Annotated in this window: 47 protein-coding genes and 1 riboswitch (1 of these 48 only partly in view); of the genes, 20 read left to right on the top strand and 27 right to left on the bottom strand. The window is 73.4% G+C overall.

Annotation, left to right across the window (positions count from 1 at the left end; all coding sequences use genetic code 11):
• Window positions 1–101 precede the first annotated feature (101 nt).
• The 3 genes from ACIRQ9_RS13550 to ACIRQ9_RS13560 all read right to left on the bottom strand — a co-directional run bounded on the left by ACIRQ9_RS13550 (window position 102) and on the right by ACIRQ9_RS13560 (window position 1968).
• Window positions 102–509: a DUF4440 domain-containing protein gene (locus ACIRQ9_RS13550; protein ID WP_404171235.1), complete on the bottom strand. Its 408-nt coding sequence runs from the start codon at window positions 507–509 to the stop codon at window positions 102–104.
• A gap of 52 nt (window positions 510–561) precedes the next feature.
• Window positions 562–996, bottom strand: a complete 435-nt coding sequence (locus ACIRQ9_RS13555) for a Zn-ribbon domain-containing OB-fold protein (protein WP_404171238.1) — start codon at window positions 994–996, stop codon at window positions 562–564.
• 228 nt (window positions 997–1224) lie between these two features.
• Window positions 1225–1968: a TetR family transcriptional regulator gene (locus ACIRQ9_RS13560; RefSeq protein WP_404171241.1), complete on the bottom strand. Its 744-nt coding sequence runs from the start codon at window positions 1966–1968 to the stop codon at window positions 1225–1227.
• 174 nt (window positions 1969–2142) lie between these two features.
• Between ACIRQ9_RS13560 and ACIRQ9_RS13565 the strand changes: the two genes are divergently transcribed.
• Window positions 2143–2871 (top strand): peptidoglycan-binding protein, encoded by a 729-nt coding sequence (locus ACIRQ9_RS13565; protein ID WP_404171244.1) that lies wholly within the window; start codon window positions 2143–2145, stop codon window positions 2869–2871.
• Window positions 2872–2901: 30 nt separating this feature from the next.
• Here ACIRQ9_RS13565 and ACIRQ9_RS13570 read toward each other — a convergent pair whose 3' ends face one another.
• The 6 genes from ACIRQ9_RS13570 to ACIRQ9_RS13595 all read right to left on the bottom strand — a co-directional run bounded on the left by ACIRQ9_RS13570 (window position 2902) and on the right by ACIRQ9_RS13595 (window position 12080).
• On the bottom strand, window positions 2902–5262 hold the full coding sequence (locus ACIRQ9_RS13570) for a SpoIIE family protein phosphatase (protein ID WP_404171247.1): 2361 nt from the start codon (window positions 5260–5262) through the stop codon (window positions 2902–2904).
• 83 nt (window positions 5263–5345) lie between these two features.
• On the bottom strand, window positions 5346–5729 hold the full coding sequence (locus ACIRQ9_RS13575; RefSeq protein ID WP_404171249.1) for a hypothetical protein: 384 nt from the start codon (window positions 5727–5729) through the stop codon (window positions 5346–5348).
• A gap of 427 nt (window positions 5730–6156) precedes the next feature.
• Window positions 6157–7080: a MurR/RpiR family transcriptional regulator gene (locus tag ACIRQ9_RS13580; RefSeq protein WP_404171252.1), complete on the bottom strand. Its 924-nt coding sequence runs from the start codon at window positions 7078–7080 to the stop codon at window positions 6157–6159.
• Window positions 7081–7173: 93 nt separating this feature from the next.
• Entirely contained in the window at window positions 7174–8862 is a 1689-nt protein-coding gene (locus ACIRQ9_RS13585; protein WP_404171255.1) for a phospholipid carrier-dependent glycosyltransferase, read from the bottom strand.
• A 92-nt stretch (window positions 8863–8954) separates the two neighbouring features.
• Entirely contained in the window at window positions 8955–10886 is a 1932-nt protein-coding gene (locus tag ACIRQ9_RS13590) for a phosphatase PAP2 family protein (RefSeq protein ID WP_404171258.1), read from the bottom strand.
• A 288-nt stretch (window positions 10887–11174) separates the two neighbouring features.
• Window positions 11175–12080, bottom strand: coding sequence for an N-acetylglucosamine kinase (locus ACIRQ9_RS13595; protein WP_404171261.1), 906 nt, complete (start codon window positions 12078–12080; stop codon window positions 11175–11177).
• Between the two features lie 320 nt (window positions 12081–12400).
• Here ACIRQ9_RS13595 and ACIRQ9_RS13600 point away from each other — a divergent pair, with 320 nt between their 5' ends.
• The 6 genes from ACIRQ9_RS13600 (at window position 12401) to ACIRQ9_RS13625 (ending at window position 20647) form a co-directional block, all read left to right on the top strand.
• The gene (locus tag ACIRQ9_RS13600) at window positions 12401–13534 is read left to right on the top strand and encodes an ROK family protein (protein ID WP_404171740.1); all 1134 of its coding nucleotides are present in this window, start codon (window positions 12401–12403) and stop codon (window positions 13532–13534) included.
• A gap of 275 nt (window positions 13535–13809) precedes the next feature.
• The gene (locus tag ACIRQ9_RS13605) at window positions 13810–15138 is read left to right on the top strand and encodes an ABC transporter substrate-binding protein (RefSeq protein WP_404171264.1); all 1329 of its coding nucleotides are present in this window, start codon (window positions 13810–13812) and stop codon (window positions 15136–15138) included.
• A 122-nt stretch (window positions 15139–15260) separates the two neighbouring features.
• A complete protein-coding gene (locus tag ACIRQ9_RS13610; protein WP_404171267.1) occupies window positions 15261–16172 on the top strand; it encodes a carbohydrate ABC transporter permease in 912 nt (303 codons plus the stop codon).
• A complete protein-coding gene (locus ACIRQ9_RS13615) occupies window positions 16169–17071 on the top strand; it encodes a carbohydrate ABC transporter permease (protein WP_404171270.1) in 903 nt (300 codons plus the stop codon). The genes ACIRQ9_RS13610 and ACIRQ9_RS13615 overlap by 4 nt, the downstream gene beginning before the upstream one ends.
• Window positions 17072–17073: 2 nt before the next feature.
• Entirely contained in the window at window positions 17074–18822 is a 1749-nt protein-coding gene (locus ACIRQ9_RS13620; RefSeq protein WP_404171273.1) for a hypothetical protein, read from the top strand.
• A 7-nt stretch (window positions 18823–18829) separates the two neighbouring features.
• Entirely contained in the window at window positions 18830–20647 is a 1818-nt protein-coding gene (locus ACIRQ9_RS13625) for a hypothetical protein (RefSeq protein ID WP_404171276.1), read from the top strand.
• A gap of 119 nt (window positions 20648–20766) precedes the next feature.
• Here ACIRQ9_RS13625 and ACIRQ9_RS13630 read toward each other — a convergent pair whose 3' ends face one another.
• Window positions 20767–21408 (bottom strand): nucleoside/nucleotide kinase family protein, encoded by a 642-nt coding sequence (locus ACIRQ9_RS13630; RefSeq protein WP_404171279.1) that lies wholly within the window; start codon window positions 21406–21408, stop codon window positions 20767–20769.
• A 77-nt stretch (window positions 21409–21485) separates the two neighbouring features.
• Between ACIRQ9_RS13630 and ACIRQ9_RS13635 the strand changes: the two genes are divergently transcribed.
• Window positions 21486–22220, top strand: a complete 735-nt coding sequence (locus ACIRQ9_RS13635; RefSeq protein WP_404171282.1) for a beta-phosphoglucomutase family hydrolase — start codon at window positions 21486–21488, stop codon at window positions 22218–22220.
• Window positions 22217–24562 carry a glycoside hydrolase family 65 protein gene (locus ACIRQ9_RS13640; RefSeq protein WP_404171285.1) on the top strand — a complete coding sequence of 782 codons (2346 nt, stop codon included), beginning with the start codon at window positions 22217–22219 and terminating at the stop codon, window positions 24560–24562. The genes ACIRQ9_RS13635 and ACIRQ9_RS13640 overlap by 4 nt, the downstream gene beginning before the upstream one ends.
• 130 nt (window positions 24563–24692) lie before the next feature.
• Here the strand turns inward: ACIRQ9_RS13640 and ACIRQ9_RS13645 are convergent, their stop codons facing one another.
• Both ACIRQ9_RS13645 and ACIRQ9_RS13650 read right to left on the bottom strand, forming a co-directional pair.
• Window positions 24693–25586: a M56 family metallopeptidase gene (locus ACIRQ9_RS13645; protein WP_404171288.1), complete on the bottom strand. Its 894-nt coding sequence runs from the start codon at window positions 25584–25586 to the stop codon at window positions 24693–24695.
• Entirely contained in the window at window positions 25583–25966 is a 384-nt protein-coding gene (locus ACIRQ9_RS13650; RefSeq protein WP_404171291.1) for a BlaI/MecI/CopY family transcriptional regulator, read from the bottom strand. The genes ACIRQ9_RS13645 and ACIRQ9_RS13650 overlap by 4 nt, the downstream gene beginning before the upstream one ends.
• A gap of 147 nt (window positions 25967–26113) precedes the next feature.
• On the opposite strand from ACIRQ9_RS13650, the gene ACIRQ9_RS13655 reads away from it, so the two are divergent.
• Both ACIRQ9_RS13655 and ACIRQ9_RS13660 read left to right on the top strand, forming a co-directional pair.
• Window positions 26114–27061, top strand: a complete 948-nt coding sequence (locus tag ACIRQ9_RS13655) for a lysylphosphatidylglycerol synthase domain-containing protein (protein WP_404171294.1) — start codon at window positions 26114–26116, stop codon at window positions 27059–27061.
• A 182-nt stretch (window positions 27062–27243) separates the two neighbouring features.
• Entirely contained in the window at window positions 27244–28404 is a 1161-nt protein-coding gene (locus ACIRQ9_RS13660; RefSeq protein WP_404171297.1) for a HoxN/HupN/NixA family nickel/cobalt transporter, read from the top strand.
• 13 nt (window positions 28405–28417) lie between these two features.
• Here ACIRQ9_RS13660 and ACIRQ9_RS13665 read toward each other — a convergent pair whose 3' ends face one another.
• From ACIRQ9_RS13665 to ACIRQ9_RS13685, 5 genes are all read right to left on the bottom strand, one after another.
• Complete coding sequence (locus ACIRQ9_RS13665) at window positions 28418–29377, bottom strand: hypothetical protein (RefSeq protein WP_404171300.1); 960 nt, start codon at window positions 29375–29377, stop codon at window positions 28418–28420.
• Window positions 29378–29389: 12 nt separating this feature from the next.
• The gene (locus tag ACIRQ9_RS13670) at window positions 29390–30862 is read right to left on the bottom strand and encodes an APC family permease (protein WP_404171302.1); all 1473 of its coding nucleotides are present in this window, start codon (window positions 30860–30862) and stop codon (window positions 29390–29392) included.
• Window positions 30863–31155: 293 nt separating this feature from the next.
• Window positions 31156–32559, bottom strand: a complete 1404-nt coding sequence (gene sthA / locus ACIRQ9_RS13675) for a Si-specific NAD(P)(+) transhydrogenase (protein WP_404171305.1) — start codon at window positions 32557–32559, stop codon at window positions 31156–31158.
• A gap of 111 nt (window positions 32560–32670) precedes the next feature.
• Entirely contained in the window at window positions 32671–33330 is a 660-nt protein-coding gene (locus ACIRQ9_RS13680) for a nucleoside deaminase (RefSeq protein WP_404171308.1), read from the bottom strand.
• On the bottom strand, window positions 33270–33476 hold the full coding sequence (locus ACIRQ9_RS13685; RefSeq protein ID WP_351323850.1) for a hypothetical protein: 207 nt from the start codon (window positions 33474–33476) through the stop codon (window positions 33270–33272). The genes ACIRQ9_RS13680 and ACIRQ9_RS13685 overlap by 61 nt, the downstream gene beginning before the upstream one ends.
• Window positions 33477–33645: 169 nt before the next feature.
• Here ACIRQ9_RS13685 and ACIRQ9_RS13690 point away from each other — a divergent pair, with 169 nt between their 5' ends.
• Window positions 33646–35481 carry a glycoside hydrolase family 15 protein gene (locus ACIRQ9_RS13690; RefSeq protein ID WP_404171311.1) on the top strand — a complete coding sequence of 612 codons (1836 nt, stop codon included), beginning with the start codon at window positions 33646–33648 and terminating at the stop codon, window positions 35479–35481.
• A 24-nt stretch (window positions 35482–35505) separates the two neighbouring features.
• On the opposite strand, the gene ACIRQ9_RS13695 is transcribed toward ACIRQ9_RS13690, so the two are convergent.
• The 5 genes from ACIRQ9_RS13695 to ACIRQ9_RS13715 all read right to left on the bottom strand — a co-directional run bounded on the left by ACIRQ9_RS13695 (window position 35506) and on the right by ACIRQ9_RS13715 (window position 42523).
• Window positions 35506–38082, bottom strand: a complete 2577-nt coding sequence (locus tag ACIRQ9_RS13695) for a SpoIIE family protein phosphatase (RefSeq protein ID WP_404171743.1) — start codon at window positions 38080–38082, stop codon at window positions 35506–35508.
• Window positions 38083–38324: 242 nt separating this feature from the next.
• Window positions 38325–39278 carry a SpoIIE family protein phosphatase gene (locus ACIRQ9_RS13700; RefSeq protein WP_404171314.1) on the bottom strand — a complete coding sequence of 318 codons (954 nt, stop codon included), beginning with the start codon at window positions 39276–39278 and terminating at the stop codon, window positions 38325–38327.
• A 92-nt stretch (window positions 39279–39370) separates the two neighbouring features.
• A complete protein-coding gene (locus ACIRQ9_RS13705; RefSeq protein ID WP_404171317.1) occupies window positions 39371–39658 on the bottom strand; it encodes a DUF1232 domain-containing protein in 288 nt (95 codons plus the stop codon).
• A 39-nt stretch (window positions 39659–39697) separates the two neighbouring features.
• A complete protein-coding gene (locus tag ACIRQ9_RS13710; RefSeq protein ID WP_404171319.1) occupies window positions 39698–40864 on the bottom strand; it encodes a hypothetical protein in 1167 nt (388 codons plus the stop codon).
• A gap of 294 nt (window positions 40865–41158) precedes the next feature.
• Window positions 41159–42523, bottom strand: a complete 1365-nt coding sequence (locus tag ACIRQ9_RS13715; RefSeq protein ID WP_404171322.1) for an FAD-dependent oxidoreductase — start codon at window positions 42521–42523, stop codon at window positions 41159–41161.
• Window positions 42524–42788: 265 nt separating this feature from the next.
• Here ACIRQ9_RS13715 and ACIRQ9_RS13720 point away from each other — a divergent pair, with 265 nt between their 5' ends.
• Window positions 42789–43847, top strand: coding sequence for an NAD-dependent epimerase/dehydratase family protein (locus tag ACIRQ9_RS13720; RefSeq protein ID WP_404171325.1), 1059 nt, complete (start codon window positions 42789–42791; stop codon window positions 43845–43847).
• Between the two features lie 15 nt (window positions 43848–43862).
• Here the strand turns inward: ACIRQ9_RS13720 and ACIRQ9_RS13725 are convergent, their stop codons facing one another.
• Window positions 43863–46136 (bottom strand): NlpC/P60 family protein, encoded by a 2274-nt coding sequence (locus ACIRQ9_RS13725; protein WP_404171328.1) that lies wholly within the window; start codon window positions 46134–46136, stop codon window positions 43863–43865.
• 8 nt (window positions 46137–46144) lie between these two features.
• Window positions 46145–46319, bottom strand: a riboswitch (cyclic di-AMP (ydaO/yuaA leader).
• 344 nt (window positions 46320–46663) lie between these two features.
• On the opposite strand from ACIRQ9_RS13725, the gene ACIRQ9_RS13730 reads away from it, so the two are divergent.
• The gene (locus ACIRQ9_RS13730) at window positions 46664–48607 is read left to right on the top strand and encodes a DUF1996 domain-containing protein (RefSeq protein WP_404171746.1); all 1944 of its coding nucleotides are present in this window, start codon (window positions 46664–46666) and stop codon (window positions 48605–48607) included.
• A 40-nt stretch (window positions 48608–48647) separates the two neighbouring features.
• On the opposite strand, the gene ACIRQ9_RS13735 is transcribed toward ACIRQ9_RS13730, so the two are convergent.
• A complete protein-coding gene (locus tag ACIRQ9_RS13735; protein ID WP_404171331.1) occupies window positions 48648–49265 on the bottom strand; it encodes a lipoprotein in 618 nt (205 codons plus the stop codon).
• A gap of 201 nt (window positions 49266–49466) precedes the next feature.
• Between ACIRQ9_RS13735 and ACIRQ9_RS13740 the strand changes: the two genes are divergently transcribed.
• The 3 genes from ACIRQ9_RS13740 to ACIRQ9_RS13750 all read left to right on the top strand — a co-directional run bounded on the left by ACIRQ9_RS13740 (window position 49467) and on the right by ACIRQ9_RS13750 (window position 52448).
• A complete protein-coding gene (locus tag ACIRQ9_RS13740; protein ID WP_404171334.1) occupies window positions 49467–49925 on the top strand; it encodes a flavodoxin family protein in 459 nt (152 codons plus the stop codon).
• A gap of 107 nt (window positions 49926–50032) precedes the next feature.
• Window positions 50033–52174 (top strand): hypothetical protein, encoded by a 2142-nt coding sequence (locus tag ACIRQ9_RS13745; RefSeq protein ID WP_404171337.1) that lies wholly within the window; start codon window positions 50033–50035, stop codon window positions 52172–52174.
• Between the two features lie 22 nt (window positions 52175–52196).
• Window positions 52197–52448 (top strand): hypothetical protein, encoded by a 252-nt coding sequence (locus tag ACIRQ9_RS13750; RefSeq protein ID WP_404171340.1) that lies wholly within the window; start codon window positions 52197–52199, stop codon window positions 52446–52448.
• 360 nt (window positions 52449–52808) lie between these two features.
• Here ACIRQ9_RS13750 and ACIRQ9_RS13755 read toward each other — a convergent pair whose 3' ends face one another.
• Window positions 52809–53468, bottom strand: a complete 660-nt coding sequence (locus tag ACIRQ9_RS13755; RefSeq protein ID WP_404171342.1) for an ATP-binding protein — start codon at window positions 53466–53468, stop codon at window positions 52809–52811.
• 278 nt (window positions 53469–53746) lie between these two features.
• On the opposite strand from ACIRQ9_RS13755, the gene ACIRQ9_RS13760 reads away from it, so the two are divergent.
• The 3 genes from ACIRQ9_RS13760 to ACIRQ9_RS13770 all read left to right on the top strand — a co-directional run bounded on the left by ACIRQ9_RS13760 (window position 53747) and on the right by ACIRQ9_RS13770 (window position 55784).
• Window positions 53747–54622, top strand: a complete 876-nt coding sequence (locus ACIRQ9_RS13760; RefSeq protein WP_404171345.1) for a helix-turn-helix domain-containing protein — start codon at window positions 53747–53749, stop codon at window positions 54620–54622.
• Window positions 54623–54859 carry a DUF397 domain-containing protein gene (locus tag ACIRQ9_RS13765; protein ID WP_362166396.1) on the top strand — a complete coding sequence of 79 codons (237 nt, stop codon included), beginning with the start codon at window positions 54623–54625 and terminating at the stop codon, window positions 54857–54859.
• Between the two features lie 109 nt (window positions 54860–54968).
• Window positions 54969–55784 (top strand): SAM-dependent methyltransferase, encoded by an 816-nt coding sequence (locus tag ACIRQ9_RS13770; RefSeq protein ID WP_404171348.1) that lies wholly within the window; start codon window positions 54969–54971, stop codon window positions 55782–55784.
• A gap of 101 nt (window positions 55785–55885) precedes the next feature.
• Here the strand turns inward: ACIRQ9_RS13770 and ACIRQ9_RS13775 are convergent, their stop codons facing one another.
• A complete protein-coding gene (locus ACIRQ9_RS13775; protein ID WP_404171351.1) occupies window positions 55886–56671 on the bottom strand; it encodes an NPP1 family protein in 786 nt (261 codons plus the stop codon).
• Between the two features lie 141 nt (window positions 56672–56812).
• Window positions 56813–57671 carry the 3' portion of a PP2C family protein-serine/threonine phosphatase gene (locus ACIRQ9_RS13780; protein ID WP_404171353.1) on the bottom strand. Its footprint extends 323 nt past the window's final position, so 859 of the gene's 1182 nt are visible here — the last part of the coding sequence; its start codon lies off the right edge, out of view; the stop codon is at window positions 56813–56815.

Consider the following 57671-nt stretch of genomic DNA (forward strand, 5'->3'; position numbering starts at 1 on the left):
CACGGCACCGCGTCAACGGGCGCTGTACGCACGGCCGTCGGCCGTGGGCGGACGCCCCCGCCGGTGCGCGTGAGCGCCACGGGCGTACGGGGGCGTGCCGTTCAGCGGGTGGCCGCGTCGTGCCGTGCGGCGTCCGGCGGTACGAGGGTGGCCTGGTGGTAGTACATCCGCCAGCCGCTCTCCGCGTCGCGCCTGCGCCACAGGGAGCTGTGCCGGGAGCGGCGGTCGCCGAGGCGGGCCTCGAAGGTCAACTGCACCAGCCCGGGGGCGAGGACGACCCCGGTCATGCCGTACGGCTCGTAGCGCGGGCCGTCCTGCGCCGCCCCGGCCCGGTCCGGAAGTCCGCCGAGGGCCTGCTCGTAGGTGTACCGGCGGCCGTGCGCGCCCACCTCCACGAACTCCGGGTCGAGCAGTTCGGCGGCGCGTTCCCGTGAGGCGCGGACCTCGGGGTCCATGAGCCGCAGCTCGCCCGCGATCGCCGCCCGTACCTCGGCCTGCGCGTCGTTCATGGCGTCCTCCTCGTCCGGTTGCCCGGCGGTCGCGCCACCGGATGTCCTGCCGTCAGCTCCAGGCCCGGTAGGGCTCGTCGAGCAGCTGGAAGACCGGCTCGCCCCGCACCGGGTCCTTGGCCGTGGACAGCTTGACCCGGTCGCCGCTGTGGATGCCGATCAGCGGGCCCGTCACCCGGCCCCGCACCACGAACCCCTCGGCCATCTCGATCAGGGAGACGTTGCGCGCGGCGGGCGTGTTGCGGTGCACCACCGTCGCGTGCCGGACGGTGCCGGTGCCCTCGCTGTGCTCCGTCCGCAGGTCGCTGCCCTGGCAGACCGGACACAGCAGCCGCTGGTACATGGCCGTACCGCACCAGGTGCAGCGCTGGAAGACGATGGCGTCCCTGGGGCGGTCCGCGCGGCCGAGGCCGGCGGGCACGGGGTCGAGGACGCTCGTCGCGAATCCGACCGCCGACTGCGCGGCGCTCGCTGAGTGGTGGTACACGCTGGTCAACTCCCTGCGCTCGCCCGGAAACCCGAATCGCGCATGCCCGGACCGGGCCGCGCACGCGTGTGCCCGGTTCGCCGTGCCACCGTGCACGCCGTTCAGCGTATGGCACTCAGTGTCAGTCGTAAAGGCACTGCGTACCCCGAAAGTGCGGGGATTCTGCGCAGACCGCAGACCGCAGACCGCAGACCGCAGACCGCAGACCGCCGGAGCCGTCCGGGACCGTCAGGCGCGGCCGAACGCGGTCTCGATCTCCTGCACGACCCGCCACAGCGGGGCGTCCCGACGGGAGACCAGCACGACCACGTCGTCCGGATGCTCCACCGGCCCGCCGAACAGCGCGGCCGAGGCGCCGTCCGCGACCGGCCCGGTGGCCGGACCGCCGAACGCGGCCTGGACGTAGCCGAGGGCGTGGTCGACGGTCGTGGCCGCGTCGCCCTCGCCGTCCGAACGCAGCCAGGAGCGCAGCGCGTTGTTGTGCGCGGCGACCACGGCGGCCGCGACCACGTCCGCCCGCAGCGTCCCGTCCGGACGGCCGGCGTACCGGTCCCGCAGGTACTCGGCCAGCGCGCGCTCGTAGCGCCACACCACCGACAGCTCGTACGCGCGCAGCCCCGGGACCCGCCGGGTCAGCCGGTAGCGCTGCACCGAGAAGGTGGGGTTCTCCGCGTACATCCGCAGCACCAGCCGCGCGGCGTCGCACACTCGCGCCACCGGCTCGCACTCCGGGCCGCTCGCCGCCAGGAAGGCGGTCATGTCGGCCAGGCAGCCCTCGTGGTCGGGGAAGACCACGTCCTCCTTGGACGGGAAGTAACGGAAGAACGAGCGCCGTCCCACCCCCGCCAGGGCGACGATGTCGTCGACGGTGGTCTGCTCGTACCCGCGCTCCAGGAAGAGCCTGAAGGCCGCCGCCACCAGGGCGTCCCGCATGGGCGGCTTCACGGGCGGCGCCGTGCTGCTGGAGCTCATGGACGCGAACGTAGCACTTCACAGCCCTCATGGCACTCAGTGCACACCTGGTGGGGAACTGAGTGCACTCCGCTGTCGGGTCCCGCCGCGGATGAACCGGTGGGGCGGTGCCGCCGTATCTGTTCCCGGGGATCGCGGACGTCCCGGGCGCACGGGACGCGGAAGGAGAGCAGTGTGTCGACACCGCCCGACCCTGAGCAAGCGCATCGCGGGCCGGTCCTGGAACCGGTCCGGGTCCTGCGTCCACGCCGCCTCGACGCCCTCGCGGAGCTGATGCGCGAGATCCGGGAGGAGGCCGAGGCCGGCGGACGGCCGGGCGAGGCTCCGCCGCACACCGGCGGCCGGCCGGGCGCCAAGACCTTCGACGCCTTCGACGGGGAGAAGTGGCCCGCCGCCGGAGCCGAGGACGATACCGAGGAACTGCCGCCGGTCCCGGACGGCCCGCGCACCGGCCGCTTCGGACACGACCTCGGCTCCGGCCCGCGACTGCGCCGGACCGTCGCCGTCGTGGCCGTCGGCGCGGCCGCCCTGGCCGGCTTCGGCTGCGCGCTCCTGCTACCCGGCCGCGCGGGCACCGTCGAAGCCGCCCGGCCCGCACCCTCGGAGAGCACGGCACCGGCCGCCTCCGCCCCGCCCGTCGCGGACACCCCGGCGGACCCCGACGGCGCCGGCACGCTCCGGGCGGGTGACAGCGGTCCCGAGGTCGTCGACCTGGAACAGCGTCTGCTGCGCATCCCGGACGTCTACCGCGACGGCTCCACCGGCGGCCTCTACGACGCCGCCCTGACGGCGGCCGTGGAACGCTTCCAGATCTGGTACGGCATCAGCGGCGACGAGCGCGGAGTCTACGGCGACGACACCCGGCGCGCCCTGGAGTCGCGCACCGGCCCGGCGGACGGCTGAGACCCGACCGCCCCGTGCGGCGGTCGTCCCCTATTCCTCCTCGGCCACCGGCACCCGGATGTCCAGTACGCACACGTCGTCGCGCCACTCGCCCTCCAGCATCGCGGCGAGCAGCGCGTCCAGGGAGCCGGGCTCCGGGGTGCGAACAGCCTGGGCCAGGCGCGCCAGACCCGTCTCGACGTCCTCGCCGAGCCGCTCCACCAGGCCGTCGGTGTACAGCAGCAGCCGGTCGCCGGGCTCCAGCAGGACCTCGGCCGACCCGTACTCCGGGTCGGCCGTCGCCCCGAGCAGCATGCCCCCGGGCCGGTCCAGCCGCCGGACCTCGCCGGCGCGCACCAGCAGGGGCGGCAGATGGCCCGCCTGCGCCCACACGAGACGCCGCTCGGCGGGCTGGTAGCGGGCCAGCACCAGGGTCGCGGTGGACTGGCTGTCGCGCGAGTGCAGGAGCAGGAAGTTCAGCCGGGAGAGCGCGCCGGTGAGCGAGGAGCCGGTCATCACCATGCCCTTGGCGCTGAACCGGAGCTGGGCCATCGTCGCGACGGCGTCGACCCCGTGACCGGCCACGTCGCCGACGACGAACAGGGCTGACGCGTCGGGCAGTTCGATGGCGCTGAACCAGTCGCCGCCGACATGCACCCCGGCCTGCGCGGGCAGATAGGCGACCTCGACGCGCAGCCCGCACAACCGCACCGGCCCGCTGGGCAGCGGGAGCAGGGCGTGCTGGAGCCGGGTGGCCAGCGCGCGTTCGGCGTCCAGGACGCCGCGCTGCGTCACGATGGCCTGTTCGCTGTCCACGAGGGCGAGTTCGGCGCTGCGCTGCGCGGTGAGGTCCTGGACGAAGCCGTGCACCTCGACGACCGTGCCGTCCTCGGCGGTCACTCCCTCCGCGACGGCGCGCAGATGCCGTATCGAGTTCCCGGTCCTGATCCGGAACGGGACGTCGAACGTCCCACCTTTGCGGGCGAGTTCGGCGACCGAGCGGGCCAGCGCGGGGGCGTCCTCGGGCAGCACCAGGTCCGGCAGCAGGTCCAGCGCGACGGCGCCGCGGCCCGGGTCGCGGCCCAGGATCGTGTACACCTGGGAGGACCAGGTGACCTGACGGGTGACCAGGTTCCAGTTCGCCCAGCCGAGGTTGCCCAGCCGCTGCATGTCCGCGAGCCGCTGTTCCTGGCGTCCCTCCATGTCGTGCCGCAGCCAGGTCACCAGCAGTCCGTCGCCGATCCGGGCGGCCCGCACCGAGTAGGCGGCCCGCACGGTCGTCCCGGCGACGACCTCCTCGTGGACGAAGGGCTCGCCCTCGTAGGGCTCTCCGTCCAGGGCCGCGAGGTACCCCTGCCACAGCGCCTCCCCGGCCACGGAGGGATAGCTCTCCAGGATGTGCGCGCCGACCAGTGCGCGGCCGGTCCGGCCGAGGATGTCGACGGCGTCCGGGGTGGCCGCCTCGATGCGGTAGTCCTCGACGTTCCCGAGGGCGGTGCGCAGCGGGGTCAGCAGCACCGTCGCCCCCGGCAGCGCGTCCAGCACCGTCTGCACGGTCCGGGAGAAGTCGGGGGCCGGCGGTTCGGCCGGGGTGCCGAGCGCGGCGAGGCGGCCGGCGCACAGCCGGACGGCGGCCCGCAACAGGTCGCGTTCCCCGGCGGCGAAGGCCGCGCCGTGCCGGCGCAGCACCCCGAGGGTCACACCGGTCGTGTCCCCGGTCGTGACCGGCAGCCAGGCCCGGGACAGCCAGCGGCCCGCCGGCTCGTCGATCAGCCGGTACTCCCGCCGGTCCTCGGCGAAGCGCTCCAGCCACAGGGGCTCACCGGCCCGTAGGCTCTCCAGCGGCGCGAAGCCGGTCAGCGGCGGCACCCGGCGCCACTGGGCGGCGAGCGTCGCGTCGACACCGGCGTACCCGATGAGTTCGAGGCCCTCGCCGGGCGGCCGCCGGTACAGCAGTACGGCGTCGGCGCCGACCTCGGGGGCGAGGTGTGCGAGCAGGGTGCCGGCCAGCTGGTGCGGGGAGCCGACGCGCACCAGGTCCGTGCCCAGCCGGGCGAGGGCCGCGGCGGTACCGACGGGTGGCGGTGCGGGTGCGGTGCGGGGGGTCGCGGGCGCGGGGTGTCCGGTGCCGGGCGGCTCGGACGGAGAGGCGGCGGGGAGCAGGGCGCCGAGGGTCAGCCAGCACTCCTCCAGCAGGGTGCGGTTTCCGGCCGTGGCCCGCTCCGCGAGCGTCTCGTGCGCGGCGTCGGGGGAGCAGCCCGAGGTGGCCATCAGGGCGCCGGTGGCCCGTTCCAGCACGGCCGAGACCGCCGCCTGGTCGCGCAGCCGGTCCAGCTCGGCGCGCTGCCGGGACACGACCTTGGCCAGGTCCGCAGGCTCGGCGCCGGCCGGCGGGACGTGCTCGCTCGTCACGGACCGAGCATCGCACAGGACGGGCCATACGATCACACCCGTGCCGCAACCGTGTGCCCCCGGACGGAACCGGGGCGGGCGGGTCAGCGGCCGGTGCTGTGTCCGACCAGTGCCTCGGTGACCACGCGGACGCTGCGCGCGATGTGCTGGAGCTGCAGCACCTCGGCCGCGTACAGCTTGATGGTGTGTTCGATGACCGACTCCGGCAGCCCGAGCAGGGGCAGTTCGGCCCGTGCGGTCTGCAGCGCCGTGCGGGCCACCCGGATCTCGTGCTGCACCTGGATCTGCGCGTGCCGCGCGAGCAGGACGGGGTGCCGGATCAGCGCCGGGTAGCTGGCGTAGCGGGCCGGCACCAGCTCGCGCAGCCACTTGGCGGCGGAGCGCTCCCAGTCGTAACTGCCCGGCGTCTTGACCTGGCAGGGCCAGTCCGGGGTGATGCGCGTGGTCGTCGTCAGGGTCATGATCATCGCTCTTCCGTGATGCGGCGCCGGGAAGGTGGTCGACGGATGTCTGGGCGGCTCCGGCCTAGGGGATGGCCGGAGCCGCCGCGGGCGAATCGCGCAGGCGATGCCCGTTCGAACATCCCCGGCGCCGACGCGGGTAGGAGACGGCGGCAAGGGGTGTCCGTGCAGGGACCCCGGGCGTCGGCCGCCGGCACTGCGGATGGTGCTGCGTGCGCATGGGCGGTCCGTCGGCTTTCTCGGGGCGGGTGCGAGCGGTGCGTCCTCGGTGGCGGCACGTGCCCGGAGGGTGCCGGGACGGTCCGTGAGCAGTATTTATATATGCCGACCGGTTTGCAAGACGTATGAAAACATTCATGCGTGAATTACGGTGAATGATCCCCATACGGAGTCGCTGGGTGTCGGGAGATGAGGCGGCGCCGGTGCGCCGGGGTCAGTCCTTGAGGAAGAACTGGTGCTGCTCGGCCACCTGCTCGTACTCCTCCAGGCGGGCCTGGGTGCGCTCGGGGTCGGCGTCGGACATGGCCTGGAGCAGGGCCGCCGCCATCAGACCGGGCGCCGTGTAGGTGTCGAAGACCAGGCGGGACCCGATGCCGGTGCTGAAGGTGACGTCGGCCTCGTCGGCCAGCGCGCCGAGCGCCTGATCGGTCACCAGCGCGACCCGCAGGCCCGCGGTGCGCGCCACCTGGATCGCGGTCAGCGTCTCCTGCGCGTGCCGCGGCATCCCGAAGGCCAGCACCCAGGTGCCGCCCGCCTCCCGCGACTGCAGCAACGCGTCGTAGGCCACGCTGCCGCCCCTGGTCACCAGCCGTACGTCGGGATGGATACGGCGGGCCGCGTAGGCGAAGTACTCCGCGAGCGAGACGGAGATGCGCAGGCCGAGCACGGTCAGCGGGGAGGACCTGGACAGCTCGCGGCCGATCCAGATCACCCGGTCCGGGTCGGCGAAGTCCCGGCGCAGGTTCTCCAGGTTCTCGATCTCGGCGTCCACGGCCGCCTGGAGTTCGTTGCTGCGGTGCTCGGTGGCGGCCCCGGTGCCGCCCGCCAGCGTGCGCAGCGCGATCGACTGGAGCCGTTCGCGCAGCGCGGGATACCCGCTGAAGCCGACCGCGCCCGCGAACCGGGTCACCGACGGCTGGCTGACCCCGACCCGTTCGGCGAGGTCCGTGATCGACAGGAAGGCCGCCTCGGTGATGTGGTCGATCAGGTACTGGGCGATGCGGCGCTGGCCGGGGGAGAGCCGCGGGCCGTCGAAGAGCTCGCGGAGCTGGGAGGTGGGCGCGGCCTCCGCCTCCGGTACCGTCTTGCCCGAGGTGATCGCGGACGCCTGGGCGCGAGCCTGCTGCGGCGATGGCACCGAAGCGCCTCCTTTGTCTCCCACGAGGACTCAACATAGCTCACGGACCGTGGTGACCAGGGGTTGTGCCGACCGCCCGACCGCAGCCGGCGATCAGCGCCGGTAGACGGTGATGGAGTGCCCGACGTCGTCGACGGCACGGCTGCTAGCGATCAGCGCGGCCAGCCGCCCCCGCGCCTTGGCCGCCGAGGAGTCGGAGACGACCAGCAGCCCGTGCACCTCACCGGGCGGGACCGTGCGGGGATCGGTGGCGTGGATCCCGTAGTACGAGGGGATGCCACTGCCCTTGTAGACCAGCCAGACCCGCTCGCCCGGGTAGCGCTCCCGCAGCCGGTCGGCGAGCCGGCCCAGGTCCTGGCCCCAGTCCACGTTGGAGTCGTGCAGCCGCAGATGCGTCTTCGCCGGACCGCCGAACGCCTCGTTGGAGTAGGGGAGATAGAACGGGAACGCGCGCAGCGAACTCACCGCCACGAACAGCAGCAGCGCCCCGCCCACGGGCCGCGACCAGCGCCACCGCACCGCCGCCACCGCGGCGCCGCCCACCGCCAGGAACATCGGCATGAACAGCGCGTACCGCGTCCCGAAGTCCCGCGAACCGGTCATCGCCGAGGCCAGCAGCACGGCGGGCGGCACCAGCACGTACGGCACGGCCGGCCGCAGGCGCCGTACCGTCACCACCGCGACCGTGCCGACCGCCCACAGCGCCAGCATGCCCAGCGGGGTCTTCACCCCTAGGGCGGCCGGCAGGTAGTACCAGCGGGAGCCGGTGTAGAGGTGCCCGAACAGGTAGCCCTGCCAGGGCTGGTCCTCCAGGCCGAACTGCAGGCGCATGCCGTCCCGGTAGGCGTGCGGGAAGGGCATCAGGTCCACCAGCAGGCCCCGCGCACCGTGGACCGCCGGGACCGGCACCGCGGACTGCGCCCGCAGCCGGGGGTCGACGGCGAGACAGGACAGCCACACGACGGCGACCGCCGTCACCGTCACCACCGCCGCGGCCGTGAGCGCGCGCCGCACCCGGCCCGGACGCAGACCCCACACGGACACCACCGCCAGCAGGGGCAGCAGCCCGAGCGCGGGCAGCGCGCTCATCTTCGTCGCCACCGCCGCGCCCAACGCGGCTCCGGCGAGCGGCAGATACCGCCGCGGCCGGTGCCGCGCCCGCCACAGCAGCCAGGCGGACGTCAGCACGAACCCGGCGGCGGGCACGTCCAGGGTGGCCAGCGAGCCGTGCGCGATCAGGTCGGGGGAGAAGCAGTACAGGGCGAGCGCGAGGAGCCCGGCGGCCGTACCGAGGACCTCACGGGCGAAGGCGAGGACCACCAGCGCGAACAGCAGGGTCAGCACGATCACCGGCAGCCGGGCCCACAGCATCAGCCGCCAGGGGTCGTTGCCCGACGCGTACAGCAGGTGCCGGCCCACCTGGCCCTGGTCACCGCGGTACGACGGGTCGTAGTGCGGGTCGGCCACCGCGATCCCGGCCATGACGACGAGCTTGCCGAGCGGCGGGTGTTCGGTGTTGTAGCGCAGCCGGTGCTCGTGCAGGTAGTCGGTGGCCGTGGCGACGTAGACCGGTTCGTCGATGGTGGGCGTCTGCCGGACCGCGGTGGTCACCATCGCGGCCGCCATCTGGGCGAGCAGCAGGACCACGAGGACCGGTACCAGCCACCGGCGTCGGGCGCGCAGCGCGGCGGCCGCCCGGACCGCGCGGGCCGGCCGTGGGGCGGGTCGGGGGTCGTCGAGGTCGCCGGGATCGAGGACCGACTGCTGTTCGCTTGCCATCATCCGCCCCGCGGGGACACGGGCCCGCGGTGACGGGAGCGGTCAGGGGCAGGAACTCGGGCCCTGCACTCGCACCGCTCCCGCCACCGCGCGCGTCACCGCTTCACGAGTCGTACCGACAGACCGTCTGCCGTGTACACGGGTACGGCCCGCAGCCGTTCGGAGTTCAGCTCGACGCGGTCGAACCGTCCGCGCAGCCGGGGCGCGTCGAGCACCGCGAGGATACGGCCCGCGGCCGGCGGGTGGTCGCCGTCGAGCGTCAGGGACAGCGTGCTGCCCCTGCCCAGCACCGCCCGGTGCCCGACCCGGAGCGGCGCCGCGCCGTCGGTGCGGAGCGTCACGTCGAGGGTGCCCGCGTCCTGCGCGTACGTCCCGCGTACGAGCAGGTGCCGGGCCACCCGCAGGGTGCCGTCGGCGATCCGGACGTCGCCGCGGCCCAGCGCCTCGCCGGAGGCGGCGACCAGGGTGCCGCCGGCCACCACGGTGGCGCCGCGGTACCGGTTGGCGCCGGTCAGCGTGAGCGTGCCGGTGCCCTTCTTCGTCAGGCCGCCGTGCCCGTCGATGTCGTGGCGCCAGCTGTCGGCCGCCGAGAAGCCGCCGTCCGCCGCGTCCAGGGTGACCGTGACGTCCGTGTCGAAGGCGCCGTAGCCGTCCGCCGCGGCGAACAGGTCCAGGCGGCCCCACTCCTCCGCGCCGTCCAGCAGCACGAAGCCGGCCGGCAGGGCGGTGGTGCGCAGCACGTCGCGTCGCTGGCCGGCGCTGAGGTAGGGCAGGCGGGTCTCCAGCAGGACCTCGGCGCCCTTGGGCACGGTGAGCGGCCGGTCCGCGCCGTGCCGCGGCAGGACGTACGTCAGCCGGGGCCTGGCAGCCCGCTCGTTGGCCGCGCGGTCGGCGTACGGGTCGGTGGCGGGACCGGCCGCGTGGGCGTAGGCGTACAGGGTGTCGGCGGTGGCGCCGGTCCGTGCCTCGAAGTAGGCGAGGGCCTGGGCGCGGGCGGCCGCCTTGAGCGTGGAGTTGGCCGGGTCGGCGAGCGCGGCGGCGGCCAGGGCGGTGGCCATGACCCGGCCGCCGATCACGTCGACCGTGCTGTGCATGCCGGCGACGATGCGGGTGTCGCTCAGCTCCAGGGCGCGGGCGACCAGCTCCTGGAAGCGCTCGGGCACCGCGTAGGCGTAGGCGAGGGCCGCCAGATGGAAGGCGTTGGTGTGGCCGGAGGGGAAGCCGCCGTCGTCGGCCGGGGAGGTGCCGCGCTGGCGCAGCAGCTGCGGGGCGACGGACACCTCCGAGTCGTAGACGGGGAAGCCGTAGGCGTCGGTCAGGCCGGTGTCCACGACCTCGCCGTCCTCGTTCATGCGCCACGGACGCGGGTACTGGTAGGCGTACTTGGCGGGGTTGCCGGAGGCGTAGGGACCGCGCACGGTGTCGACCAGCTCGGCGACCTTGCCGAGCGCCGAGTCGTGCGCGCCGGCGCCGAGCGCGGAACCCGCCGGCGCGCCGGCCGGGACGGAGTCGGCGACGGTGGTCGCGGGGGTGCCGTCGGGGGCGTCGGTGATCGAGGTGACCGCCAGCGAGCCGTCCTTGTAGAGGTCGGCCAGCGGGCCGAGGCCGGCGATCATCGCGTAGCTCTGGTGCCGGCGGTCGTAGAGGAAGGCCTTCTTCGCCTCGGCGTCGGTGCGCCCGCGGGTGACCTCGGCGCAGTACCGCATGTTGGCGCGCAGGACGTCGGCGCGCAGCACGGTCCCGGTGTTCCAGGCGGAACCGGTCCGCCACGTCCGTGCGAAGCCGCCGAGGACGCGGACCACCGCGTTGGTGTCGGCGGTCAGGTTGGCGGCGACGTTCGTCCGGTAGTCGTCGACGAACGCGAGGGCGGTCGCGGCCTTGGCGTCCGCGGCGGCGAGCCATCCGGCGAACGTGGGGGCGGCCAGCACGCCGGCGGACGCGCCGAGCGAGGTCTTCAGGAATCCACGGCGGCCTAAGGGCAGTCCGCGGGCCGGTGAGGAGATGCGGTGCCCGGCAGATGACGGCATGGGTGTGCCTCTCTCGAGTTCCACGGCCCGGCGGCCGGAGGGGAGTTCGCGCGACCACCCGGTGCGCCCGGTCTGCGGCGGCGGGTGGGTTCGTGAGGGAAGGGGGGACGAGCGAGGGTCCGGGGCGGGCCCGCGCATCGGCGGCCGTGCTCCGACTGCCGTACAGCGGAACGGAGTCGAAGGACGGACCGGTGGTTCAGCTCCGGAACGGCGGCGGCCCCGCGTGGGCGCGGCACCGAACGGCCCGTGGTCCGGGGCGGGGGACCGGACGGTCCGCGGGCAGGTCTCTCACAGCAGCGAACGTGCCAGCGCCACCGCTCCCTCGACCGGCGGAACCCGCAACGGGCGCGGCCTGGCGCCCGGCAGGGACCTCGCGAGCGCGGCGGCGAAGGCGTCGTACAGGCGCGGCTGGGAGAGGATCGTGCCGCCCGCGACCACCACGTCGTCCACGGCCAGGCCGCGGGCGGCGAGCCGCAGCACGAGGGCGGCGAGCGCACGGCCGCCGTCGGCGATCACCTCCGCGGCGAGGGCCGAACCCGCCTCGGCCGCCGCGAAGAGCACCGGCGCGTGCCGGCCCCACTGCGCGGAGACGTCCGAGGCGCCCTCCAACGCGGCACCGAGCGCGGGCACTTCGGCCACGCCGAAGGCGGCGGTCAGTCCGGTCGCGAGGGCGTCGGGCGTCTCGCCGCGGTCGTGTGCGGCCCAGACGGCACGGGCGGCCTCGCGGACCAGGCCGGCGGCGCCGCCCTCGTCGCCGAGGACCGCACCCCAGCCTCCGACCTGGACGGAACCGCCGTCGGCCCGGCGGCCGACGGCCACCGAACCGGTGCCGGCGACCAGACCCACGCCGGCGGCCAGTCCGGCGGCGGGGACGAGGAGTTCCGCGTCGCCCACGACACGGACCGGCGTCCCGTGGACGTCGCGCAGCGCGGCGGCGATGCCGGCGCACTGGCGGGGTGTCTCACAGGCGTGGCCGCCGACGGCGAACGCGGCGGGGCGGCTGCCGTCCGGCAGGGCCTCGTGGACCAGCGCGGTCAGCCAGCGGGCTGCGGCGGCCGGGTCGTGCGGCCGCCAGCCGCCGCTCGAACGGACGTGGTCGGCGACCGTCCGCGTGCCGGCGAGGGCGCGGAGGTGGGTCTTGGTGCCGCCCACGTCGACGCCGATCACCAGCGGGGGAGAAGATGCATCCTGCACGGATCCTCTTTCGTCGTCCGGGCGAAGGGCGCCGAAGGGCCGGGCCCTGGCCGCGACGGTGGGCGAACCGTACCCGGCCGAACAGGAGTCGAGGCATTCGGGAAGCCCCGGGACGGGCTTCGTGCGGACCACGGCAGGCGAGTACCGTGTACTTCGTTAGGAAGTTAACTAACGAAGTACAGTGCGTCAAGAGTCGTCACGCAGTCGATCATCGGGACACCGCCGCGGGGCGGGACCGCGTGGCGCGAGGGCATCGCATCGCCGCGTCCCGCCACCCGGGCAGCGCGGCTCTGACCCATGGGGGAACTGTGGAACCCGTCCTGACCGAGGCCCCCCGCCTCACCGAGAGCGCCGGTGCCGTCTTCGCCGTGCTGGCCCAGGCCGGCAGCGCCACCCGGCCGCAGCTCGCCGGCCTCGCGGGCCTGTCCAAGCCGACGGTCTCCGCCGCCGTCGCGGAACTGGAGGCCGCCGGGCTGGCCGCCTGCTCCGGCACCTCCTCCGGCGCGACCGGCCGCACCGCCGTCGTCTACGGTCTGGGGCCCGCCTCCGGGACCGTCCTCGCCGTCGATCTCGGCCCGGCCCGCACCCGGGTGCGCGGCTGCGCCCTGGACGGCACCCTGCTCGCCGAGGCGGCCACCCCCCGGGCCCGGGCCGCCGACGCCGTCCGCGAGGCCCTGGCCGCACTCCCGGCGGGCGCCCCGCTCCGGGCGATCGTGGTCGCCGTCGGTGACGTCACCGCACCCGACCGGACGGGCACCGGCATGCGCCCGGCCACCGCCAAGGCCGGCCCGGTCTTCGACGCGGTGTCCGTCGCGCTGCCGCCGGGCGTCCCCGTCCACCTGGAGAACAACGTCAACTGCGCCGCCCTCGCCGAACTCCACGAGGGCGCCGCCCGGGGCCGCCGCACCTTCGGCTATCTGCGGATCGGCGTCGGCATCGGTCTCGGCATCGTCATCGGCGGCCAGGTGCTGCGCGGCGCGAACGGCGCGGCCGGTGAGCTGGCCCGCCTTCCCTACCCCTGGGACGACGGCCGCGAGCCCCGCCAGGAGGCCCTGGAGGCCTACGTCGGCTCGCAGGCCCTGCTGCGCCGGGCGGCCGAGGCCTGGCCGGCCGGCGACGGCCCCAGCCCGCACACCCCCGAACGCCTCTTCGCGCTCGCCGCCGAGGGCCGCGAACCCGCCCGCCGCCTGGTCGCCCGGCACGCCGCCGACGTGGGCCGCCTGGCCGCCGCCGTGACCGCCGTGCTGGATCCGGGGCTGCTCGTGCTCGGCGGCAGCACCGGCGCGGATCCCCAGCTGCTGCCCGGCGTGCGGGCCGAGCTGGGCCGGCTGAGCTGGCCCACCGAGGTGGTCAGCAGCCAGATCGGGGATCTCGGCACCGTCGCGGGCGCGGCCCGGCTCGCGGTGGCCAAGGGAGTCCAAAACGTGACCGAAGGCGCGCAGGCGAAGGATTGACGGGTTCCAAGTCGGTCTGCCAATGTCCGGACAAGCGCTTTCTAAGCCGGCCGGGACGCCGGCTTGGGGCGAGATTCCAGCCCGTACGCGACGTACGGCGACCGCACGAGGGCGTGCCCGTGCGGTGACGGCCAGGACGGCCGGGGATCCCGCCCCGCGTGGACGATGCGGCCGGGCGAGGCCGCGCCCCCCGGAAAGCGGTCTTTCCACCACCATGCACCCGTGCCGCCTCGGTCGGCGCCGTGCTCTGTCCCTCTGACGAAATGGGATCGAAGATGACCACTGTGGGTGTGCGGCGCTCCCGCCGGCTCGGCCGCGGCGGTGTGCGCCGCCTGGTTCCCCTCGCTGCCGTCGCCACGGCAGGCGCCCTGCTGCTCTCCGCCTGCGGCTCGGGCTCCGGATCCGGCGGGAACGCGAAGTCCCTGACGTTCTGGATCTCCACCGTCCCGGGGCAGGACGCGGGCTGGAAGAAGCTGGTGGCGCGGTACAAGAAGGAGACGGGCGTCGACGTCAAGCTCGTCAACATCCCCTACGACGGCTACCCGACGAAGCTGCACAACGCCGCCCAGGCGAACTCGCTGCCCGACGTCGCCGACGTGCCGGCGCTCGACCCGATCTGGTCGAGGAAGCTGATCGACCTCAGCTCCATCGCCGCCGACAAGAGCTACCGCATCAACCCGAACTTCCTCGCCAAGGACTCGTCGGGGAAGGTGCTGTCCATCCCCTCCGACGTCACCGCCTCCGGCCTGTTCATCAACAGGACCCTGTTCGAGAAGGCCGGCGTCGCCGTCCCGTCCTCGCCCTCGAAGACCTGGACCTGGACCGAGTTCATCGCCGCCGCCGACAAGGTCCGGGAGAAGACCGGCGCCAAGTACTCCCTCACCTTCGACCAGTCGCCGTCCCGGCTGCGCGCCATGGTGTACGAGATGGGCGGCACGTACGTCCACGCCGACTCCTCCGGCACGTTCTCGGTGGACGACGCGACGAAGAAGGCCGTGAAGTACTTCGTCGGGCTGAACGACGACAAGACCATGCCGAAGTCGGTGTGGACCAGCGGCGCCGACCCGTCAGCCATGTTCCAGAGCGGTGACGTGGTCGCCTACTGGTCCGGCGTGTGGCAGGTCGCCGCCTTCGCCGACAGCATCAAGAAGTTCGACTGGGCGAGCGTCCCGACCCCCGCCCAGCCCGTGCAGGCCAGCGACGTCAACAGCGGCGGCATGATGGTCGGCTTCGACAACAACGGCGCCGCCGCCACCGCCGCGAAGAAGTTCATGACCTGGGTGTACGACCCGAAGCAGTACACCGAACTGGTGGAGACCTCCGGGTTCCTGCCCGTCGAGAGCGGACTGGACCCGAAGTACCCCTTCACCTCCGACGCCGCGCAGGCGGCGTTCAAGCTCTACAACGAGGAGATCCCGCTCTACGCCCCGATCTCCGGCTACTTCAACAACGCGCAGACGGCGTGGGTGCTGAAGGGCAAGAGCCTCACCGAGGACCCGACCAAGACCGAACTCGGCAAGGCGATCAACGGCCAGCAGTCGGCCGACAAGGCCCTGGAGAACATCGTGGCCGGCTACAACCAGCAGGTCGGCGGCGGGTCCTAGGAGACCCGGCCGGGCGGTGGCGCCTCGCCGGCACCGCCGCCCGGCCGCCGGCCTCCCGTACGACGCCGGACCCCCTTGCGTGAGCCCGCAGCAGCCCCTTCCCACAGCACGGAGTCAGGAAGATGACACAACGCGCCTCGGACGCGTCCGGGAGCCCGCCCGGGCGACGCACCACCCACACCCTCGCGCCGCTCGTCCTGATCGCGGCCAACGTGGTGCTGTTCGCCCTGTTCTTCGTGTGGCCGGCGGTGATCGGACTCGTCTACTCCTTCACGGACTACACGGGCGTGGGGGCGTTCCGGTTCATCGGACTGGACAACTACCAGAACCTGTTCGGCGACTCCACCTTCTACGACGCGCTGTTCCGTACGCTGCTGTACACCGTGCTCGTCGTCCCGCTGAACTTCGTGCTCTCGCTCCTCATCGCCAACCTGGTGGTGAGCAGGCGGGCCAAGGGGGCGTCGATCGCCCGCGTCGTCTTCTTCGTCCCGTGGCTCATCTCGCCCATCGTCGTCGGCGTCCTGTGGCGCTGGCTGTTCGGCGAGAACTTCGGACTGATCAACTACGTCGTCGAGAAGCTCGGCGGGCACGCGATCGCCTGGCAGTCGAACGCGGACCTGTCGCTGGGCGTGGTCGTCATGGCCGGCGCCTGGTGGGGCACGGCCTTCTCGATGCTGCTGTTCATCGCGGCCATCAAGAACGTGCCCACCTCCTACTACGAGGCGGCCTCCCTGGACGGCGCGGGCCCCTGGCGCCAGTTCACCAGTATCACGCTGCCGAGCATCGCGCCGACGTCCTTCATCGTCATCCTGCTCAACACGATCAACGCGATGAAGGAGTATCCGCTGTTCGTCTCCCTCAACAACGGCGGACCGGGCACCTCGAACAACCTGCTGGTCCAGTACATCTACCAGACCGGATTCAACCGGGGCCAGATCGGCTACGCGAGCGCCGCGTCGTTCGTGCTCATGCTCATCCTGATGGCCGTCGCGGTCGTCCAGCTGGTCGCCAACCGGCGGATGGAGAACCGATGACCGTCACCGACACACCGCGTCCGGCCGGCGCCGGTTCCACGAAGGCCGCCTCCCCGAAGCGGCCGCGCGGCGGACGCGACGGCGGACTCCGGCGCGCGGTCCCCGCGACGACCCTGCTGTGGATCCTGGCCGCCCTCTACGGACTGCCCGTGCTGTGGTTCGTGCTCAGCTCCTTCAAGCCCGCCGGCGACCTGTTCTCGCTGCCGCTCACCGTGCTCCCGCACCACCCCACCCTGTCCGGCTACCAGGCGGCGTGGGACAGCGCCAACTTCTCCCGGTACTTCGTCAACACGGCCCTCGTGTGCGTGATCACGACGATCCTCACGGTGGGAGTGAGCTGCTGCACCGGGTACGCGCTCGCCAAGTACGACAACAAGTGGCTCAAGTTCTTCTTCCTCTGCATCCTCGCCACCACGATGCTGCCGTCCGAGGTCATGCTCGCCCCGGAGTTCCTGGTCGTCCGCGACCTCGGGCTCTACAACTCCTTCGCCGGCATCATCCTCCCGGCCGTGCTCACCGCCACCGGATGCTTCATGTTCCGCCAGTTCTTCCTGACGGTCCCCGACGAACTCGTCGAGGCCGCCCGCATCGACGGCGCGCGCGAACTGTCGATCTTCCTGCGGATCATGGTGCCGATCTCCCGGCCCATCATGCTGACGCTGGCCATCCTGTCGTTCCAGTGGCGGTGGAACGACTACATCTGGCCGCTCCTGATGCTCAACGACCCGAACAAGTTCACCGTGCAGATCGGCATCCAGAGCCTCGTCGGGGCCCAGAACATCAACTGGTCGGTGCTGCTCGGCGGATCCGTCATCTCCATGATCCCGCTGATCCTCGTCTTCCTGGTGTTCCAGCGGTACGTCATGAGCGCCGACATCAACGCCGGACTGAAGGACTGACCGTGTCCGCCCCGCTCGACACCGGCTTCGTCCGCGCGGTGGCCGGCGCCGCCGACCGGCGGGCCGTCCCGCTGGCGGCCGCCGCCGAGCAGAGCCCCGCCGGCCTGACCCACCGCGCCCTGGCCCGCCGGGTGCGCACCCTGCTCGCCGCCCACCGGTCACCCGACTCGGCACTGCACGGCAGCGAGCGGGCCCTCGCCGCCGCGACGGTCCACCTCCGCGCGCTGCGCGCCGCGCAGACCGCCACCGGCCTCTTCGCAGGCGGTGACAACGTGCAGTCCCCACCGGACTCCGCGTTCACCGTCAACGACGTGTGCGACGCGCACGTCCTCGCCGCGGACGCGGGCCCCGAACTGCGCGAAGTGGCCGGAGCCCTCGCCGAGATCGCCGGTGCGGCCTCCGGCGGCCTGCTGACCGGCGGGGTGCACACGCCCAACCACCGCTGGGAACTGTGCGCCGCCCTGGCCCGGCTGCACCGCTCCTTCCCGGACCCCCGGCTGCCCGACCGGATCGGCGCATGGCTCGCCGAGGGCGTCGACATCGACGCGGAGGGCCTGTACTCGGAGCGGAGCGCCCTCTACGCGGCCCACGTGACCAACCCGTCGCTGCTGCTGCTCGCCGACGTCCTCGGCCGCGCCGACCTGCGGGACGCCGTCGAACGCAACCTCACCGCGACCCTGGACCTCATCAGACCGGACGGCACCGTGGAGACCGTCCACTCACGACGGCAGGACCAGCACGGGCCGTTCCCGCTGGCGCCGTACCTCCCGCACTACCGGCTGCTCGCGATCCGCACCGGCCGGGGCGACCTCGGGCGGGCGGCCCGCCGGGCGGCCGCCGGCGGCATCGACGACCCCGGCCTGCTCGCCGAGACCCTCCTCACCCCCGACCTGTGCCGCCCGCTGCCGCCATCCTCACCCGAACCTCCGTCCCGGTCGCGGTACTTCGGCACGGCCCGCCTCGCCTCACGGGTCTCCGCCACCGCGCACTGTGTCCTGTACGGCGGCTCGGACGTGCCAGAGCACCGGCGCGTGCGCTCGGGCCTCGCCTGCAACCCCACCTTCCTGCGCCTGTTCGCGGGCGACGCCGTCCTCGACGCGGTCCGCCTCTCCCGGGGATTCTTCGACCTGGGCCCGTTCCGCGCCGCCGGGATGCGCCGGCTCGGCGACCACCGGTACCGGCTCACCGAAACCCTCACCGCCGCCTACTACCAGCCGCTGCCGCCGGGCCGGCGACGCGCCGACGGCGCCTACCCCGTGACGGACGAGGGGCGTTTCTCCGCCGCCATGGCCTTTCCGGACCGACCGCGGGACGAGGTCTCCCAGACGACCCGGGTCGACGCGGAGCTGCGGGAGGACGGTGTCGACCTGCGGATCGTCATCGACGGACCACCGGTGCCCTGGGCCCTCGAACTGACCTTCCGGCCGGGAGGTGTGCCCCACGGCGCCGTACCGCTCGGCGACGGACGCCGGTGCCTGACAAACGCGCCCATGACGTACCGGGCCGGTGACGACGAGATACGGGTGGAGGCCCGCGTCGAGGCGGGCGGCCCGCTCGCCGGGTCGTACCGCGGCGGCCTGCCGCGGTACGACCCGGGGCAGGACCACACCGTGACCGGCGGCACCGACGCGACCACCGGCGACCGCGTCCTCCTCGGCGGACACGGCCCGCACACCCTGACCGTCACCCTGCGCGCCCGCCGGGCGACCCGGGCACACCCCACCAAGGCCACCTCCGGCATGAAGGGCTGATCCACCCATGCACCTCCCGCGCCAGCTCGGCCCGCTGCACGACCTGCCGGCCACGCCCGAGGCCTACGACGCGGTCCTCGCCGACGTCGTGGAGCAGGCCCTGGCCCGCATCACCCCCGAAGGCAGCCTCGAACACCCCGACGCCGACGACGACATCGGCGACACCTCGCTCGGCGTCACCTCGCTGCTGGCGCTGGCCTGGCAGCGCACCGCGGACCCGCGGCTGCCCGAGGCCGTCCGCCGCAGCCTCGCCTTCCACCTGCGCGAACGCGTGTACACCGAGGACAACCCCGGCTACCCGAACCTCACGGTCCGCGGCCGGGGCCTCCCGTACGCCCGGTACGTCCTCGCGCCGGGAGCGCACCCGATCGGGGACTGGCCCAGCACGGTGTGGGCGCTGCTCCAGACGGTCGACGTCCTCGACCTCGCGGACGGCCTGGTCGACGATGCACAGCGCGCCGAACTGGCCGAACTGGCCCGCGGCTACTGGCGCTGGCTCACCGAGGCCACCTTCTTCAACCCGCAGGAGGCGGGCAACCAGGCGATCGGCTGCGTGGTCGGCGGGCTGATGCTGGCCCGGCACCTGCCGCCCGAGGACGGCGAGACGGTCCGCGAGCGGGCGCTGGCCCTGTACCGGGACCGGATCCGCGCCCACCGCGTCCCGGACCGGGGCGCCCTGCTGCCTCCCGAGCACGGCGGCGCCTACGACAACAACTACGGCCCGATCTCCCTGTCCTTCCTCGCCCAGGCCCACCGCACCAGCGGTGAACCGATGTTCGCGGAGGACGGTGACGCCCTCGCCCGCTACATCGACGCCCGCCTGCCGAACGGCGGCTTCGACCAGGGCGGCCCCCGCTACAGCGAACAGCACTCCGGTTTCGAGTCCGTCCTCGGACTGCGCTACTTCGGCGCCCGGATCGGCTCCGACCTCGGCCGCTACCGGGGCGACACCCGCTGGGGCCGGCACGCGGTCAAGGCGGACGGCGGCGTCGACGGGCACTTCGCCTGGATGCTCGTCTGGCAGATCCAGGACACCACCCCCTGGCACCGCACCCCGTCGACGGCCCCGGCCCGCCACCAACTCCGCGCGGGATCCGTGTCGGTGGCGTTCGACCGGCGCATGACCCCCGCGCTGGTCGAGGCGGGCGGCACCTATCACCTGCCGGCCGCGGTGAACCGGCAGCACGGCTTCGGGCCGGTCCTGGACGGCTTCCTGTACTGCCGGCCGACGGGCGAGGTCCGGGTCCGTGACGTGCGCGTCGGCACACTGGCCGCCAAGCTGGTCGGCAAGCCGGTCGTGGGCCGCGACCACGTGCTGCGCCACGTGCGCTCGCTGTACGTCACGGACGGCACCCGGCTGTGGGTGACGGTGGCCGTGGAGCGGCTCGACGGGACGCCGTACCTGCTGGCCGGGCTGCCCTACGCGGCCGACGACGGCGACCGGGTGCGCCGTGTCGCCGAGGGCGAGATCGCCGCGGCGGGCGGGCTGCGCCTCACCCATCCCGCCCGGCCGGGCGCCGACCACTTCGACGCGCGTGCCGAACTCACCCAGGAGCAGGCCGCGTTCGCGCTCGCCGCGGACCCGCGCGGCTACGGCGACCCGGACGCGGGCTGGCGCCACCTGGTCTCCTCCTCGGCCTACGAGGCCGAACCGGCGCCGGACGCGCCGCCGCACCTGCACGTGTTCGCCGTGCGGTACGGGCCCGGCGGGGCGTTCACGCCGTCGTTCGAGGGCGACCTGACCGTGCGCACCGAGGCGTTCACGGCCGTCATCGGCGGTGACGACGCGCACGGCGTACCCGGTCTCGTCCTCACGGGGCGCTGAGAGCCTCGTTGCCTGTGGCGTCCTTCGGCCGCCGCGCCGTCGTGGCTGGTCGCGCGGTTCCCCCCGCCTCTCACGGGGGGGCGGGGGAACCGCGCGGTCCATGAGAGGGCCGTACGGACTCAGGTCAGAAGGGTCCGGGGGACCAGCAGGTCGGCCCGGTCGCGGGTGGCCGCGACCAGGTCGGCGTTGCGCTGGTCGGTGCCCGCGACCCAGGCCACCGCCTCCCGGTGGTCCTTGCCGAACTCCTCGTGCCGGGCGACCAGCCGGCGCGTCCGTTCGGCCTCGTCGACCTCGCAGAACCACACCTCGTCCAGAGCCGGCCGCACCCGCGACCAGGCACCGTCCGGCAGCAGCAGGTAGTTGCCCTCCGTCACCACCAGCCGGGCGGCCGGCTCCACCGGGATCGCGCCGGCCAGCGGCTGCTCCAGGACCCGCTCGAAGCCCGGCGCGTACACCACCTCGCCGGTGTCCTCGCGCAGCCTCCGCAGCAGCGCCGCGTAGCCGGCCGCGTCGAAGGTCGCGGGCGCGCCCTTGCGGTCCCGCAGGCCCAGCCGGTCCAGCTCGGCGTCGGCCAGGTGGAAGCCGTCCATCGGCACCTGCGCGGCCCACGGCACGCCGCCGCCGTTCAGCTCGCGCACCAGCCGTGCGGCGAGCGTGGACTTGCCGGCACCGGGACTGCCCGCGATGCCGAGGATCGCGCGCGGACCGCGTCCGGCGAGTGAACGGGCCCGGTCGAGGAGGTCGTCGAAAGTCAGCGGCACGCAAAAAGTGTGACACCGGGCCCGGGTTGTGGTGTGTACCACCCCCTGGAAGCCGTCCGGTGGGGAAGATGCCGGACATGACAGCACTCGGTCTGCCCGACACCATCCAGGCCTGCCTCTTCGATCTCGACGGGGTCGTCACCAAGACGGCCGTCGTGCACGCGGCGGCATGGAAGGAGACCTTCGACGCCTTCCTGCGCGGCTACGACGGCCAGCGGCCCTTCGACGAGGTCGCCGACTACGACGAGTACGTCGACGGCCGCCCCCGCGCCGACGGCGTCCGCGCCTTCCTGGAGTCCCGCTCCATCCACCTGCCCGAGGGCAGCCCGGACGACCCGCCGGACGCCGCCACCGTGAACGGCCTGGGCAACCGCAAGAACGAACTGCTCCTGGAGAAGATCCGCACCGACGGCGTCGAGGCCTACGACGGCACCCTGCGCTACCTGGAGGCGGTCCGCGCCCAGGGACTGCGCACCGCGATCGTCTCCTCCAGCGCCAACTGCCGTGACGTGCTCCGCTCGATCGGCGCCGAGCACTTCTTCGACGTCCGCGTCGACGGGGTGGTGGCCGCCGAACGCCACCTGCCGGGCAAGCCGCATCCCGACACCTTCCTGGCCGCCGCCCACGACCTCGGCGTCGAACCCGCCCACGCCGCCGTCTTCGAGGACGCCCTCGCCGGCATGGACGCGGGCCGCGCGGGCAGTTTCGGGTATGTCGTCGGCGTGGACCGCGTGGGGCAGACGGACGCCCTGTACGCGCACGGCGCGGACACCGTCGTCACGGACCTCGCCGAACTGGGAGGCAAGGAGTGATCACCCAACGGTCGTACGCCGTGGAGCCCTGGTCGGTCCGCGAGACCGCCCTCAATCTCGACGTGCTCGCGCAGAGCGAGTCGGTGTTCGCGCTGTCCAACGGGCACGTCGGCTGGCGCGGAAACCTGGACGAGGGCGAGCCGCACGGCCTGCCCGGCAGCTACCTCAACGGCGTGCACGAGGTGCACCCGCTGCCGTACGCCGAGGCCGGCTACGGCTACCCGGAGTCCGGACAGACCGTCATCAACGTCACCAACGGCAAGATCCTGCGGCTCCTGGTCGACGACGAGCCCTTCGACCTGCGCTACGGCCGGCTGGTCGCCCACGAACGGGTGCTGGACCTGCGCCGGGGCGTGCTGGAGCGGACCTGCGAGTGGACCTCGCCCGCCGGGTCCACCGTGCGGGTGCGCTCGACCCGGCTGGTGTCGCTGACCCAGCGGGCGGTCGCCGCCGTCGCCTACGAGGTGGAGGCCGTCGACCGGCGCTGCCGGATCGTGCTCCAGTCCGAGCTGGTCGCCAACGAGCAGCTGCCCGGCTCCGACGGCGACCCGCGCGCCGCGATGGCCCTGCAGTCACCGCTGGAGCAGGAGGACGGGTTCGCCTCCGGGCGCCGGCTGCGCCTGGTGCACCGCACCCGGCGCAGCGGCCTGCGCGTCGCGGTCGCCGCGGACCACACGGTGGCCGGCCCCGGCGGGACCACCACGGACGCCGAGAGCGACATCGACGTGGCCCGGCTGACCGTCACCTCGGTGCTGGAGCCGGGGGAGCGGCTGCGGGTGGAGAAGTTCGTCGCCCACGGCTGGTCCGGGGTGCGCTCGCTGCCCGCCATGGCCGACCAGGTGGACGCCGCGCTGGCGGCCGCCGCGCACGAGGGCTGGCAGGGACTCGCCGACGACCAGCGCGACTACCTCGACGACTACTGGTCCCGCGCCGACGTGGAGGTGGACGGCGACGAGGAGGTCCAGCAGGCCGTCCGCTTCGCCCTCTTCCACGTGCTCCAGGCCGGGGCCCGCGCCGAACAGCGTGCGATACCCGCCAAGGGCCTGACCGGCTCCGGCTACGACGGGCACGCCTTCTGGGACACCGAGATGTTCGTGCTGCCCGTCCTCACCCACACCGCGCCCGACGCCGTCGCCGAAGCGCTGCGCTGGCGCCACAACACCCTGCCGGCCGCCCGCGAGCGCGCCGCCCAACTGGGCCTGGACGGCGCCGCGTTCCCCTGGCGGACCATCGCGGGTTCGGAGGGCTCCGCGTACTGGCCGGCCGGCACCGCGGCCTTCCACGTCAACGCCGACGTCGCCGACGCGGTGGTCCGCTACGTCGCCGCCACCGGCGACACCGACTTCGAACGGGACACCGGCGTCGAACTGCTCGTGGAGACCGCCCGGCTGTGGCGCTCCCTCGGCCACCACGACAGCCGCGGCGCCTTCCACATCGACGGCGTCACCGGCCCCGACGAGTACAGCGCGGTCGCCGACGACAACACCTACACCAACCTCATGGCCCGGGCGAACCTGCTGGCCGCCGCCGACGCGGTCGAACGCCACCCCCGGCAGGCGGCCCGGCTCGGTGTCGACGCGGAGGAGAGCGCGGCCTGGCGGGACGCCGCCGACTCCGTGCACGTCCCCTACAACCACGAACTCGGCGTCCACGAGCAGCACGCCGGGTTCACCCGCTACCAGCGGTGGGACTTCGCCAACACCTCTCCCGAGCAGTATCCGCTGCTGCTGAACTTCCCCTACTTCGACCTCTACCGCAAACAGGTCGTCAAACAGGCCGACCTGGTGCTGGCGATGTACACCTGCGGGGCGTACTTCGACGAGGAGCACGTCGCCCGCAACTTCGCCTACTACGAGCCGCTGACCGTGCGCGACTCCTCCCTGTCCGCCTGCTGCCAGGCCGTCGTCGCCGCCCAGGCGGGGCATCTGTCGCTGGCCCACGCCTACACGGCCGAGGCCGCGCTGATGGACCTCGACGACCTGGAGCACAACACCCGCGACGGACTGCACATCGCCTCCCTCGCCGGGACCTGGATGGCGCTGGTGGCCGGCTTCGGCGGCATGCGCCACTACGACGACGGGGCCCGCTTCACGCCCCGGCTGCCGGAGCGGCTGCGCCGGCTCGCCTTCAACCTGCAACTGCGAGGCAGCAGGCTGCGGGTGGAGATCGGCGCCGACAAGGCGACCTACACGCTGCTGGCCGGGCCGCCGCTCACCGTCCACCACCACGGGGAGCCGGTGACGGTCGGCGCGGACGGCCCGGCGGTGCGGGCGGTGCCGCCGCTCCGCCCGGGTCCGGCCCCGCAGCAACCGCCGCACCGGGCCCCGACCCGGCCGGTCTGAGTTCTTCAGGGGCGCGGGGACCTGCGCGACAAGCCCCACCGGCCGGCACACGACAGCGTTCGTCCGCGGCGCCGCCGTGGCTGGTCGGGCAGCTCCCCGCGCCCCTGAAAGGCCTGAAAAGCGGGTCGTTTCACATGAGCGCGTCGAAGAGGAGCCCCACCAGGTCGCTCGTCGCGTCCGCCGCGAACAGGGCCGCCACCGCGCCCAGCGCGAGCACGCCCACCGCGGCCGGCCACCGGGAGGGCGGCGGGCCGGCGCGGAGCGCCGCGACCCGGCGGGTCACCGCGCGGTCCGTGAAGCCGAGCGCGCCGGACGGGCGGGCGCGGCCCGCGCTGAGGGCGGCGCGGGCCAGCGCGCGGGCCGTGGTCGCCCGGTCGCCGACCTCGGTCGCCGCCTGCTCGTCCGCCCACCGCTCCACCAGGAAGGCGACGGCCGACCGCACCGGGCCGAGCAGCGGGTTGGCGGCGGCGGCGAGGGTCGCCGCGGTCACCAGCCTGCCGTGCCGGTGCGTCAGATGGGCCCGTTCGTGGGCCAGCAGCACCCGCCGTTCGTCCGGCGCCAGCGCGCCGAGCATCGCCGAGGTGACCAGGATCCGGCCCGGCCGGCCCGGAATCGCGAACGCCCGCGGCACCTCGCAGGCGGCCACCACCAGTTCCGTGTCCCGCGGATGGCCCGCGCACAGCCGCCTCAGCGCCCGCCGCGTACGGCGCTCGGCCCGCACCGCCCGCTGGACGCGCCACACCACCACGGCCAGGGCGAGACAGGCGGCGAGGCCGATCACGCCGGGCACCGGGTCGGTCAGCGGGTGGCCGTCCTCGCGGGCGTCCCGGATCACCGGCGGCGCGTCGCCCAGCAGGGCGGTGGTCAGCAGCACCAGCGACCAGGTGGTCGCGGCGGCGGTCACCACCGCCGCCGAGGTCAGCACGCGTGCGGCCCGGGCCGGGGCCACCCGGCGGCCGACCACCGCACCGACCGGCGGCAGCAGCAGGGCGACCAGCAGCGGGGTGTAGACGTCGAATCTCATGCGCCGTCTCCGGCGAACAGGTTGCGCAGGGCCCGCTCCTCCTCGGCGCTCAGCCCGGACACGAACTGCTGGAGGGCCGCGATCGGGTCGGGTCCGCGGTCCAGTGCCTCGTGCATGGCCTCGGCGGTCAGCTCGGCGGCGTTCTTCGCGGGCCGGTAGGCGCCGCGCCGTCCGTCGGCGTCCCGCAGGACCAGCCCCTTGTCGTACAGCCGTTTGAGGATGGTGTGGACCGTGTTGTAGGCGAGTCCGCCGCCGATCTCCGACTGGATCTCGGCCGGGGTCAAGGGGTGTTCGGTGGCCCACAGGGCTGCCAGTACTTCGCTCTCCAGTTCTCCGGCGCTGCGCCGCTCCGCCCTGCCGCGGGACCCTGTGCCAGCCATGGCACAACCTTACAGCGCGTAGTGCCTACGTTCGGATGGACGTACCTGCGCTGCCTCCGACAGTAATTGTCATTTATTTGTCAGTGTTTGTCCCTGAAGCCCGACAACGGTCCTGCGAGCTGTAGGGGAACAGGGGTGGGTGCCTCGATGGTCCCGAACGTGAACACCACGCCCGTAACGGGCCGCCGAGGCGTCTACTGGCAGACCGGCCTCTGCCTCCTGCTGCTGGCCGGCGCGGGCTGGCTGCTGCGCCGGCACTGGCCGACCGTGCAGCACGGGGCGCTCCGGCTCGCCGCCGCCGACCAGGGCTGGCTGCTCGTGGCGGCCCTGGCGGCGCTCGGGACGTGGGTGTCCTCGGCCCTGGCGCAGCAGGGCGCGGTCGTCCGGCGGCTGCCCGGCGGGCGCCTGGTCGCCGCCCAGTTCGCCGCCTCGGCCGCCAATCACCTGCTGCCCGCGGGACTGGGCTCGGGCGCGGTGAACCTGCGCTTCCTGATGCGCTGCGGACTCCCGGCCGGCCGCGGCGCGTCCGCTCTGGCGGTCAAGGCCGCCGCAGGCGCGGTGGCCCGCCTGGTCCTGATCGCCGCCCTCGCGCCGGTCTGGCCGGGACTGCTGCGGATCCCGCACGTGCCCGCCGCCGTGCCCCTCGCCGTGACCGCCGCGGCCGCCCTGCTCGCCGTCCTGGTCCGGGCCCGGCTGTGGGCCCGCTGCCGGGGCGCGGTGGCCGCCGTGTCCGCCGACATCAGGGACCTGCACGCCCGGCCCGTCCGCGCGGCCGCGCTGTGGGGCGGCTCGGTCGCCTTCGCCGGGCTGCACGCCCTGGTCCTGATCGCCGTGACCCGGGCGGTCGGACTCCCGCTGTCGCCGGCCCGGGTGGCGCTGCTGTACCTCGCCGCCAGCGGTGCCGCCGCGCTGCTGCCCACTCCCGGCGGCCTCGGTTCGCTGGACGCGGCCCTCGCCCTCGCCCTGACCGCGTCCGGGACCCCGGCCGCCGCGGCCGCCTCCGCCGTGCTCGGCTACCGGCTGCTGACCATGTGGCTGCCGTTCCTGCCGGGTCTCGTGGTGCTCGGGGTGCTGATCCGGCGCCGGGCCCTGTGAGTGGCGGCGGCGGACGATCAGTGCGCTGTACTGCACACCAGGACATTCCTTTGCCTGTGCATGGGATGCTCATGGGGAAGGCCTGTCGCCGCCTTTAATGCGAACGACTTGCAGGTACGGGAGGATGGCACCAGGCTGCCGACGGCAGCTGCTCGTGCTCGACCGAAGGATGTCACCTCCCGATGACGGCCGCCCCTGGTTCCGCTCCGTCCCTCCCCGCCGAGGCCGAGGCCAAGCGCTCGGCCTGGCGCCGTGTCCGGCACTCCATGACACGGCAGGAGTGGGCCAGGGTCGGCGGGATGGCCGCCTTCGTGCTCGCGCTGCACGTCATCGGCTGGGGCACCCTGGTCGGGATCATCGCGCCGCAGCACTTCAGCGTCGGCACCGAGTCGTTCGGCATCGGCATCGGCGTGACCGCGTACACGCTGGGCATGCGGCACGCCTTCGACGCCGACCACATCGCCGCCATCGACAACACCACCCGGAAGCTGATGGGCGAGGGGCAGCGCCCGCTCTCCGTCGGCTTCTGGTTCTCCCTCGGCCACTCCAGCATCGTCTTCGGGCTCGCGCTGCTGCTCTCGCTCGGCATGAAGACCCTGGCCGGCCCGGTCCAGAACGACGACTCGCACCTCCACGAGGTCACCGGTCTCATCGGTACGACGGTCTCCGGGACCTTCCTCTACCTCATCGCCGGCATCAACCTCGTCATCCTGGCCGGCATCTGGAAGGTCTTTCGGCAGATGCGCTCCGGCGCCTACGACGAGGCCGCCCTGGAGACGCAGCTGAACAACCGCGGGTTCATGAACCGCTTCCTCGGCGGGGTCACCGGCTCGATCAGGAAGCCCTGGCAGATGTACCCGCTGGGCCTGCTGTTCGGCCTCGGCTTCGACACCGCCACGGAGATCGCCCTGCTGGTGCTGGCCGGTTCCGGCGCCGCCTCCGGCCTGCCCTGGTACGCCATCCTGACCCTGCCGGTGCTCTTCGCGGCCGGCATGTCGCTCCTTGACACCATCGACGGCTCGTTCATGAACTTCGCCTACGAGTGGGCGTTCTCCAAGCCGGTCCGCAAGGTCTACTACAACCTCACCATCACCGGCCTGTCCGTCGCCGTCGCCCTGATCATCGGCACCGTGGAACTCCTCGGTCTCCTCGCCGACAGGATGGACCTGCACGGCGTCTTCTGGGACTGGGTCTCCGGCCTGGACCTGAACACCGTCGGCTTCGTCATCGTCGGCCTGTTCTTCGCCACCTGGGCGATCGCCCTGCTGGTCTGGAAGGCCGGCCGCATCGAGGAGAAGTGGACGACGGGCCTCGCCCGGCCCGCCGAGCGGACCGAGGCGTAGCCCGCCGCCCGGCTCAGCCGCGCAGCTTCAGGTCCGCCCGCCACTTGAGGATCTGCTTCTCCGCGTCTCCGGTGTACGACCACGGGGTGCGGGTCATCCGCCGCCCCTGGAGCCGCAGCAGCGACGCGGCGATGTCCGTGATCCCCGCCTGGCAGGCGGCGTGCGTCAGATAGTTGAGGTCGCGCAGTTCGCCGGGCGCGACGGTCTCCTCGCCGCGCTGTGCGATCCAGCGCTCCCAGGTGCGCCGTACGTCGCTGACCGCGCCGTCGTGCTTCCAGTGCTGGCCGTGCCCCACCGGCGCCTGCCGTCCGCGTGCCTCGTCCAAGGTGTGGCGGAACTCCTCGACCCGGGCGTACTGCACGAGGACCGGCAGCGCGCAGCCGGGCGGCGCGACCCCGGCCGCGTCCCGGGCGAAGTCGTACATCAGGCCGTGCGTGCCGTGCCAGCGCGCGGAGTAGTAGTGGAGCACCTGGAGGTGGCCCTCCACGTTGTACGGGTCGCGGCGGTGCAGCTCGTCCCACCAGCGGGCGAGTTCCTGCCGCCGCACGCCGGCCGGGTACAGCCGGGCCACCGAGATCAGGGAGACCCACGGGGTCGGGTCCTGCGGGTAGGCCTCCGTGGCCGCCAGGCAGGCCAGCACGGCGGCGTCGATCCTGGACCGGTCGATCGGCGTGCCCCGGCCCGCCGAGATGGCCAGCTGGAACGCCCGGGCCGTCTCGGTCGCCGCCCGCAGCGCCAGCGCGTCGGCGCCGTGCGGTTCCGCGGCCAGCCAGGACTCCGCCGTCGAACTGCCCGCGCAGGCCTGCGCGAGCAGCCGTACCCGGTGCCCGCGGACGAGCCAGTCGGGGCCGGTGGCCCGCAGCAGGTCCCGCAGGCCCTGCCAGCGGCCGATGACGACGTCCTGCCGGGCCGAGGTGAGGGCGGTGTCCCCGCAGTCCGGGTCGAAGTCGGCAACGAAGCGGTCTCTCGCCATCGAGCGCGTACCTCAGAAATCCGTGGGGAGGCCTTCGAAAGCCTGGGCCTGTGCGGTGACGTGCTCGTCGGGCACGTAGTCGGTCTCGACGGTGCGGGTGGCGTCCAGCCTGGCGGGCCGGTAGTACTCGCTGCCCTGTCTCCAGTACCAGAGCATCGGGACCAGGCCGGCCGCCAGACCGCCGACGCCGATCGTGATCGCCGCGCCGCTCAGCTCGCTCAGCGACTCGACGAAGATCCAGAACATGAACACCGCGCCGAGCAGCGGCCACACGCCGCCGAGCAGGAAGTTGGCCGCGGACCTGAAGAGCATCTTGCGGTAGGCGACGACCACGGCGAGGCCGGCCAGGCCGTAGTAGACGGCGATCTGGAGGCCGATCGCCGAGATGGCGTCCGAGAGGATCTCGCCCACCGAGCCCAGCGCGTTGGAGGCGATGAACATCACCAGCGCCACCGCGCCGACCACCGCGATCGCCACGTACGGGGTGTTCCACGAGCGGTGCACCCTGCCGAGCACCGCCGGCATCGTGCGGTCGCGGCCCATCGCGAACAGCGAGCGGGTGACCTGGATGAGCGTCGTCTCCAGGGTGGCGATGGTGGACAGCATCACGGCCACGACCAGCAGCTTGCCGCCCCAGCCCGGCGCGACCTCGTCACCCAGCACCGCCAGCACGTCGGCGTCGTTCGCCGCGATCTGGCGCGAGGACAGGATGACGTTCACGGCGATGGTGAACACCTCGAAGAGGGCGAAGACGATGCCCACGCCGATGAGGCCCGCGAGTCCGGTCGTACGGCGGGAGTTGCGGGTCTCCTCGCTGAGGTTGCTGGTGACGTCCCAGCCCCAGTAGTAGAACGCGGCGATCAGCGCGCCCGAGGCGAAGCCGGAGACGCCGTCGAAGTGGCCGAAGCCGAGCCACGACCAGTCGAAGGCACGGGCGTTGCCGGTGTGGAAGAGGGCGAGCACCGCGAACAGCAGCAGGATCGCCAGCTCGATGCCGGACATCAGCAGCTGGGCGCGGACGGTGAGCCGGGCGCCGCCGAGCACCACCGCCAGCATGACCAGGAACCAGGCGGCGCCGACGACCGTGGAGAGCGCCACGTCGTCGGCGAGGCCCTCGTCGAACAGGGACAGCGTCATCGACCCGGCGGGCAGGGAGCCGGCCACCATGAAGATGGTCGCCGACACCACCAGGGCCCAGCCGCTGACGAAGCCGAGGAAGGGGTGCAGGGTGCGGCCCACCCAGGAGTAGCTGGCGCCCGCGTTCACGTCGATCCGGCCCAGGTAGCTGAAGGCCAGCGCGATGCCCAGCATGGGTATCGCGCACCACAGCAGGGCGGCCGGACTGGCCAGGCCCACCGCCCCCACCAGGACCGCGGTGGTCGCGGCCAGCGAGTAGGCCGGTGCGCTGCCCGCCACGGCCATCACCACCGTGTCGAACGTGCCGAGAGCGTTGGCCTGCAGCCCTCTGCCCCTGCTGTTGCTCATGGTCGTGCTGCTTTCCGGTCGTGCAGGGCGCACGGGAGTGCAGGCCCGCGGTGGTACGGGTGGGGGGTCCCTCCCGTCTCGCACCCGCAGAGGGATCGCCTCGGGCAGGGGACGGTCAGAGGTGAGAAAGGCGAGGTGAGGGCCGCATGCCGAGAGTCCGCGCACGGTCACACCGCGTGTGTGGGTGTGATGATAGCGGCCCTCTTTCGCCTTTCAAGATGACCGACCGGTAATCACATATGCCAGTTCAAGACGCCAACTCGCACACCGGAAGCAGCCGTTCCTGAGGCCTCTCAGTCCTCCAGACGGTCGAGCTGCCGCAGCTTGTTGGTGGCGTCCAGGGCCGCGACCTTGTAGGACTCCGCGAGCGTCGGGTAGTTGAAGACCGCGTCCACCAAGTAGTCGACGGTGCCCCCACAGCCCATCACCGACTGACCGATGTGGATCAGTTCCGTCGCCCCGGTGCCGAAGCAGTGCACGCCGAGCAGCCGCCGGTCGTCGGGGGCGACCAGGAGCTTGAGCATGCCGTGCGAGTCGCCGATGATCTGTCCCCGCGCCAGTTCGCGGTAGCGGGCCACGCCGACCTCGAACGGCACGCAGTCCTCGGTGAGCTGGTCCTCGGTGCGGCCGACGAAGCTGATCTCCGGGATCGTGTAGATGCCGATGGGCTGGAGGTTGTCCATCTGCCCGACCGGTTCCCCGCACGCGTGGTAGGCGGCGACCCGGCCCTGCTCCATCGAGGTCGCGGCCAGCGCCGGGAACCCGATGACGTCACCGACGGCGTAGATGTGCTCCACCTCGGTGCGGAAGTGCTCGTCCACCGTGATCCGGCCGCGCCGGTCGGCGGACAGGCCCGCCTTGGCCAGGTCGAGTCCGTCCGTCAGGCCCTGCCGGCCCGCCGAGTACATCACCGTGTCCGCCGGTATCTTCTTGCCGCTCTCCAGCACGGTCAGCGTGCCCCGGGGGTGGCGCTCGACGGCGGCGACGGTCTCGCCGAACCGGAAGGTGACGGCGAGGTCCCTGAGGTGGTACTTGAGCGACTCGACGATCTCCACGTCGCACATGTCGAGCATGCCCGCGCGCTTCTCCACCACGGTGACCTTGCTGCCCAGCGCGGCGAACATGGAGGCGTACTCCATGCCGATCACGCCCGCTCCCACGATGACCATGGAGCGCGGCACCCGCTCCAGCGAGAGGACGTTGTCCGAGTCCATGATGGTGCGCCCGTCGAACTCGACGCTGTCCGGGCGGGCCGGCCGGGTGCCGGTGGCGATGACGATGTGATCCGCGGTCAGCGTCCGTTCGTCGCCGTCGGGTTCCCGCAGGGCGACGGTGTGCGGGTCGACGAAACGGCCCGTCCCGGAGCAGAGGGTGACGTGGTTGCGGGAGAGCTGGTTGCGGATGACGTCCACCTCGCGGCCGACCACGTGCTGGGTGCGCGCGGTCAGGTCGGCGACGGTGATGTCCTCCTTGAGCCGGTAACTCTGGCCGTAGAGGTCGCGCTGGGTGAGGCCGGTCAGGTAGAGGACCGCCTCGCGCAGGGTCTTGGAGGGGATGGTGCCGGTGTGGATGGATACACCGCCGACCATCTCGGGGCTGTCGACCACGGCGACCCGGCGGCCCAGCTTGGCCGCGGCGATGGCGGCCTTCTGGCCGCCGGGTCCGGATCCGATGACGAGCATGTCGAAGTCTGGCACCCTGCGGAGTCTGTCAGCAGGCGCCCTCGCTCCGGAAGGGAGAACGGCCGGCCTTCGCGTGAAATCCCGTACGGACCTGGGCCGTTGCGCGTCCGGCGCGCCCCGGCGGCCTCACGACCCGCCGTGAGCCGGTCCGCCGCGAAGGACCTCGGCCCGCCGGAACAGCGCGTCCGTCGTCCCGGCGAGGACGCCGCCGAGCAGCCGCGGCGCCCAGAACGAGCCGGCCGCGTCGGCGACCGCCCGTGCCGGCAGGGCGATCTGGGCCAGCCCGGTGCCACCGAGCCCGTCGATCGAGGTGCCCCAGACGACCTGGCCCACGCCCGCCCAGGCGCAGGCGCTCATGCACATGGCACACGGCTCGCCGGTCGAGTACAGGGTCGCCGCGGTCCAACCGTCGTTGCCCGCCCGGCGCACGTAGTCGGCCATCGCGACCATCTCCCCGTGGTACGTCGGGTTCTCGACCGAGGTGTTCACGCCGCGGCCCAGGACCCGGCCGGAGCGCACGAGGACCGCGCCGAAGGGGTATTGCGGGTTGCGGAGCGCCTCGCCGACCGCGGCCCTCATGAACCGCGCGTGATCCGCGTCCCCGTCGCCGGGCGCGGACACGGTGACGGGGGAGACGGGGGCGGGGCGCGGTGCGTGCGCGGCGGGCCCTGGCGACACCACGCCCGCCGATCCGAGCAGGCCGAGGAGACGGCGTCTGTCCAGCGTCAGGGCAGGAGCCTCTCGACGCAGTTCGGTCCCTCGCGCTCCATCTTCTTCCTGGCCCATTCCAGCGTGGCCGGGGTGACGTCCCGGCCCGACGCCATCACGAGGTCCTCGGGCGCCACCCCGGTGCCGGGGGCGCTGTGCAGCAGTGAGTCCGGGGTGGCGCGGTCGTCGGACGGCCGGGACGCTTCGGGTTCTGAGATCGACATGGTCCCTCCTTCACGGAGCGGGGTGCACACTCTCACGATTGCCCGCCCGGCCGCACCCCGCATCCGGAGCGGCCCGGGGCCCGTCGGGCGGCGGACAACCGGCGCGCGAAGGAAATTATCCCTTTTAGGATGTAACGTGCCAATACGTCCAATCCGGGAGGCTGCCGCGATGACCGAACAGCGGTTCTTCGAGAGTGCTCCCGGCAGCCCTCGCTACCCGCCGATCGCCGAGCACGGGCTGATCGGCGATCTGCGGACCGTCGCCCTGGTCGGCAGCGACGGCACCATCGACTGGTACTGCTGTCCGGCCTTCGACGCCCCCAGCGTCTTCGCGGCGATCCTGGACGCCGAGCGCGGCGGGCACTTCGCGCTGGCCCCCGCCGTACCGGCCCGGACCAAGCAGTTCTACTTCCCGGACACCAACGTGCTGATCACCCGGTTCTTCACCGACGACGGCGTCGGCGAGGTCCAGGACTTCATGCCCGTCACCGGCAAGTCAGGAGAGTGCGAGCGGCACCGGCTCATCCGCCGGGTGATCTGCGTGCGCGGCACCGTCCCCTTCCGGGTCCGGGTCGCCCCCCGCTTCAACTACGGCGCCGACCGGCACACCCTGCGGATGGTCGACGACATCGCCCTGTTCGAGTCCGGGACCATGTCGCTCGCGCTCACCTCCACGGTGGTCATGGAGAGCGACGGCCCGGACGCGCTCGGCGACTTCAAACTCGCCGAGGGCGAGTCCGCGGTCTTCGCCCTCGACCAGGCCGGCGAGCGCATCGCACCCCGCGGCTGCGCCCACGCCGAGGCCGAACGGCAATTCGAGGACACCGTCCACTACTGGCGGCACTGGCTGTCCCGGTCCCGCTACCGCGGCCGCTGGCGCGAGATGGTGCACCGCTCCGCCCTCACCCTGAAGCTGCTCACCTACGCGCCCACCGGCGCCATCGTGGCCGCGCCCACCACCAGCCTGCCCGAGCAGTTCGGCGGCGAACGCAACTGGGACTACCGCTACGTCTGGATCCGCGACGCCGCCTTCGCCGTCTACGCCCTGCTGCGGCTCGGCTTCACCGGCGAGGCCGAGGCGTTCATGAAGTTCCTGACCACCTGCGTCAGCCCCGGCGACGGCGCCGCCTCCGGACCGCTGCAGATCATGTACGGCATCGACGGCCGCACCGACCTGCCCGAACGCGTGCTCCCGCACCTGGAGGGCCACTGCGGCTCCGCCCCGGTCCGCGTCGGCAACGCCGCGGCCGGCCAGCTCCAGCTGGACATCTACGGCGCGCTCATCGACTCGATCTACCTCTACGACAAGTGGGCCCAGCCCATCTCCAGCGCGCAGTGGGACGACGTCACCCGGCTCGTCGCCTGGGTCTGCGACAACTGGGACCAGCCCGACGAGGGCGTCTGGGAGACCCGCGGCGGCCGCAAGAACTTCCTCTACTCGCGCCTCATGTGCTGGGTCGCCATCGAGCGGGCGATCCGGCTGGCCCGCCGGCGCGGCCTGCCCGCCGACCTGGGCCACTGGCTGGGCGCCCGGGACGCCATCTACCGGCGGATCATGGACCGCGGCTGGTCCGAGCGGCGCCGCGCCTTCGTCCAGTACGAGGGCGGGGACGTCCTGGACGCCTCGCTCCTGATGATGCCCCTGGCCAAGTTCATCGCCCCCACCGACCCCAAGTGGCTCTCCACGCTGGACGCCCTCGGCGAGGACCTGGTCTCCGACTCCCTGGTCTACCGCTACGACCCGCAGGCCAGCCCCGACGGCCTGCGCGGCGACGAAGGCACCTTCTCCATCTGCTCGTTCTGGTACGTCGAGGCCCTGGTGCGCGCCGGACGCGTGGACGAGGCCCGGCTCGCCTTCGAGAAGATGCTCACCTACGCCAACCACCTCGGCCTGTACGCCGAGGAGATCGGCCGCACCGGCGAGCAGCAGGGCAACTTCCCGCAGGCCTTCACCCACCTCTCGCTGATCAGCGCGGCCTTCAACCTGGACCGGGCGCTCGGCTGACGGCCGCGCGGGCGGCGAACGGGCTCAGGGCACCTGCTGCTCCGCCCAGATGACCTTGCCGGCGGGCGTGTACCGGGTGCCCCAGCGCTCTGCCATCTGCGCGACCAGGAACAGGCCCCGGCCGCCCTCGTCGGTGCTGGCCGCGTACCGCAGGTGCGGCGAGGTCGTGCTGGCGTCGGAGACCTCGCAGATCAGCGTCCGGTCGCGGAGCAGCCGTACCCCGATGGGCGCACGGCCGTGCCGGATGGCGTTGGTGACCAGCTCGCTGAGGATCAGCTCGGTGGTGAACGACAGCTCCTCCAGGTCCCAGTCGGCGAGCTGCCGGGTCACCCTGGAGCGCACGTCGGAGACTGCCGCGGGATCGGCCGGCACCTGCCATTCGGCCACCCGGTCCGGGCCGAGCGCCCGGGTGCGGGCCACGATCAGCGCCACGTCGTCGCTGGGACGGGCCGGCAATCGCTCCAGGACGGCCGCGCAGGTCTCCTCGGGAGTGGCACCGGCCGCGGACTCCAGGGCGCCCGCGAGCAGGTCCAGACCCTCGTCGATGTCCCGCTTCCGGTCCTCCACCAGTCCGTCGGTGTACAGCACCAGGCTGCTGCCCTCGGGCAGCTCCAGGTCGGCCGTCTCGAAGGGCAGCCCGCCGACCCCGAGCGGCGGCCCGGGCGGCACGTCGGGGAACCGCACACTGCCGTCGGGCCCGAGCACCGCCGGCGGCGGATGACCGGCCCGCGCCACCGTGCAGCGCCGGGCGACCGGGTCGTAGATCGCGTAGATGCAGGTCGCCCCCGTGACCGGGGCCGTGCTGTCCGCGGGGGTCTCGTCCTGGTCGATACGGCCCACCAGCTCGTCCAGCAGGCCCAGCAGCTCGTCGGGGGGCAGATCCAGCGCCGCGAAGTTGTGCACGGCCGTGCGCAGCCGTCCCATGGTCGCCGCCGCGTGCAGCCCGTGCCCCACGACGTCCCCGACCACCAGCGCGACCCGGGCCCCGGACAACGGCAGCACGTCGAACCAGTCGCCGCCCACCCCGGACTGCGCCGGCAGATAGCGGTAGGCGATGTCCAGGGCGCTCTGCTCCGGCAGGCTGCGCGGCAGCAGGCTCCGCTGCAGGGCCACCGCCATGCTGTGCTCACGCGTGTAGCGGCGCGCGTTGTCGATGGAGACCGCGGCCCGCGCCACCAGCTCCTCCGCGAGGGCCAGCTCCTCCGCGTCGAACGGCGCGAGCTTCTCCGAGCGGCAGAAGTTGACCACGCCCAGCACCAGGTTCCCGGCCCGCAGCGGAACGGTGATCAGCGAGTGGATGCCGAACTCCAGAATCCGGCCGGTCAGTTCCACGTTCTGGGCCCGCCAGCCCGGCGCGTCCCGCAGCCGCGGCTCGACCACGGAATCGCCGGTCACCAGGCAGCGGCCCTGCGGCGAGGACGGCACGAACCGGATCCGATCACCGGTCTGGTAGAGCGGGGAGTCCTTGCGCACACCGGCGAACGCCACCCGGCGCAACGCGTCCCCGGGCTTGGGCTCCTCGCCCTTGAGGACCGCGTCGTACAGGTCGACGCCGACGTAGTCGGCGAACCGGGGCACGGCCAGCTCCCCCAGCTCCTCGGCCGTCCGCGTGACGTCCAGGCTGGTACCGATGCCCACGCCTGCGTCGTACAGCATGTTCAGGCGCTCCCGGGCCACCTCGGCGCGCCCGGACAGGGCGCGCAGCTCCGTGGAGTCACGCAGGGTGATGACGCTGCCGGGCGGGCCGCCGCGCACCTCGATGGGGCGCTGGTTGACGGCCACCAGCCGGTCCTTGACCAGGTGCACCTCGTCGGTCGCGACCCGCCCCGAGGCGATCAGCTCCGCGGTGTCGCTGTCCAGGCCGAGATCGCCGACCCTGCGGCGCTCCGCGTCCTGCGGCAGGTCCAGCAGCCGCTGCGCCTCGTCGTTGGCGAGCATCAGCCGGCCGTCGCCGCCGACGATCAGCACTCCCTCCCGCACGGAGTGCAGCACCGCGTCGTGGTGCTCGTACATCCGGGTCATCTCGTTCGGGCCGAGGCCGTGCGTCTGGCGCCGCAGACGCCTGCTGACCAGCGCCGTGCCCGCCGTCGCCAGGGCCAGCGCGGCGCCGGCCGAGGCCAGCAGCAGCGGCAGCTGCTGGGCGGCGGCGCCGCCCACGTGCGCCGTGGTGATCCCGGCCGACACCAGCCCGACCACCTTGCCGTCGGTGCCCCTGACCGGTACCACGGCCTGCACGAGTTCCCCGATGGTGCCATGGACCTCCTCGGTGACCGTGCGGCCGGCCACCGCGGGCCCGATGTTCCCGACGAACTTCTTCCCGATCCGGTCCGGCTTCGGGTGCGTGTAGCGGATCCCCTCGGTGTTCATGACGACGATGAAGTCGACGCCGGTCGCCTTGCGGGCCGCCTCGGCCTTCGGCTGGAGCACGGTGGTCGGGTCCGGCAGCCGCAGCGCGGCCGCAGTGCCGGGCGCGTTGGCGAAGGCCTGCGCGACGGCCACGGACCGGTTGCGGGCCTCCGTGCTGCTGTCGTGCCGGACCTGGAGGACCTGCTCGACCGCCGCGGTCACCACCAGCAGCAGCACGATCACGACCTGGAGCATGAACACCTGTCCGGCCACGCTGCGGCTGCCGCGCGCCGACCACCATGGTCCGGACCGTCCCTGCCCCGGCGGGGCCGCCGTCGGCTCGCCCTCCGCGAGCGGCGCACGCGGAGCCTCGGCAGGTGGCGGCCGGGTCTCGGACCGGCCGGGCAGACGGACCATGAGCCCATGTCTACACTGCCCGGACCGGCGAGGCGAGAGGGTCTCCGGGGACAACCGGCGCCATGCCCCGTTGTGCCCAGTCATGGCCCGCCTCCGGACGCCCGGTGCCGGGTGGCGATCAGCAGAGCCACGTCCTCGGGCCGGTCGGTCGCGCGCCGGTCGGTCGCGCGCCGGGCGGTCGCGGTGAGCCGGTCGGCGACCCCGGCCGGCGACCGGCCGCCGTGCCGGCCCGGCGCCGCCCCGGCCCCGGCCCCGGCCCCGGCCGTCGCCGGCGCCGCGATGCCGTCGTCGATGTCGGCGCCGGGCCGCTCCACCAGGCCGTCGGTGTCCAGGGCGGGGATCGCGTCCGGCTCCAGCTCGGTCACCGGATACCGGGCGCGCGGGTCCACGCCGAGCACGACCCCGCCGGCGATGTCCAGGACGCGGGTACGGCCGTCCGGGGCGCGCAGCGGCGGCTGCGGACGGCCCGCGCGGGCCACCCGGGCCGTCCCGGCGACGGGGTCCAGCCGCACCTGCGGGTGGGCCGACAGCCTGCGGGGCAGCAGCGCCTGCCGGGCCGCCGGCGCGCGCGGCACGGCCCCCAGGTCCTGCGCAGGCCGGCCCAGATGGTCCAGCCCCGGCAGCTCGTCCTGCGCGTCCCGGAGCGCCGGGCGCAGCACTGTGAGCACCCCGAAGGACGGCGCCGTCCGGGGCACCGGCGTGCACACCGGCCCGGACTGGAACGGCAGCCCGGCCGCGAACCGGGGACAGCGCCGCACCATCTCCGTGGCGTTGGGCAGCACTACGCGCACCCCGAGCCGGCAGGCGTCCGCGACGGGGACAGGCCGGTCCATGTGCAGCCGCCACCAGGGCCTGAACGGCCGTCCGGGCAGACCGACCAGCGTCGAGAGCCGCAGCAGTCCGGGGCCGCCGGCGCGCAGGCAGACCCCGGCGACGTGGCCGCCGGCCGCGCCCAGGGCGCCGGTCGAGGCGTCGACCAGCAGTGCGGTCAGTCGTTCACGCGCCCGGCCCAGGTGCTCGTCGCTCCCAGTCATCCGGTCCTACCTCGTCCGTGCACCGCCGGGTGGGGACACAGCAAGAATGCGCCTCGACGCCCACCGGACGCACCCGGGCGGCACCGGCGGGCTCAGAGTTCGGGGTCCTCGGCCGGCAGGACCCGGGCCGCGCGCATCGAGCGCAGCGCCAGCAGCAGGACGCCTATGTCGTCCAGATAGATCGGGTCGGGGAGCAGATCGGTCGGGAGCACCAGGTACAGGACGGCGCCCCAGAACACCCAGCGCGGTCCGGTGGGCAGCCCCGCCTCGCGCAGGGTGCGCCGGGTGCGGACCAGTCGTACGAGCACGGCGACCGCCCCGGCGAGCAGGGCCGCCGCGACGATCGCGCAGATCACGAGCACGGTCGTGGTGGTGTCCATGGCTGTCCTGTCGTCCCGCCCCGGTCCTGCCCGGGGTTCTCAACGCTCCGTCTTCCCGCTTTCGTCCCCGGGCATGGCCGTCGGGCCCGGATTCTCCTTCGGCGGCCGCAGGCCCTTGAAGACCCGGGTGAACTGCTGCAGCGGAGAGGCCGGTTGGGACGACGGCAGGGCGGCGGCGGGCGCGTCGCGGAGCGCGGCGAGTGCCTCGTCGGCCCGCTCCGCGGCCTCCTTGTACAGGTCCCGGGACCTGGTCATGGCCTCCAGCGCCTCGGCGTACTGCGCGACCCGCTCGCGTTCACGGGCCAGTTCCTCCTCCAGGGTCATCAGGGTCCAGTTGTCGCGCAGATCGGCCAGCGCCTCCTCGGCGCCCAGCGGCGCGGGCCTGGGCAGCGCGGCGAACCGGCGCAGGACGGCGATGAGTTCCGTGGACCGGGAGCCGTCGAGGAAGACGCTGCGCACCGCGTAGTCCGACGCCTCGTAGCCGGCCGGTGCCGGATCCGGGGGCAGCAGGACCGCACCGCCGCGCGGTACTTCGACGCCGAGGTCGCGCACCGCCCAGTTGACGGCCCGGAACTGCTGGGGCGAGGCCCGGTGTTCCACGACACGGTGGGCCAGGCCGGGCGGCAGCTGCCGGACCAGCGGCTGCCGGCCGAGCGTGTCGGGCGTCATCGCCTCGTGCACGACGAGGTTGACGCACCAGGCGTCCTTGGCCGCCTCGCGCAGCACCCGCCGCATGTCCTTGTCGTCGGCGGGCAGCGGGTTGACCGTGCGCAGCCGCAGGCCCGCGACGACGGGATGGTAGTCCCAGGCGGCCTCGCCGCCGTCCCCGGCCTCGTCGCCGTCGGGCCAGAACACCGTCGCGGGCGAGGGCCAGGTCTCGTCCCAGGGCCGCTCGGCCTCGGCGACCAGCTGCCATTCGCGTCCCGCCTGCCGTGCCACCAGGGTCAGCCGGGCGCGCACCGTCACCGTGCCCTCCTCGACGCGCCAGCGGGCCTCGTAGACCCTCGGGCCGGGCATCTCGGGCAGGGCGCCCTCGGCGGGGCCGGGCAGGCCGGCGGGTTCGGCGAAGTCGTCGACGGCGCCGGTCTCCTTGCGGCGGCGCAGGATCCGGCGGATCACCTCCTCGGAGTCCGGGCCCGTGTGGCGGCCACGGGCGGCCCAGACGGTCGGCGGGAGGACGGCACGGTCGGTGGCGGAGTTCGACATGGGCCAATCAGCTGATGGGAGCGGGTCGTGCGTTCCAGTATCACTGCTCGGGAGCGTGTTCCCCAGGGCGGGTGCCGCGCGCGCCGGGGGAGCGCGCCGCGCACTCGGGGTGTGCGCGGGGTGCGTCGGCGACGCCGGTTCACCCGTGTCCCGGACCGGGCGGATTTTGGACAATGGTGCGGTGAGCGGGGTCCGTTCGTCCATCCGCATCGGAGCGGGCCCCGTTCGCCGCGCCGGACGAGAGGGGGGCCGCCGGTGATCCGGCGGCCCCCCTTCCAGCTCTTCAGCGGCGTGTCACGCGCCACTCTCCCGGAGCATGTCCTCGCGTTCGACGAGCTTGACGCGTTCGCGGCCCTGCGGGGTGCCGAGGGCCTTCTCGGCGGCGTCCAGCTTGTACCAGCCCTCCCAGGTGGTGTAGCGGACCTCGCGTTCGGCGAGGAAGGCGTCCACGGCTTCGGGCGCGGGGGCCTCCGGGGTGTGCAGGCGGCCGGAGGCGTAGTCGTCCAGGAGGCTGGCGACGGTCTCGTTGGCGTCGCCCTTCGTGTGGCCGATCAGGCCGATGGGGCCGCGGCGGATCCAGCCGGTGACGTAGGTGGAGCGCAGGTGGTTCCCGGACTCCTCGATGACACGGCCGGCCTGGTCCGGGACGGTCCCCGAGTCGATGTCCCAGGGCAGCTTCGGCAGTTTGTCGGAGAGGTAGCCGACCGCCCGGTAGACCGCGCCGAGGTCCCAGTCGGTGTGCTTGCCGGTGCCCTTGACGTTGCCGGTGCCGTCCAGGGCGGTGCGCTCGGTGCGCAGGCCGGTGACCTTGCCGTCCGTGCCGAGGATCTCGGTGGGTGACTCGAAGAAGTGCAGGTAGAGCTTGTGCGGGCGGTCACCGGTGTCGCGGATGGCCCAGTTCTCCAGGGTCTTGGCGACCATGTCGGCCTGCTTGTTGCCGCGGCGGGTCTGGATCGATCCGGCGTCGTAGTCGATGTCCTCGGGGTCGACGATGACCTCGATGTTCGGGGAGTGGTCCAGCTCGCGCAGTTCCATCGGGGAGAACTTGGCCTGGGCCGGGCCGCGGCGGCCGAAGACGTGGACCTCGCGGGCCTTGTTGGCCTTCAGGCCCTCGTGGACGTTCGGCGGGATCTCGGTCGGCAGGAGTTCGTCGGCGGTCTTGGCGAGGATCCGGGCGACGTCCAGGGCCACGTTGCCGACACCGAGGACGGCGACCTTCTCGGCGTGCAGCGGCCAGGTGCGGGGCACGTCGGGGTGGCCGTCGTACCAGGAGACGAAGTCGGCGGCGCCGTAGGAGCCGTCCAGGTCGACGCCGGGTATGCGCAGCTCGCGGTCGGCGGTGGCGCCGGTGGAGAAGATCACGGCGTCGTAGAGGGAGCGCAGGTCGTCCAGGCTGATGTCGGTGGGGTAGTCGACGTTGCCGAAGAGGCGGACCTGGGGCTTGTCCAGGACCTGGTGCAGGGCGGTGACGATGCCCTTGATGCGGGGGTGGTCGGGAGCGACGCCGTAGCGGATCAGGCCGAACGGGGCGGGCATCCGCTCGAAGAGGTCGACGGACACGCCGGGCTCGGCGGCCACCTCGGACTTCAGCAGGGCGTCGGCGGCGTAGATCCCGGCCGGGCCGGCACCGACGATGGCTACCCGCAGGGGGCGCGGCATGATCAGGTTCCCTTCGAGTGATGACAATCGATCGAGTGAGGACAATCGATCTCGAACGGGAAGCCTAAACTAAGGCAGTCCTAAGTTGGTACGCGGGTCCGGTCTATGGCCCCATAAGCCAACCTTATGACCTCTCTGGGTTCTTCCTTATGCCCCGGAGACGGTACCGCTCCGTTCCCGGACCTTGGCGGCCGCCCCTGACATGCACCAGCCTGTCCTGTGCGGGACACCGAGGCGCGGTGGCCCAGGGGCGAGGGGCGGAAGCGTGGACGCAGGCGGGGAGAGGACCGCGGCGGTGACCGGCGGCAGCGGATTCGTCGGCAGCCACCTGGTGCGCCGGCTCCTGGAGCGGGGCTACCGGGTCCGCGCGACCGTCCGCAGCGCCAACGACCCGGCCAAGGTCCGGCCGCTGTGGGAGCTTCAGGAGGCCTTCCCCGGCCGGCTCGCCCTGTTCGAGGCCGACCTGCTCGCGGAGGGCTCCTTCGACGAGGCCTTCCGGGGCTGCGCGACCGTCTTCCACGTCGCCTCCCCGTTCCTGATGCCGGAACGGATCAAGGACGGCCGGCGGGACGTGGTGGAGCCGGCGCTGCACGGCACCCGCAACGTCCTCGCGAGCGTGGACCGCACCCCCGAGGTGACGACCGTGGTCCTCACCTCCACCGTGGGCGCGATCTTCGGCGACTACTGCGACGTCCGCGAGATGGCCGGCGGAATCCTCACCGAGAAGTACTTCAACACCACCAGCACGGCGAGCGGCAACCCCTACCACTACGCCAAGACGCTCGCCGAACGCGCCGCTTGGGACGCGGAGGCCGCCCAGGACCGCTGGCGCATGGTCTCCGTCAACCCCGGCCTGGTCCTCGGACCCTCGCTGACGCCGGCCTCCGAGTCCGGCAGCCTGTTCCTGCTGGACGAGCTGTTCAAGGGCCTGTTCTGCTACGGCGCCCCGGACTTCAGCTTCACCACCGCGGACGTCCGCGACGTCGCCGACGCGCACATCGCGGCGGCGGAGCGCCCGGCGGCGAGCGGCCGCTACATCGTGGCCCACGAGACGATGACGTCCTTCCACGAGATGTCCCGGATCATCCGCGCCCGCCGCCCCTGGGACCCGCGGCTGCCGCGCACCGCCCTGCCGCACTGGCCGGTACGGCTCATCGGCCCGCTCTTCGGCCTCACCCAGGACTACATACGCAGGCACCTGGGCATCCGCTTCCCCGTCGACAACGGCCGGAGCGTCCGCGAACTGGGCCTGACCTACCGGCCCGTGGAGCAGACCCTCCTGGACCACCACGAGAGCTGGCGCACCCGGCGGCGGAGGGTCTGACCCGGACGGCCCTGCTCAGGCCGGGCGCACCACCCGGTGGATCGCCGACTCGCCGGCGTTGTAGATCGACTCCTCGCGGATGGACGCGCCGGGGCTGGGCGCGTGGATCATCATGCCGTCGCCCGCGTAGACACCGACATGGCTGTCGTCGTCGAAGAAGAAGACCAGGTCACCCGGCTCGACGGCGGCCAACGTCAGCGGGCTGCCGGCGAAGGCCTGCTCCGGCGCGCTGCGGGGCAGCGACACCCCGGCGGCCCGCCAGGCGGCCTGGGCCAGGCCGGAGCAGTCGTACGACTCCGGACCGGTCGCGCCCCAGACACAGGGCCGCCCGATCTGCGCGCGGGCGAACGCCAGCGCCTTCATCGCCTTGCCGGGCTCGGCCACGGCGACGGCCGTGAAGGGCGCGGCCGGGGGAGCGGTGGACAGCGGCTCGGTGACGGCCACGGGGGGCACCGTCGGGACGGCCGCGGTGACCACCGCAGGCATCGGCGGGACCATCGTGACGGAGAGCGGGTCCGCGGCGACGAAGAGCGGGTCGGCGGCGAGCGAGGCGGCGGCTGCCGTCGCCAAGGGCGGCTCGGCCGGCGCGGCGGGAGCCGCCAGCATCGCCCACGGCGGGTCCGTCACCGTCGTCGGCATCGGCGGCTGGGGTGCGGCGGCCATGGCCGGGGCGGTGGCGTAGCCGGTGGTCGGGTAACCGCCCATGTCCATGGCGGGCGCGGCCACGGGGAGGCCGCCGGTGCCGAAGTCGGCCGACGGCACGGCGTACGGGGCGGCGGGAGGGACGGCCTCCGCGAAGGCCTGGGGCACGCTGGGGTAGGCGGCGGCCGCAGCAGGGAAGGAACCGCCGGCCACCGCATCCTGGACGGGCCCGGCGGCGAGGTAGGCGCCGGTGTTCGCGGGTGCCGTGGCCGGGAAGCTGCCGGTGTCCGCGGGTGCCATGGCTGGGACGCTGCCGGTGTCCGCCGGCGTCATCGCCGGGAACGAGCCGGTGTCGTCCGGCATCCGGAACGTACCCGTGGCGCCCGGCGTCATGACCCGGAAGGAACCGGTGTCACCCGGGCTCACGGCGGACGCCACGGCCGAATCCATGGGCGCCACGCCGGAAGGACCGTCGGTACCACCGGGCGCCATGACCCGGAAGCCGCCGGTGTCCGCGGGGGACTGGGGCTGGGCGGTGCCGGGGCTCATGATGCGGAAGCCGCCGGTGTCGGTGGCGGGTGTGTGCGGGGTGGTGCCTGTGTCGCCGTTCGGGTTGAGGGCGGGGAAGCCGCCGGTGTCCATGGGGGACCGGGGCTGGGCGGCGCCCGGGCTCATGATGCGGAAGCCGCCGGTGTCGGTGGCGGACAGCGCCGGGATGGCGCCCGTGTCGTTCGGGTTGATCGCCGGGAAGCCGCCGGTGTCTGCCGGCGACTGGGGCTGGGCGGCGCCGGGGCTCATGATGCGGAAGCCGCCGGTGTCGGTGGCGGACATCGTCGGGATGCCTCCCGTGTCGCCGGGGGACATGACCTGGAAGGAACCTGTGTCCGTGGCCGGTATCACCGGGATGGCGCCCGTCTGCGTAACGGTCACGGCGGCGAAGGCGCCGGTGCCGGTCAGGGCGTCCGCCGCGAAGGTGCCGCTGTCGCCGTACCGGCCCGGCATGCCGGCCGGGGCCGGCCACTCCTGGGCCGGAGGCTGGGCGGCCGGGGCCGGTTCGAGGGCCGCGACGGCGCGCCGCCCGGTGCGCTGCGACAGGATCTCGCGCGCCTTGGCGATCTTCAGCTGGCTCCTGGTCTTTGACGCGCCCGGTGTGGCGCGCCGCGGCGCCGCGGCGGCCAGCGCCTTGGGCTCGGCGGACGGACCGGGCGGCAGGGCGGCCGGGGAGCCGGCCGTCAGTTCCCGCCGCGGGAGTTCCGCCGGTTCGCGGACGACCTCGATGCCGCTGGTCGCGGACGGCCCCGCGGTCAGTTCCGGCCGTGCCGGCCCGGAGTCCTCCAACTGGCCGACCAGGTCGGCCGCCATCGCGCTGACGGGCCGGCGTGGACCGGGACGGGCGGGCTGCCGGTCGGCGGGCAGCGCCGCCGGGACACTCGGTCCGAGCCGGGAGCGCGCTCCGTCGAACCATTCACGGGCGATGCTCTCCAGGCCCGGGTCGTCACGCCGGGGCCGCTTGAACAGCGGGACTCCGCGGGACCGCGAGCCCCCGTTCATCGCGCGGGTGGCGTTGTAGTTCCCGGTGGCGTTCTCGGCCTGGTCGTAGAGGCTGTCGATCCGTCGGCGAACCTCGTCACGGCTCTCGGGCGCCATGGGGGTCGTGCTCCTTCCGTACTCCGCCGACCGGGTTAGCTGTCGGGTTCGGGCGGGTCGATCCGGAAGGCATGCCCTACGGCCGCGGCCCCTCAGGGCGGTTGGCCGATTCACCCCAGTGGTTCGGTTGGGTCCCCGGCTCCGGAAAGCCCCGTTGGGCACCGGATTGGGCGGAGGCCGCGCGGCCCGACGGGATTCGCCGGGGGGAGCCGAGCGGCTTGCCCGTCAACCTAGCCAACTTGTGTCACTCGTGTGAAGGTTGAGGTGGCTAATGTCCGATACGTAATTGTGATGTTCGTCGTGGTGTTCGAGGCGTCGGACCCGTGCCGGGGCGGCCCGCACGGCTGCTTCCTATGAGATTGCCGTGAATTCGCGGGGCCGTTGAACGCGAGGGTGCCGTGCCGCGTACCGGGTGGGGGGATTTCCATGCCCGGCCGACCACGACACGCAGGGGAACGACCTTGAGACCCAACAGGCGCAGACGCCCTACCGGCGCACAACGCGCGACCTTCGCAGCGGTCGCCCTGATGCTCGGCGGCGGAACACTGGTCGCGGTGAACGTCTACGCCTCGGCCACCGAGGGGAGTTCGGACCAGCAGACCGGGCAGACCGCCCAGGTGCTGTCCGCGCCCACCGTCTACTGCCCCGACGTCGGCAGCCGTCTGACCACCGTGCCCGACGCGGCGCGTGCCGACGTCGACGACGAACTCGCGCAGCTGGACCAGCAGATCGCGGCCGCCTACCAGCAGCTCAAGGAGCAGACGGCGGCGATCCAGCAGGACCCCGGCTCCGCCGACGGGACGATCCTGGCGCCGCTGAAGGAGAAGCGGTCGGAGTCCCTGCAGCGGATCGCCGACGCCATCGGCCGTGCCGGCGAGCGTCCGCAGGGCCTCGACGACCTCGCCGCCTGCACCCTGCGCTCCTCGGACCAGGGCGGCGGCCAGTCGCCGTCGCCACAGGACAGCGGCGCGCCGAGCCAGGGCGCGAGCGCGAGTGCGAGCGCCGGTACCGGCGCCGGCGGCCAGGGCGGCAACGGCCCCGTCGCCGCCGACTACGCCGACATCGACAGCGTGCAGCCGAACGCCGCGACCCCCGCCGAGCAGCCCGGCGGTTCCACCGGCACCTTCTCCTCCAGCTGCGGGGTCAACGCCAACGGCCTGTTCAACTCGGACAACGTGATCGTGGCGCCCGGCGTCTCCAACGGCGCCCACCACTTCCACGACTACATCGGCAACCAGTCCAACAACGCCTTCGCCAGCGACGACGACCTCGCCAAGGCCGACACGAGCTGCGCCGACCGGGGCGACAAGTCCACGTACTACTGGCCCGTGCTGCGGTTGCAGAACGGCAAGCAGGAGCGCGACGCCGACAAGCCGGGCGGCGGCACCGAGGGCAACTCCGGGCAGATCGTGACGGCGAAGCAGGTCACGCTCACCTTCGAGGGCAACCCGACCTCCAAGGTCACCGAGATGCCGCGGCTGCTGCGCATCATCACCGGCGACGCCAAGTCCTTCGTCAACGGCCCCGCCAACGCCAACGCCTCCTGGAGCTGCACCGGTCACGAGGACCGGCAGCTCAAGGACAAGTACCCGCTGTGCCCTTCGGGCAGTGACGTCGTGCGCACGTTCAGGTTCCAGAGCTGCTGGGACGGCCGGAACATCGACAGCGCCAACCACCGCACCCACGTGGCGTTCGAGGCCGCCGACGGCAGTTGCCCGGCCGGGTTCAAGGCCATCCCGCAGCTGGTGCAGCGCATCGTCTACGCCGTCGACGCGCCGAGCCTGGACGACGGCGGCCGCACGGTCCCGCTGTTCGCGGTGGACTCGTTCCCCGAGCAGCTGCACAAGCCGGTCACCGACCACGGCGACTTCATCAACGTCTTCGACGAGAACCTGATGCGCACGATGGTCGACTGCATCAACTCCGGCCGCACCTGCGGCGCGGGGGCCGGCGAGGAGCCGCCGTCGCAGAGCGCCGAACCCGACCCGTCCGCGTCGGCGAGCCCGCAGAACCCGCCGTCCGACACCGCGAGCCCGGTCACCGAGCCGTCCGGCACCGCGGCCCCGGCCGACCCGCCGGCCGAGACCGGCAACGCCGAGCCGTCCGAGCCGGCGTCCGAGCCGTCCGAGCCGGCGTCCGAGCCCTCCGCCACGGGGAACGGCTCGGGCGGCACCGGCCTGCCGCACGTCTACGCCAGCGCGTCACCCAAGAAGTCCTCCGGCACGGGCGGTGCCATCAGCAAGCCGACCGAGCGGCCCGCGACCCAGGCCCCGGCCGACGCGCAGAGCCCGGCGGGCGCCGCTCCCGCGGGCCAGGAGACCCCGCCCGCCACCGTGCCCCAGACCGAGCCGCAGGCCGTCCAGGGCGATCTCGCCGAGACCGGCGCCCACCTCTGGCCGGCCGTCTTCGGCGGGCTGCTGCTGGCCGCCGGGTTCGTCCTGCTGTGGCGCACCAGGTGGCGGTCCTCCTGACCCTGCCGCGTGCCGTCCCCGCCCGGCCCCGGTCCCGGGGTCAGGCGGGGCGCAGCGTCCGCCGGGCGAGTTCGAACGCGGGGAGCATCTCCTCGTGCTCCGCGCTGTCGAGCCCGCCCAGGTGCAGGACGACGGGTCCTCTGGGCGTGACCACGGCCAGGGCGGATTCCTTCTTGCTCTCCTCCAGCAGCTCGCTGGTGTACACGTAGTCCACCCGCGTGCCGGCCAGCCCGCCGGACGTGAAGGCCCGGTACCTGGCCCCCCGGGTGTGCCCCTCGGCGGCCACGAAGGCCCGGAGCACCGCGCCGGCGTCACCGCTTCCCGGTTCCCCGGTGGACACCCGCAGGAAGCCGACGGCCCCGGCGGGCTTCGCGTCGATCTCGCAGACCAGCGTCACCGGGCCCTGCCGCAGCAGGCTTTGGGCCAGGTCGTCGTCCGGGGCGTTCGAGGCGATCGCGGCGAGGCCGTCGACCGCCTCGGCCCGCCAGCCGCGTGCGGTGTCGAACGTGACCGGCAGCCGGCAGGCCGAACCGGCGCCGCCGACCGTGCCGCCGCTCTGGGCCACCGCCTCGGACGCCGCTCCCGACACCGAGACGTCCGTCGCGCGTGCCGACACCCGGCACCCCGTCAGCAGCCCCGCGAGCAGCGCGAGCGCCACGGTCCTTCTCCCCAGGGTCCCCACCCGTCAGCCTCCCCTTCGCCGTCCCCGGCGGGCCACTGTAACCAAGGACGCCGGGCCCGGCCGACGGATGCGCGGGCCGGGCGCCCGTACGCCCGTGGCCCTGCCGCCTCGCCCGTACGCCCCGGCCGATGCCCGCGCCGGTTGCCTCCGGCGGCCCGGGCACGGCAGGGTGCCGGTGTGCCCACCTTGCTGATCGTCCACCACACCCCCTCGCCGCACTGCCAGGCCATGTTCGAGGCCGTCGTCTCCGGAGCGACGGACCCGGAGATCGAAGGGGTCCGGGTGGTGCGGCGGGCGGCGCTGTCGGCCACGGTCTCCGACGTCCTCGCGGCCGACGGCTATCTCCTCGGCACGCCGGCCAACCTCGGCTACCTCTCCGGCGCCCTCAAACACTTCTTCGACCAGATCTACTACCCCTGCCTGGACGAGACGCGCGGCCGGCCCTTCGGCGCCTTCGTGCACGGCGGCAACGACGTCACCGGCGCCCTGCGCGCCCTCGACTCCATCACCGCGGGTCTCGGCTGGCGCCGGGCGGCGCGGCCGGTCACCGTGACGGGCGAACCCGGCAAGGCCGATGTCGAGGCGTGCTGGGAACTGGGCGCGACCGTCGCCGCCGGGCTCGCCGACAGCGCCTGACCCGCTCCCCGGGCTGCCCGGCGTCACCCGGACGGACGAAGGTGCGGGCGCCGGATCCAGGGCCCACGATGGGTTCAGGCCATGTCGTCGATCCCAGGGAGCGCCGGATGGCAGCGCGTCGCCGTGCCTCCGGGCCGCCCGCGGAGGAAGTGCTGCGGGAGTGCGCCCAAGACGTCGTGGACGTCGCCGCGGGCATCCGGGAGGTCTGCGCCCGCACCAGCTCCGTCCTGTTCGCCCCGGCGCTGACCGCGTCCGCGCGCCGCCGTCCGCGCACCGGCTGCGCGGCCCGCTGGGCGCTGCTGCGGGCGCTCACCGACCGGCACGGGCTCGGCGGTGCGGCGATCGTGGCCCCGGACGGGGTGGGGCGGCTCCTCGGCGCGGCGGGGGAGGCGCTGGGACGGGAGAGCCTGGCGGCGCTGGTGGCGGTCACCTCGCTGCGGCTGAGGATCGCGGCCGTCCTGCTCGGCCACCCCGAGTTCGGGCGGGACCCCGGCATGCGCCGGCTGACGGCCGCGGTCGGCGCCGACCCGGACTCCGAGGCCGTCCGCGCGCTGCGGGCCCTGCTCAAGGACCGCGACGCCCGGCGGTCGCTGTCCGCACTGACCCCGGTCCTCACCGAACTCCTCGCCGTCCACGGCCTGCTGGGCGAGGACCCGGTCAGTGACGAGACCGCGTGGGCGCTCGCCGCCGGCCGCGAGCTGGCCGCCGACCCGGCCCGGCAGGTCAGCGCGGCCCACCCCCGCGCACCCCGAGCCACGGAGGGGGCCGTCCTGGCCGTCGAACCCACCGCCCGCGAGGCCGGGGGCATCGCCGCCGAGGGATCGCTGCTCGCCTTCCTGCGCGGCCTCGACTCCCTGGAGGCCGAGGACCGCGTCCTGATCCAGGAGGTGCGCGGCTCCGACGGCGTGCTGCGATACGTGGTCCAGGCCCCCGGCAGCACCCCCGGCCGCCCCCGCGAGTGCGTCCCGCAGGACTTCGCGGACGCCTGGCGCGACCTGTTCACCACCGACTCGCCGTACACCCGCTCGATCCTGCTGGCGATCCGGCGGCACGGCGTCCCGCGCGGTGCCGATCTCGCGCTCGTCGGACACGGCGAGGGCGGGACCGCCCTGCTGAACCTCGCCGCGGACGAGGAGTTCTGCCGCGCATACCGGGTGACCCACGTGGTCACCGTCGGGGCGCCGGCCGGCCGCCGGGAACCCGCCGACCCGCGCACCTGGCTCGCCGCCGTCACCAACCGGCACGACCTCGTCCCCTCCCCGGGCGGCCCCGGCACCGACCGCGGCCCGCACCCCAACCGGTACCGCGCCGACTACACGGGACCCGACCCCGAGTTCCCGCGCAGCCACCTGCTGAGTGTCTACATCCGCCACCTGGAGACGGTGGTCCCGCAGGTCGCCCGGGACGTCGACGCGGCCCTCACGCGCTACCGGGGCCCGGTGGAACGCAGCCGGGTCTACCGGCTCGGCGACCGTGCCCGGCCGCCCGAGGGCCACCCCCTGCTGACCGTCCCCACCACCACCGTCTCCACCTCGGCGGGCCCCGTCGACGTGCCGGTCCGCTACTACGACTCCTCCGCGGCGCACCTGTGCTACCCGGTCGACCCCGGCGTCGCCCGCAGCCTGCTGCCGGACCTCGACTGGCTCGTCCCCACCCGCTTCGGGCGCCGCGCCCTGGCCGTGCTCTCCCTCTACGAGCACCGCTGCACCACCATCGGCCCCTACACCGAACTCGGCCTCTCCGTCGTCGTCGACGACCCGTGGCGGTCGCACCCGTACGGTCTGGCCCGGGACCTGCTGCGCCGGGTCGACCTGCGCCGCACCGGCCGGTACGTCGTCGCGCTCGCCGTCGGCACCCGGGAGGCGCGGGCGGTGGCCGAGGAGGTCTGGGCCCAGCCCGCCGTGCACGGAGCCGCCGAGGTGTCCCTGCAAGGACGCGAACTCCGGGCGGAGGCGGCGGAGCTGGGCCTGAGCGTCGAGGGCCCTCCCGGCCCCGGAGTGCGCTGCCCCGAAGCGGACTGGGTGCTCTACGGGCGCCGGGGCGACAGCACCGTACGCACGCTGGTGCGGGCCGACGGAAGGCCGCGCGTGCACACCCGGCCCCGGGTCCGGGTGCGGCTCGGCGCCGTGCACGGGCCGCTGGCCCGCCACCTCCAGATCCTCGAACTGGACACCGTCCGGCCGGGGTTCGTCCTGACCAGCCCGCGGTTCATGGCCCACAGAAGCGCCGGCGCGCGGCTGCCGCGCTGAGCCCGAGAACAGGTGCGCCCCCATGCCGACCGGATCTCGTCCCGCCCCCGTCGCCCCCGAACTCCTCGCGTACGCCGACGACCTGAGGGCCGACGCGGACCGGATGGACGGCTACGCGCGACGGCTGCGCGGAGCCGCCGCCACCCTGGCGGACTGCGCCGGGGCACCGGACGGGAGCGGGAGCGCCCTGGAGCGGCAGGCGACGGCCTGCACGGCCGCCGCGGTCCGGCTGCGGTGCGCGGCGCGGGCGTTGCTGGCCCATGCGACGGACTGACCGGCGCCGCCCGCCGGGGTCAGCCGCCCAGCGCCACCGTGTCCACCAGGACCCACTCGGCGGCCCTGGTCACGCGGGCCACGGCCTCGTCGACGGTCCGTCCCGTCCAGGTGCCGCCTTCCGCCGGGGCCCCTTCCCCCGCTCGTGCGGTGCGACCCCGGCGGCCGCGTCCCGTGCCGGACGCCGGGCGGCCCGGACCTCACGGGAGGCCCGGGCCGCGGGTCAGTCCGCCGGGGTGGTGTGCGGTTGTTCGGGCCCGGGTTTGGGGCGGGTCCGGGTCCAGGACGGGTCGGCGGCGGGTGCGGGGGTGGGGGGATGGTTCATGGGACGACGTGCTTCCTGGGATGTGGGGGCGGGTGGTCAGCCCGGTACCGTCGACAGCTCGGCCCAGACGACCCGTGCGGAGGATCCCTCCGGCGCGACCATGACGCCCCAGTCGAGACTGAGCGCGTCGACGAGGAACAGCCCGCGGCCGTTCTGCTCGTCCGGTCTGGCCTGCCGGGGGGCCGGGAGCGTGTAGCTCCCGCTCTGGTCCTCGACCTCGATGCGGATCCGGTCGACGCCGGCGTGCACGCGGCAGATGATCCGCCGTCCGGCCGAGTGGACGATCGAGTTGGTGACCAGTTCGGAGGTCACCAGGACCGCGTTGTCGCAGGCCTCCTCGCCCACGCCCCACGAGGTCAGCAGCTCGCCCACGCTGCGGCGGGCGTTGCCCACCGCTCTGGGCGTCGGTGCCAGGTCGAAGGCCAGGCTGTGCGGGAGGGGCCTGTCCCCGGAGGCGAACCGGTCGAGGCCTTGCGGCCCAGGGAGTCGACCGAGGCGTTCGCCTCCGGGTGGTCGGGTGACACCGGTCGCGTCCGACGGACGTCGTGGGCCCTCGGCACCCGCCGCGAGGGCAGGCCGGGGCAGTCCGGGTATCCGGTCGTCGGGCAGTCGGTCGAGCGGCTGAGGGAGAGCGGGCGGGGCCATCGCCGTGCGCCTTTCGTCCGGCTTCGCAGCGTGGGGGCTGAACGGTCGCATTCACCCCGGGCCACGAGGGGGCAGACGACGACCGGTGCCTGGACGACATCGGACCGCAGTTCAGCCTCCCCCAACTGGACCGCTTCGCCTGCTCCATGGTCGACCGGAGCAGTAGGTCCACTCTGGCACCTGCCAACATCGCCTCGCAACCGGCAAGTTGAAAATTGCAAGAAGCGAAGTGCATGCTGCTCCCGGCAGGAAGTGATCGTGATGAGTCCGCGAGCCGCTCACCGGTCTGTGAGACGGTGACCCTGAAACCTGGTGCGAGGGGGTAGGGCGTGACCTCGGAGACCGACTGGGGCGGAGCCCCTTCCGTCCTGCGCATGATCCTCGGCCGTCAGCTGGAGGACATGCGGGCCCGGGCGGGCCTGACCTACGAGCAGGCCGGCGCGGCGATCGGCGTCAGCCACTCGACGATCCGCCGGATGGAGGCCGCCAAGGTGGCCCGGCTCCGGCTGGCCGACGCCGAGAAGCTGCTGCAGGTCTACGGCGTGACCGACCGCCAGGAGGTCGACACCTTCCTGCAGTCCGTGCGCGAGGCCAACAAACGCGGCTGGTGGCACACCTACCGCGACGTGATGCCCGACTGGTTCGCCGCGTACCTGAGCCTGGAGCAGGCCGCCTCGCAGATCCGCGTCTACGAGAACGAGTTCGTGCACGGCCTGCTGCAGACCCGGGAGTACGCCGCCGCGCTGCTCGGTGCCGGCAACCCGCACGCGTCCGGCGAGGCCACCGAGCGCCGGGTGGCGCTGCGCATGCGCCGCCAGGAACTGCTCACCCGGGAGGCGCCGCCCCGGCTGTGGGTCGTGATGGACGAGACGGTGCTGCGCTGGCCGGTCGGCGGCGCCGCGGTGATGCGCGCCCAGATCGACCACCTCATCGAGATCAACCGGCTGCCCCACGTGACCTTGCAGATCATGCCGTTCGCCAACGGCCCGCACCCGGCGATGCGCGCCGGTGCGTACCACCTCTTCCGGTTCCGGGCCCCCGAACTGCCCGACATCGTCTATCTCAACGGCCTGGTGGGCGCCGTCTACCTGGACAAGAGGGAGGACGTCGTGGTCTACCGCGAGGCCCTGGACCGGTTGGGCGCCCAGGCGGCGCCCGCCAGGAAGACCGAGGTCATCCTCGGTGCGATTCGCGAGGAGCTCTGAGTGCACCACCCCATACGCAACGGCATCCCGTCCCGGCAACTCGGCGCGCGCGGCTGGTCCAAGCCGTGGAGCGACGACGCCGGCGGCGCCTGCGTGGAAGTGAAGAAGCTCGCCGACGGGCGGGTGGCGGTACGCCAGTCCACCGACCCGGACGGTCCGGCGCTGGTCTTCACACCCCGCGAGATGAACAGTTTCCTGTCCGGTGTGAAGGCGGGTGACGCGGACTTCCTGATGTGAGCCCTGCTGTCGGAACTTCCTTGCTATAGCTGATCGTTGACCCAACCCCCCACACCGGACGCAACCACCCCCCGCACCCCCTCACCTCACCCGAATGGGAGACACGGCGTTGCCCGACAACGGATGGCCGGCCGACCGCATCGACACCGAGAACGCGCACTCCGCCCGCATCTACGACTACATCCTGGGCGGCAAGGACTTCTACCCCGCCGACCAGGAGGCGGGCGACGCCATGTCCCGGGAGTGGCCCGCGCTCCCCATCCACATGCGGGCCAACCGCGACTGGATGAACCGTGCCGTGCGCTGGCTCGCCGAGGAGGCCGGGGTACGCCAGTTCCTGGACGTGGGCACCGGCATACCCACCTCGCCGAACCTGCACGAGATCGCCCAGGCGGTCTCCCCCGACACCCGGGTCGTCTACGTCGACAACGACCCCATCGTCCTCACCCTGTCCCAGGGGCTGCTCTCCAGCACACCCGAGGGCCGGACCGCCTACATCGAGGCGGACTTCCGGGACCTGACGGACCTCTACGAGGCCCCCGAGCTGCGCGAGACCCTCGACCTCGACCGGCCGGTCGCGCTCACGGTCATCGCCATCGTGCACTTCATGCTGGACGCGGACGACGCGGTCGGTGTCGTACGGCGGCTGCTGGAGCCGCTGCCCTCCGGCAGCTACCTCGCGATGTCCATCGGCACCGCCGAGTTCGCGCCCGAGGAGGTGGGCCGGGTCGCCCGCGAGTACGAGGCCCGCAACATGCCGATGCGGCTGCGCACCATCGACGAGGCCCACGCCTTCTTCGAGGGCCTGGAGCTGGTCGAGCCCGGCATCGTCCAGGTGCACAAGTGGCACCCCGACGGCACCGGCGAACAGGGCATCCGCGACGAGGACATCGCGATGTACGGAGCGGTCGCCCGCAAGCCGTGACCCGAGGGCCCCGTGCCGGGGCCGGGCTCACCTTCCCGGCCCCGGCACGGTCGTGACCCCGCGTGCGGGGCGGTCCGCCTCCGCGCACGCGGGGGAGCCGCTCAGCCGTTCGGGTCGAACGCGATCCCGGACGGCTTCGAGTACGCCAGGTTCGACTCGAAGGAACCGTCCTTGATCTTGATGGTGGCGTCGCCGAAGTCCGCGTTCATCAGCTTGTCGCGGTAGCCCGCCGGATAGCCGTTCCAGCCCACGAGGCGCGGGAAGAACCAGCCGCCGGTCACGTTCTCCGGCGGGTCGTCGTTGGAGTTGGCGAACCGGAAGTCGTGGGTGGACGCGCCGTCCTTGTGGTAGACGATCTTCGGGTGGGTGCCGTCGAACCGGATCGCCGACGCGGCCGCCACCTGGTAACTGCTGTGCTGGGACACCGAGACGTACTGCACCTGGTTGTTCTGGATCCACACGATGACGTGTTCCCAGTCGTGCCGGTGGCCGATGGCCAGCGGCCCGTACGTCGCCTGGTCCTTCTCGAAGTAGCTGGCGTACATCACCGCGCACCAGCCGTTGTTGCACTTCTCGCGCGAGTAGGTGTTGGCGTTGGCCAGCTGCGCGTAGTCGTGGCAGTGGCCGTTGACGTCACCGCCCAGCCCCAGACCGGGGTTGAGGGTGCCGTCGGCGCCGATCGCGGCGGTGGCGTAGCAGCCGTCGCCGTCGTAGTCGTAGGCGGGCGAGAAGGACTGCTCCAGGCCGTCGGCGTTCTGCGGCAGCAGGGTCAGGACATTGGCGTGCGCGGTGGCGGGTACGGCGACGACCAGCGCGAGCGCGCCGAGGACGGCGGCCACGGCCTTGCTCAACGGCCTTCTGCGGGTGGGGGGTTGCGGGTCCGGCATGTCGACTCCCTGTCTCGGAAAGGCGATGCGGAGTCTGACATTCGGCCAATGGTCGAGACCACCCTCACGACTTAACTTTGAACCAAAGACAATTGAACGGCGAGGGCCGCCGCGCCCGTGCCGCCGGACCCGGCGGACGGCTCACAGACCGGGGAGTCCGGGAACGTCCCCGGCCCTCACGCCGCCGTGGCCGAGGATCCCGTGGTGCTGCCGGTGCACGCTCGCGGTGCGGTGCAGGGCGATCAGGGCCGCGTCGTCGCCGAGGCGGCCGCCCGCGTGGGTCATCAGGTCCCGCCGGACGTGGTGGATCAGCGACTCCGGCGAGGCGTCGGTCCACTGCGCCACCCGGTCCGTGAGCGGATAGAAGCGGTGCCGGGCGTCCCGCGCCTCGATCACCCCGTCGGTGTACAGCAGCAGCGTGTCGCCCGGCTCGAAGGAGAACACGTCCAGTGTGTGTTCCGAGGCCGGGGTCCCGTGCACGCCCAGCGGAGGCGACGGGTGCAGGCTCGGAACGGTGACCGCGTGCCCCGGGCTCAGCAGCAGCGGCGGCGGATGGCCGCAGCTGGTCATCCGGGTGATCTGGTCCAGATCCGGGATCTCGATCAGCAGGGCGGTCGCGAACCGCTCGCCCGCCTCCTCCGGCGAGTCCATGTCCGCCGCGTACCGGGTCACGCTCTGTTCCAGCACCGCGGCCAGCTCCGGCAGGCTGATGTCCCGGTGGGCCGACTCCCGGAAGGAGCTGAGCAGCAGCGCCGCCTCGCCGATCGCGGCCAGCCCCTTGCCCCGGACGTCGCCGATCAGCACCCGGACCTGGCCGCCCGCGTGGGTGACCGCGTACAGGTCGCCGCCGATCTGCGCCTCGTCCTCGGCGGCCAGGTACAGCGAGGCGATCCGCAGCGGGCCGATCTGCTCCGGCAGCGGCCACATCAGCACGTGCTGCGCGGCCTCGGCGACCGAGCGGACCTGGGCCAGCTGGAGCCTGCGCCGGTCACGGAGCGCC

Source organism: Streptomyces sp. NPDC101237, from assembly GCF_044767465.1.
GTDB classification, from domain to species: domain Bacteria; phylum Actinomycetota; class Actinomycetes; order Streptomycetales; family Streptomycetaceae; genus Streptomyces; species Streptomyces gramineus.

Bases quoted from the DNA above. Each gene is read 5' to 3' on its own strand.
- ACIRQ9_RS13635 (WP_404171282.1), top strand. From the start codon at position 21,486: ATGACAGCACTCGGTCTGCCCGACACCATCCAGGCCTGCCTCTTCGAT.
- ACIRQ9_RS13575 (WP_404171249.1), bottom strand. From the start codon at position 5,729: ATGATCATGACCCTGACGACGACCACGCGCATCACCCCGGACTGGCCC.
- ACIRQ9_RS13680 (WP_404171308.1), bottom strand. From the start codon at position 33,330: ATGGGCCAGGAAGAAGATGGAGCGCGAGGGACCGAACTGCGTCGAGAG.
- ACIRQ9_RS13625 (WP_404171276.1), top strand. From the start codon at position 18,830: ATGCACCTCCCGCGCCAGCTCGGCCCGCTGCACGACCTGCCGGCCACG.
- ACIRQ9_RS13695 (WP_404171743.1), bottom strand. From the start codon at position 38,082: ATGCTCCAGGTCGTGATCGTGCTGCTGCTGGTGGTGACCGCGGCGGTC.
- ACIRQ9_RS13670 (WP_404171302.1), bottom strand. From the start codon at position 30,862: ATGAGCAACAGCAGGGGCAGAGGGCTGCAGGCCAACGCTCTCGGCACG.
- ACIRQ9_RS13685 (WP_351323850.1), bottom strand. From the start codon at position 33,476: ATGTCGATCTCAGAACCCGAAGCGTCCCGGCCGTCCGACGACCGCGCC.
- ACIRQ9_RS13615 (WP_404171270.1), top strand. From the start codon at position 16,169: ATGACCGTCACCGACACACCGCGTCCGGCCGGCGCCGGTTCCACGAAG.
- ACIRQ9_RS13710 (WP_404171319.1), bottom strand. From the start codon at position 40,864: ATGTCGAACTCCGCCACCGACCGTGCCGTCCTCCCGCCGACCGTCTGG.
- ACIRQ9_RS13650 (WP_404171291.1), bottom strand. From the start codon at position 25,966: ATGGCTGGCACAGGGTCCCGCGGCAGGGCGGAGCGGCGCAGCGCCGGA.
- ACIRQ9_RS13715 (WP_404171322.1), bottom strand. From the start codon at position 42,523: ATGCCGCGCCCCCTGCGGGTAGCCATCGTCGGTGCCGGCCCGGCCGGG.
- ACIRQ9_RS13745 (WP_404171337.1), top strand. From the start codon at position 50,033: ATGGCAGCGCGTCGCCGTGCCTCCGGGCCGCCCGCGGAGGAAGTGCTG.
- ACIRQ9_RS13645 (WP_404171288.1), bottom strand. From the start codon at position 25,586: ATGAGATTCGACGTCTACACCCCGCTGCTGGTCGCCCTGCTGCTGCCG.
- ACIRQ9_RS13690 (WP_404171311.1), top strand. From the start codon at position 33,646: ATGACCGAACAGCGGTTCTTCGAGAGTGCTCCCGGCAGCCCTCGCTAC.
- ACIRQ9_RS13560 (WP_404171241.1), bottom strand. From the start codon at position 1,968: ATGAGCTCCAGCAGCACGGCGCCGCCCGTGAAGCCGCCCATGCGGGAC.
- ACIRQ9_RS13585 (WP_404171255.1), bottom strand. From the start codon at position 8,862: ATGATGGCAAGCGAACAGCAGTCGGTCCTCGATCCCGGCGACCTCGAC.
- ACIRQ9_RS13610 (WP_404171267.1), top strand. From the start codon at position 15,261: ATGACACAACGCGCCTCGGACGCGTCCGGGAGCCCGCCCGGGCGACGC.
- ACIRQ9_RS13755 (WP_404171342.1), bottom strand. From the start codon at position 53,468: ATGCGACCGTTCAGCCCCCACGCTGCGAAGCCGGACGAAAGGCGCACG.
- ACIRQ9_RS13750 (WP_404171340.1), top strand. From the start codon at position 52,197: ATGCCGACCGGATCTCGTCCCGCCCCCGTCGCCCCCGAACTCCTCGCG.
- ACIRQ9_RS13725 (WP_404171328.1), bottom strand. From the start codon at position 46,136: ATGGCGCCCGAGAGCCGTGACGAGGTTCGCCGACGGATCGACAGCCTC.
- ACIRQ9_RS13655 (WP_404171294.1), top strand. From the start codon at position 26,114: ATGGTCCCGAACGTGAACACCACGCCCGTAACGGGCCGCCGAGGCGTC.
- ACIRQ9_RS13550 (WP_404171235.1), bottom strand. From the start codon at position 509: ATGAACGACGCGCAGGCCGAGGTACGGGCGGCGATCGCGGGCGAGCTG.
- ACIRQ9_RS13775 (WP_404171351.1), bottom strand. From the start codon at position 56,671: ATGCCGGACCCGCAACCCCCCACCCGCAGAAGGCCGTTGAGCAAGGCC.
- ACIRQ9_RS13665 (WP_404171300.1), bottom strand. From the start codon at position 29,377: ATGGCGAGAGACCGCTTCGTTGCCGACTTCGACCCGGACTGCGGGGAC.
- ACIRQ9_RS13660 (WP_404171297.1), top strand. From the start codon at position 27,244: ATGACGGCCGCCCCTGGTTCCGCTCCGTCCCTCCCCGCCGAGGCCGAG.
- ACIRQ9_RS13730 (WP_404171746.1), top strand. From the start codon at position 46,664: ATGCTCGGCGGCGGAACACTGGTCGCGGTGAACGTCTACGCCTCGGCC.
- ACIRQ9_RS13705 (WP_404171317.1), bottom strand. From the start codon at position 39,658: ATGGACACCACCACGACCGTGCTCGTGATCTGCGCGATCGTCGCGGCG.
- ACIRQ9_RS13605 (WP_404171264.1), top strand. From the start codon at position 13,810: ATGACCACTGTGGGTGTGCGGCGCTCCCGCCGGCTCGGCCGCGGCGGT.
- ACIRQ9_RS13590 (WP_404171258.1), bottom strand. From the start codon at position 10,886: ATGCCGTCATCTGCCGGGCACCGCATCTCCTCACCGGCCCGCGGACTG.
- ACIRQ9_RS13700 (WP_404171314.1), bottom strand. From the start codon at position 39,278: ATGACTGGGAGCGACGAGCACCTGGGCCGGGCGCGTGAACGACTGACC.